Below are 55348 nucleotides of genomic sequence, written 5' to 3' on the forward strand. Positions count from 1 at the left end.
TGAGGCGTGGCGCATTGCAAAAAAGCACGCCGTGCTTGGGGAAAAATCAGATTTAACCCCTTCCTTGTAGGGCATTTCCCAAAGATACTCCCTGCCATTGTGGCGTTCGGGCATGCGCACTAGTCTGGGGTCGTCGCTGCCAATCAGCGACCGGCTTTGACAGGCCGCCCTGAACTAACCACATGGCTTTGCCTTTATGGCAGCTGTCATGGGGCACCTCGTGTGCGCCGGCTTTTGGTTCTGTTCACCGGTCTGTCAACCCATGTACAGCTGCCGCCTCATTGTTTGACAGCAGGAGGTGGTGGCCCCAACTTTGAACAGGCCTTCACCATGCTGAAAGTAGTTCCCGATCCACCCCATAACCCCCATTCCCTCGAAGACACCCTGATCCAGGCCACCGACTACGCGTTGTGCGCAGCCACCGTGGTGCATCAGGCGTTGCTGCTTCAGCCCAAGTCACCGGTTTCGATCCTGATGATGACCTCGATGCATGAGCTGGAGGCGCTGCGGGCTCTGCTTGAGTCGGCACTGGTTCAGGTGCAGATGCACGCTGAGCCCAGGACTTCGCACTAAGGCTGGTTAATGTGCCGGGAGGGCCGGCCTCTTCGCGGGCTCGCCCGTGAAACGGGCGGCCAGGCACTCGAGAAACTTCAGGGGATTGAACAATGACAACAGAAGACACCCAATTCACCGTCGGCAAGACCACTTTCTATCAAGGCGAAAACAGCACCCATCCACTGTTCCGCATCGAGCCCGGCATCCCCTGCAGGGACGCCCGCGAGCAGTCGTCGGAATTGATGGGCTATGTGCGTGAATTGACCATCACTGGCCTGATGGAGGAGAAGCCCATGATGATATGGGCCGCCCATTATCTGAGTGCCATGGCCAAGGCGCTGATGGATGATGCCGAGTTGGGCATGAAGCAATGAGGATTTCGCTTCAGGTTGGATGAAGGCCTCTATGTGTTTGCCGCAGCAGTTTCAGCGCCTGTGAGATCGAGCCCCGCCCGCGCGGCGCACCATTGTAGGAGCGGGTTTACCCGCGAATAGGCCGGACCTGCCGGCCAATATCTCCCGGTCATTCACCGTCGCAGCCGCCACCGCATTCGCGGGCAAGCCCGCTCCTACATCTGTTTGGCCAATTGTTCCTGGCAAAGGTGCGCGCGCAGCGCTCGGTCTGTGCCACGCTACAATTTCTGCTTGCGAACCAACCAGCATTGCCATTACTGTATATAGATACAGTAAACCGCAACACAACCAGCAAAAAGGCATAGAGGTGATGAATGGCCGTCGAAGTGGTGTACCGCAGCAGCCGCGACCCGGAGCGCTTGTTCATGGATAAGGCCGAAGCAGACCGTCACGACAAAATGCTCGAACTGGCCGAGCGCCTGGCCGAAGTGCTGCACAAGGCGGTGCCGTCGCTGACCGAGCAGCAGGTCGAGGAAGCCGGTATCTACATGGCGAAGAACCGCGATGTGTTCGCCCGGGCGTTCAAAAGCCAGCCGGATGCGTTGGCCGAATTGCTTGAGGGTACTGCTGCCGAGTGATATCGCCCGAGGTGTGCGGGTTTACCGGCGAAGTGGCCAACAACGCCATCAGCAACCTTCAGCCATACAACAACCGCTCCGCCAACATCTGCGCCACCCTTGCCGGCGAACGCTTCTCCGCCTGCGCATGGCCAAACACTTCGGTCAGCCGTGAAGGAATCCGCGCCAGGTGCGCAGTAATGGTGCCTTGGTCTTCGCCACGGTGGGTGAGTGCCACATAGATCAGCCCACCGGCATTGATCACGTAGTCAGGTGCATACAATATGCCGCGCGACTCCAGCTGGTCTGCCACCTGCAAGGTCGTCAGCTGGTTGTTGGCCGCCCCCGCCACTGCCGCACAACGCAGTTGCATCACGCTCTGCCCGTTCAGTACCGGGCCCACGCCGCAGGGTGCAAAGATATCGCAAGGGGTACTGATCAACGCATCGTTGGTCACCGGTTTGGCATCGAACTGCTCCATCGCCAGCCGCACCCGCCCCGGGTCCAGGTCGCTGACCAGCAGCTCCGCGCCCACCGCATGCAGTTGCTCCGCCAGTGCATAACCGACATTGCCCAACCCCTGCACCGCTACCCGCAAGCCTCTCAGGTCATCGCTGCCCAGCCGGAACGAGGTTGTGGCACGTATGCCCGCGAACACCCCCATCGCCGCATGTGGCGATGGGTCGCCCGATGCAGTGGTGCTGGTCACGTAGGGCGTGCTGTGGGCAATGCAGTCCATGTCCAAGGTCGAGGTGCCACTGTCCACGGCGATGATGAAGCGCCCATGCAAGGTATCGATGAAGCGGCCAAAGGCCTCGAACAGCGCGGCGCGGTTTTCCACATGCGGGTTGCGCATGATCACCGCTTTGCCACCCCCCATCGGTAAGCCGGCCAGTGCTGCCTTGTAGCTCATGCCCTGGGCCAGGCGAATCGCGTCGGTCATGGCGCTTTCGTCATCGGCGTAAGGCAGGTAGCGGCACCCCCCCATGGCCGGGCCCAAATGCTCACTGTGGATTGCCACAACGGCTTTCAGGCCTGTAGGCGGGTCATTGAACAGGTGCAGTGACTGGGTACGGGTGCTTTGCATCAGCGCGAACATCGACTGGCTCCCCTACGAGGTGCTCCTTCCAGTATAGGCACGGCCTCAACCTTGACGCCGCCGCCGGACCACTGGACGAAACCACGCGCCACGGCTAATACTCAAACGTGTGTGGAGATGCCCCATGAAGCCACGTCAAGCCTGCCTGGCCTGCCTGGAACGCGAGCCTGTCGACCTGCTGGAAGCCGCATTGTGGATTGCTGCCGAGCACGACCCGGGTGTCGAGCCCGCGGCCAGCCTTGCTGCGCTGCACGACCTGCAGCGCGAGATAAGCGCCAACCTGCCGATGCTTCCACTATGCGAACTGGCCCAGCCACTGCTGCGCCAGCTCAATGCGCTGGGCTTTCAGCAGGATGAATATCACCCCTTGCGCCCCCATGCGGCGATGATGGACAAGGTACTGCAGCGCCGCCGCGGCCAACCACTGACCCTGGCCATCCTCGCGCTGGAACTGGCCAGGCGCCTGTCCATACCGCTGGAGGGTGTGGGCTTCCCTGGCCATTTCCTGCTGCGCGTGCCGGGTGCCGACCACCTGCTCGATCCCTGCGGCGGCCGGCGCCTGTACCCCAGCGACTGCCGCGAATTGCTGGCGCGCCAGTTCGGCCCGCACCTGGCGCTGACCGCCGAGCACCTGCGCAGCGCCAGCCCGCTGCAGATGCTGCAACGCCTGTCACGCAACCTGCGCCAACTGCACATCAGTAACGACAACCACCTGGCGGCGTTGATCGACGCAGAGCGCATCATGCAGTTGGGCCCGGTGCAGGTGAGCGACTACATGACCCGCGCCTCGCTCTACCATCATCTGGATTGCCCACAGGCCGAGCGCTTCGACCTGGAGCATGCGTTGCTGCTGACGGAAGACCCGGTCCAGCGCCTGAAGCTGTCCGAGCGAATCGGCAAGCTTCCGGCGACGAACCGTTCACTTCACTGAGCCGGGCTGTCCGGCTGCTGGGCGGGGTGGGCCTTGGCGAACGCCGGGTGCGCGGCCGCCAGTGCGGCAACCCGCAGGATGCGCGGGAAGCTGTCGAGGTCGATGTTGAAGCGTTCGGCCGCGTACAACTGCGGGATCAGGTACACATCCGCCAGCCCTGGCGTGTCGCCAAAGCAGAAACCGTGATCGCCAATGAGTTGCTCCACTGCCGCGAGCCCTTGGCTGATCCAGTGGCCGATCCACTGGTTGACCTGCCCCTCATCCTGACCGGCCTGGCGCAGCCGGTTGAGCACACTGACGTTGTGCAGCGGATGAATGTCGCAACCAATGATGGCCGCCACCCCACGTACCTTGGCCCGTGCCTCGGCGGTGGCCGGCAGCAACGCAGGCTGTGGATAAACCTCTTCCAGGTACTCGATGATCGCCGGCGACTGCACCAGCACCTCACCACCGTCGGTGCGCAAGGCCGGTACGCGGCCCTGCGGGTTGACGGCTACATAGCCCTCGCCGCGCTGCTCACCCTGCAGCAGGTTGACCGGCAGGGACTGGTAAGCCAGCCCCTTCAGTGCCAGGGCAATGCGCACCCGGTAGGACGAGGTGGAACGGTAATAGGTGTACAGCTCCATACCCCTGCCTCCTCAGTTGGCTGCGATGACCGTGCCGCGGCATTCACCGAAACCGATGCCGGCTACGCCGTCACGTGTGCAGCGGGCACGCAGGATGATTTCGTCGCCGTCTTCGAGGAATTTGCGCACCTCGCCGCTGGCCAGCTCGACCGGCAGTTTGCCGCCTTCGGTGATCTCCAGCAGGCTACCGAACGATCCCGGCGTGGCGCCCGACAGCGTGCCCGAACCGAACAGGTCACCCGGCTGCAGCTGGCAGCCGTTGACGCTGTGATGCGCCACCAGCTGCGCCACGGTCCAGTACATGCTGCGGGTGTTGCTCAGGGTCAGGCGGTGCGGGGCAATGCCCTGCTCACGCATGCGCTCGGTCAGCAGCAGCACTTCGAGTTCGATATCAAATGCACCACTGGCCTGGTCGCGCTTGTCCAGCAGGTACGACAGCGGCTGCGGGTCACCTTCGGGGCGTGCCGGCTGAGCACAGCGGAACGGCTCCAACGCTTCGGCGGTGACCACCCAAGGCGAAATGGTGGTGATGAAGCTCTTGGACAGGAACGGCCCCAGTGGCTGGTATTCCCAAGCCTGGATATCGCGCGCCGACCAATCGTTGAGCAGGCACAGGCCGGCTACGTGCTCGGCGGCATCGCCTACTGGAATTGCCTGGCCCATGTCATTGCCCTGGCCAATCCAGATACCCAGTTCCAGTTCGTAGTCCAGACGAGCGCAAGGGCCGAAGCTCGGCTCGGTATGCCCGGCCGGCAGGGTTTGGCCCTTGGGCCGGCGCACGTCGGTGCCGGACGGCCGGATGGTGGAGGCGCGGCCGTGATAACCGATCGGCACGTACTTGTAGTTGGGCAGCAGTGGGTTGTCGGGGCGGAACAGTTTGCCCACATTCTTCGCATGCTCGATGCCTACGTAGAAATCGGTGTAGTCACCGATCTGCGCCGGCACGTGCAGCTGGCAGTCACTGGCCGGGAACAACGCCGGCTTCAAGGCCGCCTGGTGTTCGCTGTGCTCATCGAGCAGCACCTGCAAACGCTCGCGCAGGGCTACGCGGGCATTGCGGCCCAAAGCGAAGAAGGCGTTCAAAGCCCCGCCGCGGGTGGCTTCAACGGCGGCCTTGGCCGCCCCGTCGAACAGGCCGGCGGCCAGCACCGCCTCCAGGTCGAGGATCGCGTCGCCGATCGCCACGCCACAGCGCCTGGCTTCACCCGGCCGGCTGAAGATGCCCAAGGGCAGGTTCTGCAGCGGGAAGTCGCTGTGCCCGTTGGCGTGCTCGACCCAACTACGGGCATTGGCAGTGTGGTTCATGGGTTATCTCCGGTTCGGGTTGAAGGTGCTCGGCAAGGTCGCCCAGCAACTATCGTAGTCGGCCTGCAATTGCGGGCATTCAAGGGCTTGCAGGCTCGGGCGCAACACCTGGCTGGTCTCGAACATGAAGGCCATGGTGTTGTCGATCTTGTGCGGTGCCAGGTCAGCGGCAATGGCCTTTTCACAGGTTTCAGCGTCGGGGCCATGGGCACTCATCACCCCGTGCAACGAGGCACCACCCGGCAGGAAGCCCTCGGCCTTGGCGTCGTAGGCGCCATTGATCAGGCCCATGAACTCGTTCATCAGGTTGCGGTGGAACCATGGCGGACGGAAGGTGTTCTCGGCCACCATCCAGCGTGGCGGGAAAATCACGAAGTCCATGTTGGCCATGCCATGCACGCTGGTTGGCGAGGTGAGCACGGTGAAAATCGAGGGGTCCGGGTGGTCGAAGCTGACGGTGCCGATGGTGTTGAAGCGGCGCAGGTCATACTTGTACGGCACGTTGCTGCCATGCCAGGCCACAACGTCCAGTGGCGAGTGCTGCAGCTCGCAAGCCCAGTGTTCACCCAGGAACTTCTGTACCAGTTGCACCGGGCCTTCGGCTTCTTCGTAGTGGGCCACGGGCGTGAGGAAGTCACGGGGGTTGGCCAGGCCGTTGCTGCCGATCGGGCCCAGGTCCGGCAGGCGCAGCGGCGCACCGTGGTTTTCCGCGATATAGCCACGGGCCTGGCCGTCGAGCAGTTCGACGCGGAACTTCATGCCACGTGGGATCACCGCAATTTCCAGCGGTTCGACCTCCATCACGCCCAGTTCGGTGGCGATGCGCAGGCGGCCCTGTTCCGGCACCAGCAGTAGCTCACCGTCCGCGTTGAAGAACACCCGTTCCATGGACCGGTTGGCGCAGTAGATGTAGATGCTCACGCCAGCCGGTTTTTCCGCTGCGGCGTTGGCAGCCATGGGCAGCCAACCTTCGATGAAATCGGTCGGTTCAGCAGGAATCGGCTGCGGGCTCCAGCGCAGGCGGTTGGGGTTGATGCCACCCAGTGGCCCGCCGAGCGGCTGGCGCGCCAGGCGCTCGAAGCGTGGGTGCAAGGCAGAGGGACGAATGCGGTACAGCCAGGTACGGCGCAACTCGCTACGGGCCATGGTGAACGCCGTGCCCGACAGCAGCTCGGCATACAGGCCATACGGGGCCTTCTGCGGGGAGTTCTGCCCGACAGGCAGCGCCCCGGGCAATGCTTCGCTGGCGAATTCGTTGCCGAAGCCGCTCAGGTAGTGAAGGTCGGGCGACGTGTCGCGGTTCATCGATGCCTCCGGATTTTGTTTTTATCGTAATCAGATTACGAATAACGTAATTTGCTCCGCTCAAGGCGTCAAGCTATAAAGGCGACACGATAAACCCGGAACCTCCCCTCCCATGGCCAAAGCCAGCTCCCCCACCGACACCGGCAAGCAGAAGGTCCGCTCGGCGGAAGTCGGCACCGACATCCTCAAGGCCCTCGCCGAACTCTCACCCTCGACTTCACTATCACGCCTGGCCGAGCACGTGCAGATGCCTGCAAGCAAAGTGCATCGCTACCTGCAGGCACTGATTGCGAGTGGTTTTGCCGAACAGGATGCGGCCACCAACCATTACGGGCTGGGGCGCGAGGCATTGCGGGTGGGGCTGGCGGCGCTGGGCAGCATCGATGTGCTGAAGGTGGCGGCAATGCCGTTGTCGCAGTTGCGAGATGAGCTCAACGAAAGCTGCTTCATCGCTGTGTGGGGCAACCAGGGGGCCACGGTGGTAAGCATCGAACCTGCCGTGCGCGCAGTCACCGTGGTGACCCAGATCGGTTCGGTGCTGCCGTTGCTCAGCTCGTCCACCGGGCTGGTATTCGCCGCCTACCTGCCCGAGCGAGAAACCCAGGAGCTGCGCGACAGGGAACTGGCCGCTTTGCAACAAACCGCCAGTGACTACGACACACTGCTGGCCGGCATCCGCGAACAGGGCCTGCACCATGTGCATGGCCTGCTGATGCCGGGGGTGGATGCGCTGTCGGCGCCAGTATTCAACGCCCTGGGGCAGATTGCGGCGGTGATGACCGTGGTCGGGCCGACGTCGATCTTCCATGCCGATGAACATGGGCCGGCGGCGCAGCGCCTGCTCACGGCCGCACGAACCGTGAGCTGGCGCATGGGTTACGCGGGCAACCCACACTGCGCTTCGACGTCTTGTGTTTCCTCCTCGACGAGCCAGAGCAGTTCCTGAGAGAAGCCGTCATAAAGGGCGGGTGCCACCTCGCTCACCAAATCGCCGTAGTCATCGCATAGCCGCCCGATCACACGCGAGAAGGCCGTGGGCTGCGACACCTCTGCCCGGGAAAGTACGGTGATGTATTTCTGCGCGGCACCGAACAGCCGCGCCAAAACCCCCGTGGAGGCCACCGTTCCTGCAACCCCCGCCGCGAACGACAGCAAGGCGGCGGAACGGTCGCCATCGCTCCACGCGATGGCCCCGGTAACGAAGGACCTGGCCGCACAGAACAGCCCGACGGCCATAGCCGCCGGCGGAAACGGCACGGTGAGGATGCCGGCCAGTACGATCCCCCACTCCACCACCACGGCCGAAATACGCTCGGCAGCGTCGGCGCTGTCTTCAGCGGCTTCGTTGATCATCCGCCTGATACGTTTCTCCAGGTCCTGGACAGGATCCCCGATACGCCCGGTCTCCCCTATCGGCGGCCGCACGCCCCTGCCTCGGGCAACGGCGTCCAGCACCAGCTCAATGCCATCCCCGGCGCGCAGTTGCTCTTCGATCCATGCGTTCAAGCGCGACTGGTTCGATAACGGCACGCGGTCTTGGCAATAACCTGCCAAGTCGTGCTCACGCCAAGTCCTTGCCAGCTCGCTGAGGGTCCGCAGCGTGGGGCCTTGCTCGATTTCTGGCAGATAGACCAAGGGCTCAAGCTCGCGGTCACGAGCATGCTTCAGCAGGTAGGCACCTTGAACAGGGCAATCGTCTATCCACAACGGATAAAGGTTGCACGTCGCGTCGATCGAGGTCCCCGAAAAAGTGTCGATCACCGATTCCAGCCACTGCGCATGGCGGCCCGACAAGCTTCCCTGAAGTTTCTCGCTGAGCACGGCACGCCTGATCTTCAAAGCAAAGAGCGTGCGATAACACTGCCTGAGCCTTTCATATTCCGGCCTGGAGCGGTCGAGTAACTGCGCTTTCACTTCTTCGATGTACTTGGTGCCCAGGTCGGCAGCACGAATGTAGCTCCCCAGCAGCGCCGGGCTCAGGTGCGAGATATCCTGACCGGTAGCCGAGGTGATGCGGGCAAAGTCGGAGAAATTGTAATACGTGGGATAACCTTTGATGACAGTCTGTGTCAGTGTGCGAATGGCATCCTCTTCCAGCGTTATCAATACCTGATCCGGGTTGATTGGGCCGCCGCGATTGCCCGGGTATGAGTTGATCTTTTCCGTCACCTGTCGATGGGCGAAGGTGCGAAAGCTCGGCATCTTCATCAGCGACTGATACCTGGCCTGCGCCAGCTTGAGCAGTTGATCGATATCAACCAGTGCCTGCTGCTCGGCACGACTGGCGTTGATGAACCAGCTTGGCGTGGTGGCCTGTTGATCCTCGATCAGGGCAATGATCTTGCGCCTGGCCAGAGCTTTGAGCACAGCCGGCCACTGCTGCGACTTGATCGGCGCGAGCGTCACGCTGTGCATGGTCCAGTCGGTGGGTAGCATCTCGACCTTGCGCAAATGGCGCTTGAGCGAATCATGCTGGGCCCGCGAGCATTGCCCCAGCAGGTACTCACTGCCTACCGGCCACAAGGTCCAGCTACCGATTTCGAGCGCCATTTCCTGGAGTGAATCGAAAAGATGAAAATCGCCTCCGGGTGCTCCAGGGGCGTAGAGCAAGTACTGATCGCCCTGCACCAGACACAGCAGATCCTTCAAGGGCGTTTGCGCACCATTGAGGCAAACCAGGCCGGCGCTGATGGCATTGGCCTGCATGTTCCCCTGGCGTGCGTGGTGCAGCAGATCGAACCCAGCCGGGTGAAACCCTTGATGACGAGCGGCCTGATTGGCCAGCGCCAGCCGCGCATCAAGCACCTCGCACAGTGCGGCCATGGTCAAAGCGTCGTCATAGAGCGTACGGATCTGTTTGACGTAGTTCACGCGCAAATCCAGTTTTTCGATCACGCTCTGGATAGAGGTATTCCCCAACAATGAACGGTGCCGCTCCCCCAGGACTTCGACCTTGAGCTGGCCCCCGCTGTAGCCACCACTCAACGCCCAATCGAGCAGGGTGTGTTTCATCACCTGCTCAGGGTCATCGACGTGACTGACACACACGCGTACCTGCTCGGGGTCGATATCCAGGCCAAGGGCTTGCTTGACCTGTTTCTTGGCGAAGCTGCGCAGGTCGCGCCATTGCGCCAGACGCTCGGTGCAACGCTGCTCCTTCACCTGCAGGTCATCTTCCAGTTGTCGATAGGCTTGCAGTTCCTCGCCCTGCATGAATCGCCGCCATTCGGGCAGCAGGCTGGTGCGGTACGCTCGCACATGCCGCGTCGCACGTTTCTGCAGCGCAGCCACCAGAGGCTCAAGCCGAGCCGCACTGTCGAGCTGGGCCAGACGCCGCGCGTCATCGACCTTGATCCGCAGGCTGCGCTGGGTGGCCTTAAGCTGGATAGCCCGCAGATCACGGATGAAATACCTGTGAAGTGGTACTTGCAGCGGCACGAAATCGAGTGTCAAACCCTCCGTAGACAACGCCGCCCGCTCTTGCGAAGACAACAGCCAACGCAACGGGCTGCCTTCAGCAAAGGCAGGGGCGAGTGCGCTGGCTGCGCGCGCGCGTTCAGTGTCGAACCAGCAACCGCTGGCCAAGCTGTAAATCAGAAAATCCGCAGGTGCGTCCGGGTTCTGTTCGAGGTCATGACGGCTGGCAACGACACCCGGCAAGCGAAAGCGCAAATCTCCGGCAACCAGATACACCTCATGCTTGTTTATGTCCCCGTCCTGCTCAAGGGCCTCGATACCGGCTTCCCAGGCCTTGAACGTAAGAGCCTTGAGGCGCGTTTCAGCAAACATCAGCTGGATCAAATGGGACGCCAGGGTAAGTGGTTTCAAACTTAATCTGGACTGTTGCTCCCACCACTGGTCAAGAACCGCCTGCCTTTGCGGCACAAGCGACTCGACAACCGCCAACGGCAAACGCTTCTGCTCGGTGAACTGTTGTCGATGCGCCTCCGGTATCAGGCTGCCCAATTGCGCAACCGCAGCCATCAGCTGTTGCAGCTCCTGGGCGTGGGCCATCATGGCCTTCACCTGTTCTTTCACAGAGCGTGCACCTGGGCACCCTTCACCGAAATCGGGGCTGCCGAGATTGAAATCGAAAGACATGAACTGCGCTCCAAAATACAAGGAGGCAGCAGAGTGAACGGATGATAAAGGCAGTAGCGCAGGGAAGCTTACCCCGCACTTGGCACTGTTGCCTGAAACGTAAAGGTGAATGTCGACAGACGCTATTTTTCCTAACGGATCAAGCGCTTATTCTTGACTCACTGGCCGGCTTGAAGGGCTCTCCCCCCCGCCTTTCAAGCCTGCGAGGTTCACCGACGTAGATTTTGAAGCTCCTTGATCTGACGTCTCGATTGGCCGCTGCGGCTTGCAGCGGCCTTTTTTTTGAAATCTGAAAATGCATCCTGGCGGTCAGGTGACCGTCAAGACTTTCAGCGCCGTTGAGATCGGGCGCCGCCCGGATGGCGCCCGACCTCATCGGCGCTGAAACCTCGTCATGACCATGCCACTTTCGGCGGGTAGAAGCTCAGCGGCTGCTCACGAAAGGCCAGGTAGTGGCGCAGCACCTGCACTGGCGCTTCGGTATGCGGGTAATGGCCAATGCCCAGTAACTGCACAGTGTCCGGCTCCGGCACCAGTTGCCGGTAGCGCTCAAGCATGTGCGCGCCGGAAAGCGGGTCGACCACGCCATTGATCAAGCGCAGCGGCACGCCTTTACGTTGCATCGCCCCGACCCAGCGTTCGCGGTGCAACCTGCGCTCCGGCATGTAGCCCACCAGCTTGTGCAGGATGCGCGTGCCCCGGTTGGCAGCGATCAGGCTCCAGAAATCATCCAGCGCGCTTTCACTGGGATGGGTGCAGGGGCCGTAGACCTGAATCACGTTACGCACCAGATCGTCACGCCCGAACGAGCGCCCGACCAGCCAGCCAAACCGGCTGAGCAGCAGCTTCTGGATCAGTAGCATGCGGCAGCTTTCGGGGAACAGCCCGCTGTTGAGGAACACGCAACTGGCAATGTCGGCACGCTGCTCATGGTGTCGCGCCAGCAGTTCCTGAGCCACGCTGCCGCCGTAGTCGTGGGCCAACAGGTGCACGGGCTGCGCGACCTGCAGATGGGCAAGCAATGCCTGCTGCAGGTCTGCTTGCTCCATCAGGCTGTAAGTGTGATCGACGGGCTTGTCCGAATCACCAAAGCCAAGCATGTCGCAAGCGATCACCCGGAAACGTTGGCTCAGAGGGCCCCACAGGTAGTGCCAGTCCCAACTGGCGGTGGGGAAACCGTGTAACAGAAGCAGAGGCTCTCCTTGCCCTGCGGTCCAGTAGCGGATGCTCTGGCCCCGGAACATGAAACGCTGTGACCGGGTACGCCAGACGCACAATGGAATCTCGGCCATAGGCATCAGATGGGTCCCGGTGTAGTGGTGTTGGCGGAATAGGGCAAGGCTGCGTTCATTGCATGTCACCTCGGCACTTACATGTGCTCTCTATGTCGAGGCAAAGTCTAGCCAGCAGCCCATTGGCTGGAACTTGCGTTGCCAGCCAGCTTGATGACTGAGCGAGTCAGTGGCACGAACGGTCAGAGCAGCAAGGCCAACAACGGCGCCGCGAACAGGTTGAGCAGCCCGGTCAGGACCATCACCAGGCCGGCCACCGAGCCTTCCTCACGGCCCACTTCCTGCGCCCGGCTGACCCCGGCACCATGCGCGCCAACACCGAACAGGGCCCCCCGTGCCAACGGCGTGCGCAGCGGCAACCAACGCAACAGCACACCGCCGAACATGGCACCGAGCACGCCGGTGAACATCACGAACACCGCTGTCAGTTCTGGCACCCCACCCAAGTCATGGGCCAGCGGCATGGCAAAGGGCGTGGTGATCGAGCGCGGCACCAGCGACAGGCTGGTTGCGCTGTCCAGCGCCAACAGGTGCGCCAGCCCCCAGGAGCTGGCGATCGAGGCACTGCTGCCGGCTACCATGCCCACCATCAGGGCCGGCCAATGGCGCGCCAGCATGGCCCGCTGCTGCCAGATCGGCACTGCGAAGGCTACGGTCACCGGGCCGAGCACGCCCATCAACCAGTGGGTGTTGCGCGCATACTCGGCATAGGCCGTATGCAGCGGCACGGCCACAGCCAGCAGCAACACCGGTACCAGGATCAACGGCGACAGCAGGTAGCGCTTGCTACGCCGGTACAACCAACGGCTACCCAGGTAAGCCAGCAAGGTCAAGGCCAACCAGAACAGCGGCATGGGTTCAAGGCTCACGGCGCAGCCTCCAGCGGCACACCAGCTCCACGGTCATGGCGGTCACTACCATCACCATCAGCGTGCTCACGGCAATCACCAGCAAGATGCGCCAGCCCTCTTCACGGATCAATGCGCCATAGTCGAGCAGGCTCATCAGCGCCGGGATGAAGAACAACAGCATCTCAGCCATCAACCAGCCGGCCCCCAATTGCAGCGTGGCCGGTTTGAGCACACCCGAAGCGAACAGTATCAACAGCAGTGCCAGGCCCATCACACCGCCGGGGATCGGCCAGCCCAGCCAACTGGCAATCTGGCCACCGAGCAGGAACAGGGTACAGAGAACCGCCAGCTCGACGAGCAGGCGCAGGGCTTTTTTCAATGATGCAGGTTTCATGGCGGGGTTCCTCGACAGGCCCTCATTTTAAGATTTGGCTGCCTAGGCCAGAAGCGAATTGTTAGACTGCCTGCCATTCCAGAATGGAATCGAAGCAATGGAATTCAAACAACTGCGCAGCTTTATCGAAGTGGTCCACCGCGGCGGTTTTACCCAGGCGGCACAGACCCTGCACATCAGCCAGTCGGCCGTGAGCAAGCAGGTGGCCCAGCTTGAGCAAGATGTGGGCCAGCCGCTGCTGGAGCGCCAGGCGTCGCACCTGCACCTGACCGCTGCCGGGCGCATCGTGCTGGAGCGTGGCGAAGCCCTGCTGCGCCAGCGCCAGGCGCTGCTCAACGAGCTGGACGATCTCAGCCAGATGGAGCGTGGCGAACTACGCCTGGGCTTGCCGATGCTTGGCAGCGACACGTTGTTCGCCGGCTTGTTCGCCGAGTACCGGCGGCGCCATCCGAACATCGCCATCCAGCTGCTTGAAGGCGGCAGCCGCAGCGTCGAACAGGCCGTCAGAAGTGGCGAACTGGAACTGGGCGGCTGTTTGACGCCCACCGACGAGGCATTCGACTACCAGCCCTTCTGCAACGAACCGCTGGATGCCTTGCTGCCGGCGGGCCATGCCCTGGCGGGCCTGGACGCCGTGGGCCTGGGGCAACTGGCCGATACACCGTTCCTGCTGTACCAGCGCAGTTTCGTGCTCAACGACCGGCTGCTGAAGGCGTGCCAGCAGCAGGGCTTCACCCCCAAGGAAGGCGGGCGCAGCGGCCAGGCGGATTTTTTGGCGGCGCTGGTGGCGGCGGGCCAGGGCGTGGTGATGCTGCCCCGGGTGGTGGCAAAAGCGCTGGAGCGCCCCGGTGTGGTGCGTGTGCCGTTGCATGCGCAGGAGGATTTGCGTTGGGATATCGCGTTTATCTGGCGACGCGGTGCCTACCTGTCACGGGCGGCGCAGGCGTGGTTGGCCTTGTTGCGCGCCCCCCATGGCTAACACGCCTGCGCAGGTGCCGGGTCAGGCGTTCAGTGCGCTCGCCAACTCAGCCAGCCAAGGCTCGGCATCCGCCTCCGGGGTCACCGTCTCGCTCGCATCCAGGCGCAGCATTGGCTGCACTTCGCGCACGCCCAGTTCGGCGAACAGCTCACGCATCTGCTCGCCACCCCCGCAATAGGTATCGCCATAACTGGAGTCGCCCAGCGCGATCACCGCACCAGGCAGGCCGCGCCAGGCCGCGGGCAGTGTGTCACGAAGTGTGCTGTACAGCGGCATGAGGTTGTCCGGCAACTCACCCATACCGGTGGTCGAGGTCACGGCCAACAAGGCGTCGGGGGCAAAACCCTGAAGATCCTGAAGGGTGGCACGCGCAGCATGCCAGGCCTCGAAACCCGCCGCCTTGAGTAGCGATTCAGCGTGACGGGCGACTTCTTCGGCGGTGCCATAGACCGAGCCGGAAATAATGGCGACTTTCATCGGGTAGAGGATTCCGAAACTGAGTGAAAACGTAGGATACTAGCATTCAACGCTGGCAAAAGGCCGCCGTTACCAAAGTCGCCATCTTCCGTTTTCCTTCACCTATGGCCCGGACATGATCAACGCGCAATTGCTGCAATCGATGGTCGATGCGTCCAATGACGGCATCGTGGTTGCCGAAAAGGAAGGCGACGACACTATCCTGATCTACGTGAACGCCGCTTTCGAATGCCTCACTGGCTACAGCCGTGACGAGATTCTCTATCAGGATTGCCGGTTCCTGCAGGCTGACGACCGTGACCAGCTCGGCCGCGCACGCATCCGCAAGGCCATGGCCGAAGGCCGCCCCTGCCGCGAAGTGCTGCGCAACTATCGCAAGGATGGCAGCGCCTTCTGGAACGAGCTGTCGATCACGCCGGTGAAGAGCGACTTCGACCAGCGCACCTACTTCATCGGCATCCAGAAGGACGTCAGCCGCCAGGTCGAACTGGAACGGGAGCTGGCGGAACTGCGCGCTCGTCCGAAACCCGACGAACGCGCCTGAACCAAGTCCGCCACGCACGGTCAATTCCGTTGAAGAAATCGCCACCACCGAGTTCGATCATGCAAGCAGACGCGCTCCTGACCCAGGACGAGCTGGATTTCATACAGAACATGCAGCATTCGCCACAACTGAACCTGGCTGACACCATGTCGAGCCTGCTGGTCAATGGCGACCGCCGCATTCAAAGCTTGCTTACGCGGTTGGTGGCTAACGAGCAGGTGACCTTGCAGGCCCAGTTCAACAACCAGCAGATCAGTTTCCCGCTGCAGCTGGTAGAAGACGAGTTCCACGCCCTGCACCTGCAGCTGGGTTCACCGGAAATCTACGAAGACGGCCCCATGCTGCGCCCATGGCGCTTGTCGCTGGACCAGCCGAGCGTTCTGCTCGACGCCCATGACAAGGCAAGCGGCCTGTGGGTACGCGAGATTTCCTTCAAAGGCGTGCTGCTGGAAGTCCGTGATTTGCCAACAGCACCCGCCCGCTTCGAGCTGCGCTTCGCCCCGGGCGGCATCACCCCGATCGAACTGCATGGTGTGTTGGGCCGGCGCATCGGCACGGACCTGGCTGCCTACGACCTCGGCCAAAGCCCAGCCGAAGAAATCGAACGCCTGCGCGACTACATCCTCCAGGCCCACCGCCACGCCCACCCCGAGCTGCACACTCAAGTATCGAGCTGACGGGCCAGAAACTGCCGCAAGCGCTGGCGCATCACACTGCCCTGCGCGCCCAGGCAGGCTACAGGGCTGCCAGCCAGGCTGTCCTGTACCGCTTCCGCCGCCTCACCGGCCAGTAACAACGGGCATTCCAGCATCGACGCCAGGCGCTTGAGGTGCCGGGTGAGTTCTACTGTGGGCGACGGATGGGAAAACAGCACCAAGGCGTCCGGCTTCAGCCGTTCGCAGACCAGCGCAAGCTCTTGCAGCGGCTGCCCGTTCGCCAGCGGGATCACGCGTATTTCATCGCTACCCAGGATCAGACTGGTTACCAGTAACTCAAGCTCATGGCACTGCCCCGGCAATGGCGCCACCAGCACGGTGCGGCTACTCGGCACACGGGCCAGCTGCAAGCGGGCGAAAACCCGACCGCGCAGGAACTGATCATAGAACAGCCATTCGCTGGCCTGCCCATAACCGCCTTGCCGGACTACCATGTCATGCCACACCGGCATGAACACATTGGCGAAAACCTGGTCCAGGGTGCTGGCCGCGAACACCTCGTCATAAAGGCGATCCAGGCCCGCCACGTCGAAGTGCTGTACCGCCAGGCGAATCTGGTTTTGCCAGCGCAAGCAGGGGTCCACCGCGCCGCCGGCCTGCCCGGAGAGAGCATGGCCGCGAGCAAGAATGCTGCCCACCTTGCTGACCGCCACGCCACGCTCCAGCCAGCCGAGGATACGGCGGATTTCATCGATATCAGCCTGGGAATACAGGCGGTGACCACTGTCGGTACGGATGGGCTGGATCAGCCCATAACGGCGTTCCCAGGCACGAAGGGTCACGGCGTTGACACCGGTCAAGCGTGACACTTCACGAATCGGAAACAGCTCCTGCTGCTCGAAACTCGCATCGATCACCGGTTTACGTCCCTGTTCGTTCATGTGCACGAAGTACCCTGAGTGCGAAGAAACTGAGCACATAGCTTACTACGACTGTGTCGGTCTGTTGGTGCCACCGTTTGCCAGCTGAGCGTTGCCGAAGATCGCAACTGCGCGATAATGCGTGCCCGATTCTTGCATGCACGACTGCGTCGCCCACCACCCCGGGCCACACAGCCAAAGGGGCCAGCTACCCGCCAGCCCCGTTGCCAGGAGATACACAATGTCTACCCCACCCGTCACCCTCATGGTGTCGCGCCGCGCCGCCCATGGCCGCTACCAGGACCTGCTGGCCTGGCTGCACGAAGGCGAACAACTGGCCACCGACTTCCCTGGCTACCTCGGCTCGGGCATCCTCGCCCCGCCCCGGGATGGCGACGAATTTCAGATCATCTTCCGCTTCAGCGACGAGCCGACCCTGCATGCCTGGGAGCACTCCGCCTCGCGTCGCGCATGGTTACAACGCGGCAACGGTCTGTTCGAGCGCCCCAAAGAGGCGCGCGTTAGCGGTATCGACGACTGGTTCGGCACCAACAGGGTGCAAAAACCGCCACGCTGGAAGCAGGCCGTGGCCATCTGGCTGGCGTTTTTCCCTGTCTCGCTGGCCTTCAACCTGGTGTTCGGCCACTGGTTGACGGCACTCGACCTTGTGCCCCGGGTACTGCTCAGCACCCTGGCCCTGACGCCGGTGATGGTGTACCTGTTCATCCCGCTGTCCACCCGCCTGCTGGCCAGTTGGCTACAGGCCTCCCCGCCCGCTGCTGGCGCCTTGCGCAGCCGCTGAGGCCAGGCCATACAACAGGTAAACAGTTCGGGTATGCTGGGTGGCAATCAAAGGACAGACAAGTTGACCACCCCGAACATGAACAGCCCCATTCTCGTTACCGGAGCCAGCCAGCGTGTCGGGCTGGCCCTGGCCCTCGAACTGGCACAGGCCGGCCATACGGTGGTCAGTGCCAGCCGCAGCATTCAGCCGCAGGCAGCCCACCCCAACATCGTGCAGTTTCAGGCCGACCTGTGCCAGGCGGGCGACCGCCAGGCGCTGATCGATCACCTGCACGATCGTTACGACGGACTGCGCGCCATCATCCACAATGCTTCGCTATGGCTCGACGACGGCCTCGACAACCTCGAGACCATGTTCCGCCTGCACGTCGAAGCGCCCTACCACCTCAACCTGGCCCTGGGCGACCTGCTGGCCAAGGTGGAAAAGGCCGACATCATTCACATCTGCGACGAAACCTCCTCGCGCGGCAGTAAAAGCCACATCGGCTACGCCGCCACCAAGGCCGCACTGCAGAACATGGTGCTGTCATTCGCCGAAAAATATGCGCCCAAGGTGCGTGTGAACGGTATCCTGCCCGGGCTGCTGATCCTCAAGGAAGGGGGTGACGAAGCCTACCGCCAGCAAACCCTGAAAAAGGCCCTGCTGGAATTCGAACCCGGCGCCGGCCCGCTGATCGAGACCGTCAAGTACCTGCTCGCCAGCCAGTACAGCACCGGCAGCCAGGTGGTCATCAACGGTGGCCGCCACCTGAAGAACCGCATGACTTGAGAGAAGACCATGACCCCACAACAACAGCTCGAGCTCGAGGCCGCCGCGTTCCGGCGCCTGGTCGAACACCTGCAAAAGCGCACCGACGTACAGAACATCGACCTGATGAACCTGTCCGGTTTCTGCCGCAACTGCCTGTCCAAGTGGTACAAGGCCGCCGCTGACGAGCGTCAGCTGGACCTGAGCCTGGATGATGCCCGCGAAGCGGTGTACGGCATGCCCTACGCCGAGTGGAAAGCCCAATACCAGAAAGAAGCCAGCGCCGAACAACAAGCGGCGTTCGAAAAAGGAAAAACCTCGTGACTGACCTGAATACCCTGCGCGCAAGCCTGGCCAGCGGCCAACATGTATTTGCCGATACCTTGGCGTTCATTGCCGACAACTACAGCTACCAGCCGCAGGCCTTCAACAACGGCGGCGTGGAGAATGCGGCAGGGCAGAACGAAGGTTCGTGCAAAACCCTGGGCCTGGCCTTGCTTGAAGGGCTGAGCGACCAGGAAGCGCTGCTGGCCTTCGGCGAGCACTACCGTGATGTGGTGGCCACGCCTGAGGGTAGCGACCATGGCAACATCCGTGCGCTGATCAAACACGGTCTGGCGGGTGTGAAGTTTGCTGCGCAGCCGCTTGCGCGCAAGGCTTGATATTGCCGGGGCCGCTTTGCGGCCCCACGATCCTGCGCCCACCATCAATCGATAATGGTGCCAGGCCCCCCACCTTCCAGCCTCCCCTGCCGCAACCACTGCAAGGCCACCGGCCACAGGTTTTCGCGAAACCGGTCATGGAAGAACGCGAAATGGCCAATTTCCTCGACCGAGATATCCACAGGTGCAATGCGCAGGTGCTGGCGCTCGGCACTTTGCAGATAACCCAACAAACGCTCGGTTGCCGCTACGGTCCCGAAGGGGTCGTCCGTCAGACTGATGGCCAGCGTCTTCGCACGCACCTGGGCGAACGGTAGCGCCGCCAACGCCCGCCCACTGGGGCGGTGCTCATAACGTGGGGTGCGCGTGGTCCAGTCGTGCACCACGCCGGATGGCGTGTCTTCCAGCCAACCCAGGCGCTTGCCGGGAAAGTAGCCGAATACCCGGGTCAACAGCGGCATGACCACATGCCACTTGCCGAACAGCTGCCAGCGCTGGTTGGCCGCGTAGTCGCGCCAGTAGGCGAACTGCGCGCCAACCATCACGACCCGACGGATCTGGCCAGCCGACGGTGCCAGGCCTACAGCACAACCGCCGAAACTGTGCCCCACCACGTCCACCGGCTGATCTGGGAAATGCGCTGCCGCATGCGCCAGCATGGCTTCGAAATCCAGCCGGCCCCAGTCGCTCCAGGAGGCCTGGAAACCACGCAGCGACGCCGGCCGGGATTCGCCGATGCCACGGTAGTCGTAGGTCAGCACATCGCAGCCGTGGGCGAACAGGTAGTCGGCAAAGCGGGCGTAATAGCGGCAGCGTACCGACGTGGCAGCGTTGATGATCACCAGCGGGCGCTGGGGGTCAGGTTGGGCGTGGCGCCAGCAGAAGCCGCCGAGGCTGTATCCGTCGGCCGCGGGGTGGCGAAATGGGGTCGCGGGTTGGATGAGGCTACTCATGGCGCATTTCCTGTTGTTGTGCGCCAAAACTAGCAAAGATTTTGTAGCCTGTACTGGCCTCTTCGCGGGTGAACCCGCTCCTACAGGGTGAGAACCTGTGGGAGCGGGCTTGCCCGCGAAGAGGCCGGTACAGGCTTACCCGTTACAGCTCGACGCAGTCGAACTTCACATCGGTGGCCACGTCTTCGTCGTAGTTGACGTCAGCGCGCTCGAAGCCGAACAGGTTGAGGAACTGCTTCTTGTAACCGGCGTAGTCAGTCAGCTCGAACAGGTTCTCGGTGGTCACCTGTGGCCACAGGGCCTTGCAGGCGTTTTGCACGTCGTCACGCAGTTCCCAGTCGTCCAGGCGCAGGCGCCCCTTCTCGTCGACCTCTGCCGGCGCACCGTCGGTACGGTACATACGGTCGCGGTACATGCGGTCGAGCTGGTCCTGGGTGCCTTCGTGAACACCTTTCTCCTGCATGATCTTGAAGACCATCGACAGGTACAGTGGCATCACCGGGATGGCCGAGCTGGCCTGGGTAACCACCGACTTGAGCACCGCCACATTGGCGCCGCCTTTCACTTCACCGGCCAGCTTCTGGTTCAGACGCAGGGCAGTTTCGTCCAGGTCCTGCTTGGCCTGGCCCAGTGCACCGTGCCAGTAGATCGGCCAGGTGATATCGCTGCCGATATAGCTGAAGGCCACGGTGCGAGCGCCTTCGGCAAGTACATTGGCGCCAGCCAGCGCATCGATCCACAGCTGCCAGTCCTGGCCACCCATGACGGTGACGGTATCGGCAATTTCCTGCTCGGTGGCCGGCTCGATGCTGGCCTCGATGATGGTGTCCTTGTTGGTGTCGATGGCGGTCGACTTGTATGGCTGGCCGATCGGCTTGAGTGCCGAGCGAATGACTTCACCGGTCTGCGGCAGCTTGCGCACGGGCGAAGCCAGCGAGTAGATGACCAGGTCGACCTTGCCACCCATTTCGTTCTTGATCAGCTCGATGACCTTGGCGCGGGCTTCGTCAGAGAAGGCGTCACCGTTGATCGACTTGCTGTACAGGCCCTCGGCCTTGGCGAACTTGTCGAAGGCGGCAGCGTTGTACCAGCCAGCAGTGCCGGCCTTGGTCTCGGTGCCTGGTTTTTCGAAGAACACGCCCAGGGTGTCGGCCTTGAAGCCGAAGGCCGCCGTGATGCGGGCAGCCAGGCCGTAGCCGCTGGAAGCACCGATGACCAGGACCTTCTTCGGGCCATCCTCGCGTACGCCCAGCTTGCGGGTGGCTTCGATCTGGTCACGGACGTTGAGCTCGCAGCCCTTCGGGTGAGTCGTGGTGCAGATGAAACCGCGAACCTTAGGATGAATGATGGCCAATGTCTGTACCTCGTCAGGTTTATGCCAGGAAAGCGCCGCTTGGGGCGATTCCGATTGATCAGAGGGTGAGACTACCCCCGCAGGTTATCCGACACATATTACGGGGTGATCAGAGGGATGCAAAACCAGAGTTCTTCTGTGCAGGAGGGTCATGGCTGCTTGAAATCCAGATTGGCGGGTTAGAACGCCTGGCACCCATTGATTTGCTTTTCACATCAATCCGAAAGAAAAACAAACTTAACAAATAAGCCAAACCCACCGATGCTGGCGGCACTACGCCCATTGCACGGAGAACAACAACATGAACGACGTGGTGATCGTCGCCGCAACCCGCACCGCCATCGGCAGCTTCCAGGGCGCCTTGGCCACTGTGCCTGCGGTCGACCTCGGCGCCGCCGTGATCAAGCAACTGCTGAAACAAACCGAGCTGGACCCGGCGCAGGTCGACGAAGTCATCCTCGGCCAAGTGCTCACTGCCGGTGCCGGTCAGAACCCGGCACGCCAGGCAGCGATCAAGGCTGGCCTGCCCTTCAGCGTACCGGCCCTGACCCTGAACAAGGTCTGCGGCTCGGGCCTCAAGGCCCTGCACCTGGCCGCCCAGGCGATCCGCTGTGGCGATGCCGAGGTGGTGATTGCCGGTGGCCAGGAGAACATGAGCCTTGCCCCCTACGTGATGCCCTCGGCCCGCACCGGCCAACGCATGGGCCATGGCCAACTGATCGACAGCATGATCACGGACGGCCTGTGGGATGCCTTCAATGACTACCACATGGGCATCACTGCCGAAAACCTGGTGGACAAGTACGGCCTCAGCCGTGAGCAGCAGGATGCCTTTGCTGCCGAATCGCAGCGCAAGGCAGTGGCAGCGATCGAGGCCGGCCGTTTCGACGCTGAAATCACCCCCATCGTGCTGCCGCAGAAAAAGGGCGAGCCCAAGGTTTTTGCCCGTGACGAGCAACCACGCCCGGACACCACCGCCGAGTCCCTGGCCAAACTGCGCCCGGCCTTCAAGAAGGACGGCAGCGTCACCGCAGGCAATGCCTCCAGCCTGAACGACGGCGCCGCCGCCGTGCTTTTGATGAGCGCAGCGAAGGCCAAGGCGTTGGGCCTGCCGGTGCTGGCGAAGATCGCCGCCTACGCCAGTGCCGGGGTAGACCCCGCGATCATGGGTATTGGTCCGGTTTCGGCGACCCAGCGTTGCCTGGACAAGGCCGGTTGGCAACTGGCCGAACTGGACCTGATCGAAGCCAACGAAGCCTTTGCCGCCCAGGCGCTGGCCGTGGGCAATGCGCTGGCATGGGATGCCGCGCGGGTTAACGTCAATGGAGGGGCGATTGCCCTGGGCCACCCGATTGGTGCTTCCGGGTGCAGGGTGCTGGTGACCCTGCTGCACGAGATGATCAAACGGGATGCCAAAAAAGGCCTGGCGACCTTGTGCATTGGTGGTGGGCAAGGGGTGGCGCTGGCCATCGAACGCTGATTGATTCAAGCAGGCCCGGCCTCTTCGCGGGTAAACCCGCGCCTACACTGATCGGTGACGGACACACATCGGTGATCGGGCGCAGGCCGTTGTAGGAGCGGGTTTACCCGCGAAAGGGCCGGGCCTGCTGGCCAATTTCCACCAGCCGTTCACCGTTGCAGCTGCCACCGTGTTCGCGGGTAAACCCGCTCCTACCACTGATCGGTGGTGGACACTCATCGGTGATCGGGCGCAGGCCGTCGTAGGAGCGGGTTTACCCGCGAAGAGGCCGGCACAGGCAGCAACTGTTCAAGCCGCGACTCGGTCCTGCTCCAGCGAAGCGGCCAGCACCGCCACTTCCTGGCACTTCTGCACGGCCAGGTCCACTGGACTCTCCAGCAACGAACAGGCAGGCGCCAACCACAGCCGCTCACCCAGGCGTTCATGGGCCTCGTGCAGCAACCCCAGGGTCTTGCCCAGATCGCAAGGCGAGGCGTTGCGACCGTCGACCAGGCCCAGCGACAGTACCTTGTAGGCCGGCAGGCGGTCGAGAATGGTCTGGTACTGCTCGGGCGCCTGAACCAGATCGACGTGCAGGCCATCAACCGGCAGGTTGGCGGCCAGGCCGAGGTTGCCTTCCAGGCCGCCGAAATACGTGGCGATCAGCTTCTTCAACGGTGCGCGTTGAAGGATGTTGTAGACACGTTCATAGGCATTTTTCCAATCCTGGGGCAGGTCCTGGGCGAGGATGGGTTCATCGATCTGCACCCATTCAACGCCGTGGTCGGCCAGGCGGTTGAGGAGTTGGTCATACACGGGCAGCAGGCGGTCAAGCAGCTCCAGCTTGTCGAAGTCACCGCCCAGGGTCTGGCCCTGCCACAGATAGGTCAAGGGGCCGATCACCACCGGCTTGACTGCAAGGCCCAGGGCCTTGGCGTGCTCCACTTCTTCGAACAGTGGTTCCCAGTTCAGAACCAACGGCTGATCGCCTGCGCTAAGCACGTGGCTGTCCCAGGCGAAGTCGCCGACCGGCACCAGCTCGATGCCGGCGTCTTTCTGCACCTGCCAGTGGCGGGCACGCAGCTCGCGGTCACGGCCGATGTGTGGAAAGCCCAGGTTATGTGCCAGTGCCATGTCTTGTCCCTTCAGCATGCTTGAATGAATAAGGGGGATTCTCCGGCTGACGGGGTATTGAGACAAACTCATTAAATTTGAGATGAACCCAAGAAATCTTCATGATCATGCTGTCATGATCTTCGCGCCCCCATGTCTCATTCAGATCACCATCCTGCGCATCCGGACATGACCCGGCTTGCCTTCTGCCTCACAATGCCACCCTGACCACACCAGGTGCCCGGCCAACATGAGCCTGCTGAAAACCGCCCTGCGCGAACAGAACTTCGTCTGTGTCATGGAGTTCGTCCCCAAGCCTTCCGCAGAACGCTTTGCCGCCATGGAAGCGATCATGGCCCGTGCGCACCTGTGCGGTTGGCCGATGACCGTGGCCATCGGTGATCGTGTCGGCAGCCCGCTGGACATGTCACCGCTGGACGCCCTCGCCTCGTTCAGCAACCCGGTGCCTGCCCTGCCGCATTTTTCAGGCAAGGATCGCGAACGCCACCACCTGCTCGCCCAACTGCAGCGCATGGACGCCGCCGGCCTCGACCAGCTGTTACTGCTGACTGGCGACCGCCTGCCCGGCCATGAACCTGGCCAGCGCCCGGTGCGTTATCTGGAATCGGTCGCCGCCCTGCAGGTTGCTCGCCAGGTCTGCCCGCACTGGCTGCTGGGCGCGGCGCTGAACCCGTTCAAGTACCACGAGGAAGAAGGCGGCGCCCAGTATTTCAAGGCCGAGAAAAAGCTGGCAGCGGGGGCTGACTTTCTCACCTTGCAACTGGGCTTCGATGCCGCCAAGCATCAGGAAGCCATACACTGGATGCGCCGCCAGGCCTCACCCAAGCCCATGCTGGCCTGCCTCATGAGCCTCACCCACGGGCGCGCGGCGATGCTCGACCACGTGGCCGGCGTGACTGTCACGCCCTCCATGCGCGACATGCTGGAAGCGGAAACGGCGCAGTCCAAGGCCTTTGCCCAGGCGCGCAGTGTTGACCGCCTGGCCTTGCAGATCATCGGTACAAAGCTGATCGGGTACGCCGGTGTGCACCTGTCAGGGGTTCACACACTCGAACAGTTGCTGGCCCTTGAGACCCGTATCGAGCACTGGCAATCCCAGGTTCAGTCCCTGGAGCAATGGGCACCGGCCTGGCACGCCAGCTGGCAGATGCCTGGCCTGCCGGCGGTGACCTTCCATCCGCCACAGGCTGGCTGGCGCCTGGGCGAGTCACGGGTCGATGCCTCATTCAAGGAAAAAGCCCGCTATCACCTGATGCATGGCATGCACTCACTGCTGTTCAGCCGGCGCAACAGCCTGAGCAAGGCCTTCGGCTGGGCAGTGCGCCAGCCTATGTGGGCAACACGCGCTGGCGCACACGTGCTGCACACGCTGGAGCGCAATGTGAAGCGCCCCCTGGTGGGTTGCGACACCTGCGGCCGTTGCCGCCTGGAAGACACCTTGTATATCTGCCCGGAAACTTGCCCTAAAGGCCTGGCCAATGGCCCTTGCGGCGGAACCGCCCTGAACCGCTGCGAGTTCGGCGACCGCGAGTGCATCCACAGCGTCAAGTACCGCACCGCCAAAGCCGTGCGGCAAACTGCTGTGCTGACCGAACGCCTGATCCCGTGCATCGAGGTCGAAACCCGCCACCGCAGCTCATGGCCGCAGTGGTTCGCGGGGCAGGCGCCGCAGCGGCTCAGCCCTCAGCCATTGCCTCGAAGCCAGACCGAATCGTAGCCTCGGGCAGTTCGTCGGCAATGAACACCATCACACTCTCGCGCGCTTCGCCTGCAGCCCACTCGGCGTCCCAGTCGAAGCCATACAGCTTGAGCACGCCCTGAAACACCAGCTTGCGTTCCTCGCCGGCAATGTTCAGCACGCCCTTGTAGCGCAGCAGCTGTTTGCCGTGGGTTTCCAGCAGCTCGTTCATGAAGCTGCTGAGGCGGTCGATATCCAGCGGGGTTTCGGTACGCAGCACCATCGTGGAGATACGGTCCGGGGTGGCAGGCTTGAGCACGGGTTGCAACATCGGTTTCAGGTTCACCCCAAGGTCGGGGTTGAGGTTGAAACCGCGCACATCCAGTAGTTCAGCCAGGTCGATGCAGCCGTGTTCGACCACACGGATCGCAGCCCTGCTATTGATGCGGGCCAGGCGTTCGCGCAGGGCTTCAACCGCAGTTGGCTCGACCAGGTCGGTCTTGCTCAGCAGCAGACGATCGGCAAAGCCGACCTGGGCCTGAGCGATGGTCTGGGTCAGGTGCAGTTCGGCATGCGCGGCATCGACAAGGGTGATGATGCCGTCGAGGATGTAGCGCTCACGCAGCTCCTCGTCGATGAAGAACGTTTGCGCTACCGGCGCCGGGTCGGCCAGGCCGGTGCATTCGATCACCAGGCGATCGAAGGCGATTTCCCCTGCATCCAGGCGTTCAAGCAGCAGGTAAAGCGCGCGAGTCAGGTCGCCATGGATGCTGCAGCATACACAACCGTTGGCCAAGGTCATGACTTGCACCGGCTGGTCACCCAGCAGTTGGCTGTCGATGCCAGCCTCGCTGAATTCATTTTCGATCACGGCGAGCTTCAGGCCATGCTCGGCCTTGAGCATGTGCCTGAGCAAGGTGGTCTTGCCGGCACCGAGGAAGCCCGTGAGGACGGTTACGGGAATGGGCGTCTGCACGCAAAATACTCCTGAATCTGAAAATGACTGTGGGAGCCGGTTACCCAGGCTCCCACAGGTTTACACGTACCGCAGGCTCAACAGCACTTGGGCCCGGACTTGCCACCGTAGCGTGCTTCCTGGCGTTCGCGGAAGAACGCCTCGTAGCTCATCACCGGCTTGTCCGGATGCGTTTTCTGCATGTGTTCGACATAGTTGTCGTAGTCGGGCATGCCGACCATCAGGCGGGCTGCCTGCCCCAGGTATTTGCCCAGTCGACCCAAGTCGTTGAACATGATTGCAGTCCTCTCGATTACGCGTCAGGCAACGCCTGGAACGGGGTTTCCTTGTCGCTGCGTTCTTTGCGGCCCAAGGCGGCGTAGCCGACCTTGATGGCGAAGAACAGAATGCTGAAGACCACCAGCAGGAACAAGATCGTCAGGCCCGCGTTGGTGTAGGCGTTGAAGATCACGTGCTGCATCTGCCCAATGTCCTTGGCCGGGGCCAGTACCTGGCCGGCGTCCAGCGCAGTGCTGTACTTCTTGGCCAGGGCCAGGAAGCCGACAGCCGGGTTGGGGTCGAACAGCTTGATCAGGCCTGCAGCCGTGGTGCAGATCAGCAGCCATACGGCCGGCAGCAGGGTGACCCAGATGTAGCGCTGACGCTTCATCTTGATCAGCACCACAGTACCGAGCATCAAGGCGATACCGGCCAGCATCTGGTTGGAGATACCAAACAGCGGCCACAGGGTGTTGATGCCACCCAGTGGGTCGATTACGCCCTGGTACAGCAGATAGCCCCAGAGCGCCACGCAGCCAGCGGTGGCGAGCAGGTTGGCCCCCCACGATTCGGTGCGTTTGAGTGCAGGCACGAAGCTGCCCAGCAGGTCCTGCAGCATGAAGCGCCCGGCACGGGTACCAGCGTCTACCGCCGTGAGGATGAACAGCGCCTCGAACAGGATCGCGAAGTGGTACCAGAAGGCCATGGTGTTTTCACCTGGCAACACCTGGTGCAGGATCTGCGCGATACCGACCGCCAGGGTTGGCGCACCGCCGGCACGGGCCAGAATAGTGTGCTCGCCGATGTCACGGGCAACGGCTTCGAGCTGCTCGGGTGTAATCAGGAAGCCCCAACTGCTGACGGTCTGCGCCACCGACGCGACATCGGTACCGACTACTGCCGCCGGGCTGTTCATGGCGAAGTACACGCCCGGTTCGATCACCGAGGCCGCAACCATGGCCATGATGGCGACGAACGATTCCATCAGCATGCCGCCGTAGCCGATATAGCGGGCGTTGGTTTCGTTATCCAGCAGCTTGGGGGTGGTCCCCGAGGAAATCAGCGCGTGGAAGCCGGACACCGCACCACAGGCAATGGTGATGAACAGGAACGGGAACAGGGTACCCTTCCACACCGGGCCTGTACCGTCGGTGAACTGGGTCAGCGCCGGCATTTTCAGCTCAGGTGCGATGATCAGGATACCGATGGCCAGGCCAAGGATCGTGCCGATCTTGAGGAAGGTCGATAGGTAGTCACGCGGCGCCAGCACCAGCCACACTGGCAGCACGGCGGCGACAAAACCGTAGCCCACCAGCATCCAGGTGATCTGCACGCCGGTGAACGTGAACGCCGGGCCCCACACCGGGTCCGCAGCGATCACGCCCCCCAGCCAGATCGAGGCCAGCAGCAGTACCACGCCAACCACCGAGATTTCGCCAATACGGCCCGGACGGATGTAGCGCATGTAGATGCCCATGAACATCGCGATCGGGATGGTCGCCATCACCGTGAACATGCCCCAAGGGCTTTCGGCCAGGGCCTTGACCACGATCAGTGCCAGCACCGCGAGGATGATGATCATGATCAGGAAGCAGCCAAACAGGGCGATGGTGCCCGGGATTCTGCCCATTTCCTCGCGCACCATGTCGCCCAGCGAGCGCCCATTGCGGCGGGTAGACAGGAACAGGACCATGAAGTCCTGCACCGCACCGGCCAGCACCACGCCGGCAATCAGCCACAGCGTGCCGGGCAGGTAGCCCATTTGCGCGGCGAGCACCGGACCCACCAGTGGGCCAGCGCCGGCGATGGCGGCGAAGTGGTGACCGAAAAGAATGTGTTTGTTGGTCGGGACGTAGTCCAGGCCATCATTGTTGAGCACCGCCGGGGTGGCACGGCGCGGGTCGAGTTGCATCACCTTGGTGGCGATGAACAGGCTGTAGTAACGATAGGCGACCAGGTAGATGGCCACTGCCGCGACCACGATCCACAAGGCGTTGATCGCCTCGCCGCGACGCAGGGCAACCACACCCAGTGCGCAGGCACCTATGACTGCCAGCGCCAGCCACGGAATATGGCGTAGCAGGCTATTATTGTTGTTCATGGTTAGCTTCCAGCTGGTGGATTGGAAAGACCGCCCACCGAGTCTAGGGCCAGTCAAGCGGCATTGCCACACTTGCTTTGTTCTAGAGCCTCTGCGGCCTGATTGCAGTACCTGATGCACATGCAACTCTAACTATAGTCAGGATGACACCTGATGACCTATTCGAGGATCCAAGCCATGAGCGATCATGACGAACGCCGCCGCTTTCAACGCATCGACTTCGATGCCCCCATCGAGCTGCGCCAGGGGCTGAAACGCTGGCCTGCAAAACTGCTGGACCTTTCACTCAAAGGCTTGCTGATCGAACGCCCCGCAGGCTGGGATGCCGACCTGACCCAGGACTTCGACGCCATCATCGAGCTGAACGAGGATGCCCGTGTGCAGATGCAGGTCGAACTGCGCCACGAAGAACCGGACCGCCTGGGCTTCATCTGCCTGTACATCGACCTCGACTCGATGAGCCATTTGCACCGTCTTGTGGAATTGAACGTGGCTGACAGCACCGAAATGATGCGTGAGCTGCGTGAACTCATCGAATAATAAAATCTCTTAGCTAGCTAATAGCCTTCCCGCCTGGTGTTTCTTGTCTACCCAGACAGCTTTAAGCCTGGGTAGCGTTGCTTTGTACACACCCTTCTAATACAGCTTCTGCCAAGTTGGTACGCCTTCTGCATTGGGTTTTAACACACCCTGCGGCCGGATCTGTTCGCGCTCCGATCAAAATATTGTATACAATTCTTGTGGCAATCATTTGTAGGAAGTGTCTACAGTAGCGGCACAACAATAAACAGAGAGCCTGCTCCATGACTACGTCCCCTAGCACGTCTCCCGCCAAGCGACCCGAGGATGAAAACCTCGGCCTTGGTGCCAACCTGGCCTATGGTCTGCAGCATGTGCTGACCATGTATGGTGGGATCGTCGCAGTACCCCTGATCCTGGGGCAGGCCGCGGGCCTGAATGGTGCCGAAATCGGCATGCTGATCGCCGCCTCGCTGTTCGCCGGTGGCCTTGCCACCCTGCTGCAGACCCTTGGCCTGCCGTTCTTCGGTTGCCAGTTGCCACTCGTGCAAGGCGTGTCGTTCGCCGGTGTGGCGACCATGGGTGCGATCCTGAGCAGCGAGGGGGGCGGTGGCCTGCCTGGGGTGCTCGGCGCGGTCATGGCTGCGTCGCTGATCGGCTTTCTGATCACACCGGTGTTCTCGCGCATCACCAAGTTCTTCCCGCCGCTGGTGACCGGTATCGTCATCACCACCATCGGCCTGACCCTGATGCCGGTTGCTGCACGCTGGGTAATGGGTGGCAACAGCGCCTCGCCGGAGTTCGGCAGCGTGGCCAACATCGGCCTGGCCGGGCTGACCTTCGCCATCGTGCTGCTGCTGAGCAAGCTTGGCAGCGCCACCATCTCACGCCTGTCGATCCTGCTGGCCATGGTGGTCGGCACGCTGATCGCCTGGGCATTGGGCATGACCGATTTCAGCAAGGTCAGCGAAGGCCCGATGTTCGCCTTCCCCACGCCTTTCCACTTTGGCATGCCGGAGTTCCACATCGCCGCGATCCTGTCGATGTGTATCGTGATCATGGTCACCCTGGTGGAAACGTCGGCCGATATCCTCGCCGTGGGTGAGATCATCGACACCAAGGTGGACTCCAAGCGCCTGGGCAACGGCCTGCGCGCCGACATGGCATCAAGCATCCTGGCGCCGATTTTCGGTTCATTCACCCAGAGCGCGTTCGCCCAGAACGTCGGCCTGGTGGCCGTGACCGGCGTCAAGAGCCGCTACGTGGTGGCTACCGGCGGCGTGATTCTGGTGGTACTCGGCCTGCTGCCAGTCATGGGCCGGGTGATTGCCGCCGTGCCTACCCCGGTACTGGGCGGCGCCGGTATCGTGCTGTTCGGCACCGTGGCGGCCAGCGGTATCCGCACCCTGTCCAAGGTCAGCTACAAGAACAACGTCAACCTGATCATCGTCGCGGCCTCGCTGGGCTTCGGCATGATCCCGATTGCCGCGCCGACCTTCTACCACCACTTCCCGAACTGGTTCGAGACCATCTTCCACTCCGGCATCAGCTCGGCGGCGATCATGGCCATCCTGCTGAACCTGATCTTCAACCACTTCACCACCGGCAACTCGGAAAACCAGTCAGTGTTCGCTGCAGCCTACGAGCGGACCATCCAGTATTCGGACATTTCCGCGCTGCGTGATGGGGACTACTTCAAAGATGGCAAGCTGTTCGATGCCGAAGGTAACGAAGTGCCGATGCTGGAACTGGACGAGCATGGCAATGAAACGGTCAGGCGCACGGCCGTTGCCGAGCACTGACTGATTGCAGGAGCGAGCTTGCTCGCTCCTGCACACTATTCGAACAATGCATCCAGCGCCTGTTCCAGGCGGGTAACGGCAATCACCTGCAAACCCGCAGGCGCTTCTTTCGGCGCATTGCCCTTGGGTACGATGGCACGCTTGAAGCCGTGCTTGGCCGCTTCCTTCAAGCGCTCCTGACCACTGGGCACCGGCCGTACCTCGCCCGACAAGCCAATCTCGCCAAACACCAGCAAACCGTGGGCCAGTGGCCGGTTACGCAAGCTGGACATCACCGCCGCCAGCAGCGCCAGGTCCGAAGCCGTTTCCAGCACCTTCACCCCGCCGACCACGTTGAGAAACACATCCTGGTCATGGGTCGGGATACCGCCATGGCGGTGGAGCACCGCCAACAACATGGCCAGGCGGTTCTGGTCCAGGCCCAAGGTTACCCGCCGCGGGTTGGCCAGATGGCTATCGTCGACCAGCGCCTGCACCTCGACCAGCATTGGCCGGGTACCCTCCCAGGTTGCCATCACCACGCTACCCGGCACCTCTTCCTGAGTACGGTTGAGGAAGATCGCCGACGGGTTGGATACCTCCTTGAGGCCACGATCGGTCATGCCGAACACGCCCAGCTCGTTGACCGCGCCAAAGCGGTTCTTGACCGCCCGCAGCAAGCGCAGCCGGCCATCGGACTCACCTTCGAAATACAGCACCGTGTCGACCATGTGCTCCAGCACCCTTGGGCCAGCCAGCGAGCCTTCCTTGGTCACGTGGCCGACCAGAAAAATTGCCGTACCGCTTTGCTTGGCATAGCGCACCAGCAACGCTGTGCTTTCGCGCACCTGGGCCACGCCGCCCGGGGCCGATTGCAACTGCTCAGTGAAAATGGTCTGGATCGAGTCGATCACCATTACCCGCGGCTTCTCGACCCGCGCTGTGGCAATGATCGTCTCGATGCAGGTTTCGGTCATCACCTTGAGCTGGTCCTGGGGTAGGCCCAGCCGCCGCGAGCGCATGGCCACCTGCTGCTGCGACTCCTCCCCCGTGACATACAGTGCCGGCATGCCCACGGCGATGTTGCACAAGGTCTGTAGCAAAATGGTCGACTTGCCGATGCCGGGGTCACCGCCAATCAGCACCACCGAGCCATCCACCAAGCCGCCACCCAGCACGCGGTCCAGTTCGGTGCTGCTGGTCGTGAAACGCGGGATTTCCTCGACACTGACTTCGGCCAGGGTCTTGATTTGCGCCTGCTGTCCTGTCCAGCCTGCGCGGCCGCTACTGGGTGCAGCAGCGCCGCCGCTTTCGATCATGGTTTCGACCAGGGTGTTCCAGGCCCCGCATTCGCCGCACTGGCCGGCCCATTTGGGGAAGGTCGCGCCGCATTCGGTGCAGCCATACAAGCGCTTGGCCTTGGCCATGGGTGGGGTCTCCTGGAAAAATTCGCCATGATAACTGAGCAGGACGTGTCTCGAACGCCTCGAGATGCGACAAAACTATTCGTTCTAACTGCAGTCAGTAGCCCTGAACACAACGCATGAAGCGTTTAAGTGGCTTACACTGCGTTAACCTCACCTTTTGTTACAAGGAACCAAACATGGGCGTGCTCAACGAGTTCAAGGCTTTCGCAGTCAAAGGCAACGTCGTCGACATGGCGGTCGGTATCATCATCGGCGCGGCCTTCGGCAAGATCGTCTCGTCCTTCGTCGGCGACGTGATCATGCCGCCACTGGGCCTGCTGATCGGCGGCGTCGACTTCAGCGACCTGGCCATTACCCTGAAGGCTGCCGAAGGTGACGTGCCAGCGGTGGTGCTGGCGTATGGCAAGTTCATCCAGACCGTGATCGACTTCGTGATCGTGGCCTTTGCCATTTTCATGGGCGTGAAGGCGATCAACAAGCTCAAACGTGAAGAAGCCGTGGCGCCGACTACGCCGCCTGTGCCTTCGGCTGAAGAGACGCTGCTGACCGAAATCCGCGATTTGCTCAAGACGCAGAACCAGAACCGCTTGCCCTGAAATTGCCGGGGGCGCTGTAGGAGCGGGCATGCTGGCGAAGAATCCAGTGCGGTGGATGGCACCGGCTTCGCCGGTGTTCGCGGGTAAACCCGCGCCTACACGGCGGCCTGTGTTAAACCTCCGATGTGTGTCCACCACCAATCTGCGTAGGAGCGGGTTTACCCGCGAATACGGTGGCGGCGGCAACGGTGAACGGCGGGTGGAGATTGGCCAGCAGGGCCGGCCTCTTCGCGGGTAAACCCGCTCCTACACGGCGGCCTGTGTCCAACCTCCGATGTGTGTCCACCACCAATCTGCGTAGGAGCGGGTTTACCCGCGAATACGGTGGCGGCGGCAACGGTGAACGGCGGGTGGAAATTGGCCAGCAGGGCCGGCCTCTTCGCGGGTAAACCCGCGCCTACAGGCCCGCAACGGCCGCAATGGACTTACCAGTAGTTCTCGACTGCCACCTGCCCCGGCCGCTTGCTCAGGCTCAATTGCAGGTCGCGCGCCTTGAGGACCTTGCGGGTTTCGTCGATCATTTCCGGGTTGCCGCACAGCATCACACGAGAATGCTCCGGCGACAGTTCAAGCCCTGCCGCCCTCTCCAGCTCGCCATTCTCGATCAACGTCGTAATCCGCTGATTCAACGCCCCAGGGTGTTGTTCACGGGTCACCACGGGAATGAACTGCAACTTGCCCGCGTACTCGGCCAGATAATCGCGCTGTTCCAGCCCGGCAATTTCATCCACATAGGCCAGCTCCTTCGCTTCGCGCACTGAATACACCAGCTTGATGCTGTCGAAGCGCTCCCAGGCCTCGAAGTCCTGGAGGATCGACATGAATGGCGCAATGCCGGTACCGGTAGCCAGCAGCCACAGGTCACGACCACCGACGAAGCGGTCGAGGGTGAGGAAACCGAACGCCTGTCGGTCGATCAGCAACGTATCGCCTGCACCCAAACGGCTCAGCTCACTGGTGAACTCACCACCTGGCACCACGATGGAAAAGAAATCCAGGTGCTCGTCATGGGGGGCGCTGACCATGGAATAGGCGCGCCACACCACACTACCATCGGCCTTGGTCACACCTAGCCGGGCGAATTGGCCGGAACGGAAGCGGAACCCCGCATCGCGCGTAACCCGCAGGCTGAAGAGGTTCGGCGTCAGTGGCTGAACATCAAGCAGTGTCTGGCGAGTGAACTTTTCGGCGCTAGCGGTCATATCGGGCTCCAAGGTTGGCGTGTGCACAGTGTCGCCTAAAGTGGCCAGGATAAAAACCACCGCTTTGTAGGGCCTCATCAAGGGTGATCGTGCCGAACTCGCAGAAAATCCTGTTCGCTATAACAAAAAAATCCCAACAAGATGGTAGGTCTTTTCCTACAATCATCCGGGTACTCAAACGGATTGGATCCTGCGCGCCCCAAGGAGTGTTTCAAATGCTTCACTGGAAACCCGAGTATCTTCATGCGTTCGTCAGCGAACGCAGCCCGCAGAAGCTATTCGACATCGCAGTCCATCTGGCTCAGGACCTGGACATGGATTACCTTGGGCTGAACATCCGCATTCAGATCGCTACGCAAACGCCAAGGCTGTACCTCTACAGCAACTACCCAATTGAGTGGATCGAGCGTTACCAGCGCGACGACTTCTACAAGCTGGACCCGGCAGCGAACCTGAGCCACAGCTCGACGACGCCGGTACTGTGGACCGATGACCTGTACAAGGAAGCACCGCAATTTCGCGAAACGGCCTGCCAGCATGGCTTGCGCCACGGCTGGACACAGTCGCTTCACGATCAGCAGCACAACGAGAGCCAGATCAGTGTCGCTCGGCCAAACGGCCACATCGATATGCTCGAACTGTACGACAAAGCCGGCAGTGTGCAGTGGCTGTGCCACACCCTTCACGCGGTACTGGGCGAGCACCACCTGAACGCGCTATGCCCACCCCAGCCGAAAATGAGCGAGCGTGAACTGGAAGTGCTGAAATGGTCTGCCGCCGGCAAGACCGCTGCCGATGTTGCCTCCATCCTCTCGCTGTCGCAAAGCACGGTCAATTTCCATATCCGCAGCGTGATCACCAAGACCAACGCAGCCAACAAGGCCGGAGCCATTGCCATTGCCGCCTTGCGTGGCTGGATCTGATCTTCGAACCTGCGACCTCGGGCAAAGCCCTGTAGAATCGCCCGGCAAAGCCCGGAGCGAACCGCAACGGGCAGTTTCGTACCCGAGCCAGACGCCATGCCCCTGTTGACCACCCCCTACGCCGAACTCGACCTGATCCGCCAGCCGGAGCAGGCCAACGACCCGTTGCAGGCCTTCGATGCCGCCGACGAGTACCTGCTTGCGCAGCTACACGATCAGGCACCCGACGCCAATTGCCGGGTCCTGGTGCTCAATGACAGCTTCGGTGCCTTGGCCGCAAGCCTTGCGGGCCAGCTGCAGGTGGTCAGCAGCGGTGACTCGCACCTGGGGCACCTGGCCCTGGAAAAGAACCTGGCGCGCAATGGCCTGCCGTTCGACAGTGTGCCGTTCGTACCGGCCAGCGAACACTGGCAAGGCCCGTTCGACCGGGTGCTGGTGCGTGTACCCAAGACCTTGGCCCTGCTCGAAGAACAACTGATCCGCCTGCAAGGCCAGCTGGCACCCGGTGCGCAGGTGATTGCTGGGGCAATGATCAAGCACCTGCCACGGGCGGCCGGCGACCTGATGGAGAAGTACATCGGCCCCGTACAGGCTTCGCTGGCACTGAAAAAGGCCCGTTTGCTGACAGCAACGGTTGCCGAGCGGCCGCTCGCCAAGTCCCCCTATCCCAGCTGCTACCGCCTCGACGCGCCGGCACTTGACTTGGTCAACCACGCCAACGTGTTCTGCCGTGAAGGCCTGGATATCGGGACGCGGGCGTTCCTCCCGCATCTACCACGCGACCTTGGCCGTGCGCGGGTGGCAGACCTGGGCTGCGGCAACGGCGTACTCGCGATCGCCAGCGCCCTGGCCAACCCGGATGCCGAGTACACCCTGGTCGACGAGTCGTACATGGCAGTGCAATCGGCGCAGGAGAACTGGCTGGCAGCGTTGGGCGAGCGCCCGGCGACCTTCTTCGCGGCCGATGGCCTGGCCGGGCTGGAGAAGCAGTCGCTGGACGTGGTGCTGTGCAACCCGCCGTTCCATCAACAGCAGGTAGTGGGCGATTTCCTCGCCTGGCGCATGTTCCAGCAGGCGCGTGAAGCGCTGGTGGTAGGTGGGGCGCTGTACATCGTGGGTAACCGGCACCTGGGCTATCACAGCAAGCTGGCGCGGTTGTTCCGGGGGGTGGAGCAGGTGGCGGCAACGCCCAAGTTCGTCATTCTGAAAGCCCGCAAGTAAGCGCGCCACCGCCCCCGTAGGAGCGGGCTTGCCCGCGAACACTGGCAACGCCGGTGCCATCTAGCGCGTTGCCTGCTTCGCGGGCAAGCCCGCTGCCGCTCTTTATCAATGTGTGGTCAGGCCCGCCGCCCCCATGAACAGCCGCATCACCCAGGCCGCCACACCCAGCGCTGCGACGCTCATTGCCCAGATCAGCAACAGCCAGCCCAGTCGCTGCCACAGCGGTTTCTTGTCTTCCAAACCATGTTTGCCAGCCATCATGCGGCCCTCCTAGTGGTAGCCGTCTTCGTGGGTGACCTTGCCGCGGAACACATAGTAGCTCCAGAAGGTATACATCAGGATAAACGGCAGGATGAAAAGGGTACCCACCAGCATGAAGCCCTGGCTTTGCGGTGGCGCTGCGGCATCCCAGATCGAAATCGACGGCGGGATGATGTTAGGCCACAGGCTGATTCCCAAGCCGCTGTAGCCAAGGAAGATCAGTACCAGCGTGAGCAGGAACGGCGTGTAGTGCGCGTTGCGTGCCACCGCTTTGAGCAACCCGTAGAAGGTCACCAGCACCAGCAGCGGTACCGGCATGAACCAGATCAGGTTGGGCATGCTGAACCAGCGGTCGGCAATCTGCGGGTAGGCGATGGGCGTCCACAGGCTGACGATACCGATCACCACCAGCAGCACCAGCGCCAGCGGCCGGGCCATATCGTGCATCTTCTGCTGCAGCGGCCCTTCGGTCTTCATGATCAGCCAGGTGCAACCCAGCAAGGTGTAGGCCACGATCAACCCCAGCCCGCAGAACAGGCTGAATGGGGTCAGCCAGTCCAGGGTGCCACCGGCAAAATGCCGGTCGACCACCTTGAACCCCTCCAGGAACGCGCCCAGCGCCACACCCTGGAAGAAGGTGGCGATCAGCGAACCCCAGATAAAAGCCTTGTCCCAGATGTGCCGTTTGTCGGCCTTGGCCTTGAAGCGGAACTCGAAGGCCACGCCTCGGAAAATCAGGCCGATCAGCATCAGGATCAGGGGCAGGTACAGGGCCTCGAGAACCACGGCATACGCCATCGGGAAGGCACCGAACAGTCCGGCACCGCCCAGGATCAACCAGGTTTCGTTGCCGTCCCATACCGGCGCGACAGTGTTCATCATGACATCACGGTCCTGCTCGCCCTTGACGAAGGGGAAGAGCATGCCGATCCCCAGGTCGAATCCGTCCATCACCACGTACATCATGACGCCGAAGATGATGATCACGGCCCAGATCAGTGGAAGGTCGATACCCATGGTTCAGTTCCCCTCGTTCAGGCTGGCAGAGGTGGCCTCGCGGCCATCATCGGCGGCGGACAAAGGCCGTGCCGGCGTGCGTTTCTGGCCTGGGCCTCCCGGTGTGTGCTCGTCACCCTCGCCGGTCTGCGGCCCTTTGCGTACCAGGCGCATCATGTAGCCAAGGCCGGTGCCAAACAGGGCGAAGTACACCACCACGAACGCCACAAGGGTGAAGCCGAGCTGGGCGTAGCTGTGGTTGGAAACACCGTCCGCCGTGCGCATCAGGCCGTACACCACCCAGGGCTGGCGGCCAATTTCGGTGGTGAACCAGCCGGCCAGCAGCGCGACCAGCCCCGATGGGCCCATCCACAGGGCCACATGCAGGAACGGGCGTGAACTGTACAGCGTGCCGCGTTTGCGCAACCACAGGCTCCACAGGCCAACGAAGATCATCAGGAAACCAAGCCCGACCATGATCCGGAACGACCAGAACACAATGGTCGAATTAGGCCGGTCCTCAGGCGGGAACTCCTTCATCGCCGGCACCTGCTGGTCCAGGCTGTGAGTCAGGATCAGGCTGCCGAGCGCCGGGATCTCGATCTTGAACCGGGTAGTCTCGGCCTCCATGTCGGGAATGCCGAACAGGATCAGCGGCGTCGGCTCACCGGGCACGTTCTCCCAGTGGCCTTCGATCGCGGCAATTTTCACCGGCTGGTGCTTGAGGGTATTGAGGCCGTGGAAATCGCCGATCACTGCCTGAATCGGGGCGACGATCAGTGCCATCCACATGGCCATCGACAGCATCTTGCGCACGGCCGGGTTGTCACGCCCGCGCAGCAGGTGCCAGGCCGCCGAGGCACCGACGAAGAACGCGGTGGACACGAACGCGGCAGTGGCCATGTGCATCAGGCGGTAGGGGAAGGAGGGGTTGAACACCACCGCAAACCAGTCCACCGGCACCACCCGACCATCGATGATCTCGTGACCTTGCGGGGTTTGCATCCAGCTGTTCGAGGCGAGAATCCAGAAGGTCGAGACCAGCGTACCGAGCGCTACCATCACCGTGGAGAAGAAGTGCAGACCACGGCCGACGCGGTTCCAGCCAAACAGCATGACGCCCAGGAAGCCGGCTTCGAGGAAGAACGCAGTCAGTACTTCGTAGGTGAGCAGCGGGCCGGTGACGGCGCCGGCAAAGTCGGAGAAGCGGCTCCAGTTGGTGCCGAACTGGTAGGCCATGACCAGGCCGGAGACGACGCCCATGCCGAAGTTGACGGCGAAGATCTTTGACCAGAAGTGATAGAGGTCACGGTAGACCTGGTTGTGGGTCCGCAGCCATAGGCCTTCGAGGACTGCCAGGTAGCTGGCCAGGCCAATGGTGATGGCCGGGAACAGGATGTGGAACGACACGGTAAAGGCAAACTGCATTCGGGCGAGCTCTAAGGCTTCTATTCCGAACATGGTGCTTCCTCTTCAGATAATCCGGCGGCCGGGCTTGTGGCCCCGTCGCCCACTGCCCCCACTGGGTCGAGTACGGCGTGTTTGAATTGTTCTGTTCGATCGCAGGGATTCCGGCCAGACGGCCATTTCATTGATCTGGAACGATTGACCCAGATCAATTAATGCTAGGAAGCATAGTCCCGAATGGCCCGGTGGGCCGTGTGGTGGATTGCCGCGTGACCTGTTGCCTCACCCTCTTTAATTAACAGTGGAAAAGTGCCGACCCGAGCAAACAGTAACCGTTTGTTACAAACAGGTGATACGCTGCGCACCCCCTCTACTGCGCCGAGGCCCCTGGTTTCCGATGTCCGATTCCGCACCGCAGTTGTTGCGTCACCATCGTCCTTTTTTGGCCTTCTGGCTGGCCCGCGTGTTCACCGCCAGCGGCTTCCAGATGCTCACCGTGGCCATCGGCTGGCACCTCTACCAATTGACCGGCAACGTCCTGGACCTGGGCCTGGTCGGCCTGGTCGAGTTCGCCCCACGGGTGCTGTTCATGCTGCACACCGGCCATGTCGCCGACCGCTATGACAGGCGCAAGGTCGCCGCCCTGTGCCAAAGCCTTCAGGGGCTGATTGCCCTGGCGCTGGCAGTGGGCAGTGCCACCGACAACGTCACCCGCGAACTGATCTTTGCCCTGGCCTTCCTGCTCGGCGCCACCCGCTCATTCGAAATGCCGGCAACCCAGGCGCTGCTGCCCAACGTGGTACCGGCCGGGCTGTTCCCGCGGGCAGTGGCGGCGTCGGCCTCGGCCACCCAGTCGGCGACCATCGTGGCGCCGGCGGTGGGCGGCTTTCTGTATGCCTTTGGCAGCATGTGGGTGTATGGCCCGACGGTGGCCCTGTACGCCATTGCCTGCGTGCTGACCCTGAGCCTGCAGGCGCACGGCCAGGTCGCCCAGCGCGGACGCGCCAGCATCGAATCGCTGCTGGCTGGCATCCGTTTCATTCGCAGCCGGCCCGATATCCTCGGCGCCATCTCGCTGGACCTGTTCGCCGTATTGTTGGGCGGGGCCACCGCGTTGCTGCCGGTATTTGCCAAAGACATCCTGCTGACCGGTCCGATGGGGCTTGGCCTGTTGCGCTCGGCGCCAGCGGTGGGGGCGTTGCTGATGTCGCTCTGGCTGGCGCGCTTCCCGTTCCAGCGCAACGTCGGGCGGACGATGTTCACTGCGGTCGGCGTGTTCGGCGTGGCAACCATCGCCTTCGGCCTGTCGACCTCGTTCTGGTTCTCGCTGGCGGTACTGGTGGTACTGGGTGCGGCAGACATGATCAGCATGGTCATTCGCAGTTCGTTCGTGCAGCTGGAGACACCGGATGAAATGCGTGGGCGGGTGAGCGCAGTGAACGGCTTGTTCATCGGTGCCTCGAACCAGCTCGGTGAGTTCGAATCGGGGGTGACCGCGCACTGGTTTGGTACAGTGCCGGCGGTAGTGCTGGGCGGGGTGGGCACCTTGGTGGTGACCGGGGTGTGGATAAAACTGTTCCCTACCCTGGCCAAGCGGGATCGGTTGCATAACGGGTAATGCGTCACCCGTGCCGGCCTGTTCGCGGGCAAGCCCGCGCCTGCAGGGGACGTTACCCGCGCAGGGCCAGAAAAACCCATTCCCCAACGGCCATAGGCCCCCGCCATGCATGCTGGTATCATGCGCGGCTTTTTTCCTCCCCACACAAAACCACAGCATCCGGTACGGTCTGTGCTTTGCTGATGGGGTCGATACATTCATGGCGCCGGGGGCGCCTTGGGGAGCGGGCATGCTGGAAAGGCTGTTTCAACTAAGAGCACACAACACCAACGTGCGCACCGAGATTCTCGCGGGCGTCACCACCTTCCTGGCCATGGCCTACATCCTGTTCGTCAACCCGAGCATCCTCGGCGAGACCGGCATGGACAAAGGCGCGATCTTCGTTGCCACCTGCCTGGCAGCGGCCATCGGCTCCGCCACCATGGGCCTGATTGCCAACTACCCGATCGCCCTGGCACCGGGCATGGGCCTGAACGCGTTCTTCACCTACACCGTGGTGCTGCACATGGGCCACACCTGGCAGGTGGCACTGGGTGCCGTGTTCCTGTCGGCGGTGATGTTCTTCCTGCTGTCGATCTTCCGCATCCGCGAGTGGATCGTGAACAGCATCCCGCTGCCGCTGCGTTCGGCGATTGCCGCCGGTATCGGCCTGTTCCTGGCACTGATCGCCCTGCATAACGCCGGTATCGTCGTCGATAACCCAGCCACTTTGGTGGGCATGGGCGACCTCAAGCAGCCGTCGGTGATTCTCGCCACACTGGGCTTCTTCCTGATCGTCGGCCTTGAGTCGCTGAAAGTGCGCGGCGCGGTGCTGATCGGCATCCTGGCCGTCACCGTCGCGTCGATCGCCATGGGCGTCACGCCGTTCGGCGGGATCGTGTCGATGCCACCTTCGCTGGCACCCACCTTCCTGCAGCTGGACATCGCCGGTGCCCTCGATGTGGGCCTGATCAGCGTGATCTTCGCGTTCCTGTTCGTCGACCTGTTCGACAACTCCGGCACCCTGATCGCCGTGGCCAAGCGCGCAGGCCTGATGGGCAAGGACGGCCACATGCCGAAGATGGGCCGCGCCCTGATCGCCGACAGCACCGCCGCCATGGCCGGCTCCCTGCTGGGCACCTCGACCACCACCAGCTATATCGAGTCCGCTGCGGGTGTGAGCGCCGGTGGCCGCACCGGCCTGACGGCCATCGTGGTTGCCGTGCTGTTCCTGCTGGCGCTGTTCTTCGCCCCCCTGGCCGGCAGCGTGCCGGCGTTCGCCACCGCTCCGGCGCTGCTGTTCGTCGCGGTGCTGATGGCCTCGGGCCTGGCGGAAATAAACTGGGACGACGTCACCGAAGCCGCACCGGTGGTGGTAACTGCCTTGGCCATGCCGCTGACGTACTCGATCGCCAATGGTATCGCCTTCGGCTTCATCGCCTGGACCGCCGTCAAACTGATTTCCGGCCGCCGTCGCGACCTGAACCCGGCCCTGGTGATCCTTTCCATCCTGTTCGTCATCAAGCTAGGCTGGTTCAACGCATGAGTGCTGCTTTCGACCCCTCCTCCTACGCCACCCAACTGGACGCCAAGGTGGCCCGGCTGCGCGAGCTGCTGGCGCCGTTCGGTGCGCCGGAACCGGCTGTTTTCGACTCGCCACGCGAGCATTACCGCCTGCGCGCCGAGTTCCGCCTGTGGCGCGAGGATGGCCAGCGCCACTACGCCATGTTCGCCCCGGGCGAGAAGCACAAGGCAATCCTGATCGACGATTTCCCCATTGCCAGCGAACGCATCAACGCGTTGATGCCACGCCTGAAAGCAGCCTGGCAGGCCAGCGAAGAACTGGGCAACCGCCTGTTCCAGGTGGAGTTCCTCACCACCCTGGCTGGCGATGCGATGATCACGATGTGCTATCACCGCCCGCTGGACGAGGCCTGGGAAGTGGAAGCACGGCAACTGGCTGAAGCGCTGGGGGTGAGCGTCATCGGCCGTTCCAAGGGCAAGCGCCTGGTTATCGGCCGCGACTACGCGGTGGAAAAACTCGATGTGGCTGGCCGCGTGTTCAGTTACCGCCAGCCGGAGGGTGCGTTCACTCAGCCCAACGGCGCAGTGAACCAGAAGATGCTCAGCTGGGCCTTCGAGGCCATTGGCGAGCGTGAGGATGACTTGCTGGAGCTGTATTGCGGCAACGGCAACTTCACCCTGCCGCTGGCCACGCGTGTACGCCAGGTGCTGGCCACCGAAATCAGCAAGACGTCGGTCAATGCCGCACTGAGCAACCTTGACGAAAACGCTGTGGATAACGTGCGGCTGGTACGCTTGTCGGCAGAGGAGCTGACCCAGGCACTGAATGAGGTGCGGCCGTTCCGTCGCCTGGAAGGCATCGACCTGAAGCGCTATGAGTTCGGCACAGTGTTCGTCGACCCACCGCGGGCAGGGATGGACCCGGATACCTGCGAGCTGACCCGGCGTTTCGAACGCATCCTGTACATCTCGTGCAACCCGGAAACGCTGGCAGCGAACATCGCCCAGTTGCAGGACACCCACCGCATCGAGCGCTGTGCATTGTTTGACCAGTTCCCGTATACCCACCATATGGAGAGTGGGGTTCTGCTGGTTCGGCGCTGATCGTTGTATTGCCGGGGCTGCTTTGCAGCCCATTCGCGGGCAAGCCCGCTCCTACATTGATCGGCGTACAGCCCATTGCTCAGCGTACAGCCGATTGCTCGGTGCACAGCCATTGCTCGGCGTACGCAGATCGTTGTAGGAGCGGGCTTGCCCGCGAATGGGCCGCAGAGCGGCCCCAAGCGTCACCTCAGAAGTCGAAGAAAACGGTCTCCCCTTCCCCCTGAATACGGATATCAAAGCGGTACGCCGTCTTCCCATCCACTTCGCAACGCTTGGCAATCAAGGTTTCACGCCGCTGCGGCTGCTCGATCAGGTTGAGCACCGGGCACTTGGCATTGGCCTGGGCCTCATCATCGAAATACAGGCGCGTGTGCAGGTGGATGTTGATGCCACGGGCAAACAGGCTGATGTTGATGTGCGGCGCCATCGGCACGCCCGCAGCGTTGTTCACCACACCCGGCTTGACCGTGTGCAGCGTCCACTCACCGGCATCGAAGGTCGTGGCGGTGCGGCCGAAGCTGTTGAAGGCGTTTTCCAGGTTGTAGGCATCCTGGTACTCGCCGTTAGCGTCGGCCTGCCACACTTCCAGGAACGAGTCGCGCACCAGGTGGCCATTACCGTCATACACCTGGCCGAGCAGCAGAATGTGCTCGCCTGGCGCGTCTGGCTTGGCCAGGCGGTTCCAGATTTCCTGATCGCGGGTCGGGTTGCCGGCCGCTTCCAGGGCCAGGCCGATGTGCACGTAGGGGCCGGCAGTCTGCGAAGGGGTTTCCGGCAGCAGTTCGATTGGCATGGCGGGGTCCTCAGCAGTTTTCGAAGTGGGTCTTGCGCTGGCCGCGCAGCACGATGTCGAAGCGGTAGGCCAGGCAGTCCATCGGGTTGGCGTTGCTCATGTCGAGCTTGGCGATCAACTGCTGCACGGCTTGCGGGTTGGCGATCGACTTGACGATCGGGCACATCGGGATCAGCGGGTCACCTTCGAAGTACAGCTGGGTGATCAGCTTGGTGGCGATCGATGGGCCGCTGATGGCGAAGTGGATATGCGCCGGGCGCCAGTCGTTCGGGCCGTTGCGCCATGGGTACGGGCCCGGCTTGATGGTGCGGAAGCTGTAGTAGCCGTCACGGTCGGTCAGGCACCGGCCAACACCACCGAAGTTCGGGTCCAGCGGCGCCAGGTAGCGATCGTTCTTGTGGCGATAGCGGCCGCCGGCGTTGGCTTGCCACATCTCCACCAGAGTGTTCGGCACAGGCTTGCCGTACTGGTCGACGACACGGCCGGCGACGATGATGCGCTCGCCAATGGGCAGCCCACCATTATTGAAGTTCAGCAGCAGGTCATGGTCGTGGGCGCCGAAGCCCAGGTGGGAAAAGTCCGGACCAGTGGTTTCGCTGATCGACTGCGGAATGCTGACCAGTGCCTGGCGCGGCGAGCGGGCAATGGACGTCTTGTAGTCAGGCGTAAGGGCTTTGGGGTGCCAATTGCGATCACGGATCACGAAGCGGCTGTTGTCCTGGGCGGGCATGCCGGTTTCCTCTCTTGGAATTATGAGAACGCCTGAGTGTGGCAGGCGGACTTACAGTTTCCGGCAGGTCGCGGGCGATGAACATTGAAATCGACCCCTTGATACATAACCAAATGGTTATGGATAAACACCTCGGCCTGACAGGTTCCACCTTCGTGAACTAATCTTTGTCTTCTTGTTTCACGCTCGGAGAGCATTCATGGAATGGCGAAAAGGCCGACGCAGCGACAACGTGGTCGATGCCCGAGGCGAAGGTGGCGGCGGCGGCATGCGTTTCGGCGGCGGCAAGGGGCTGGGGCTTGGGGCAATCCTGCTGATCGTCGGCATCGGCTGGCTCACCGGGCAGGACCCGTTGCAGATTCTTGGCCAGCTTGCCGGGCAGATGGAGCAGCAACAACAGCAGACGGCGCCCGGTGGTGCGGGCGGCAAGGCGCCACCGGCCAACGACCAGCAAGCCGAGTTCGTCGCCTCGGTTCTGGGTGACACCGAAGACACCTGGAAAGCCCTGTTCGCCGAGGCCGGCAAACAATACCGTGACCCCAAACTGGTCCTGTTCAGCGGCCAGGTCAATTCGGCCTGCGGATTTGCCTCGGCAGCGGTTGGGCCGTTCTATTGCCCGGCGGACCAGCGGGTGTACCTGGACATGTCGTTCTTCCGTGAAATGGAAACCCGCTTCGCTGCAGCTGGCGACTTCGCCCAGGCCTACGTGATCGCCCATGAAATCGGTCACCATGTGCAGACACTGCTGGGCGTTTCGGCCAAGGTCGACGCCGCACGACGCGCCGGCCAGCGCATGGAGGGCGACAACGGCCTGTTGGTGCGCCAGGAGTTGCAGGCCGACTGTCTGGCCGGGGTATGGGCATACCAGGCGCAGAAACGCCTGAACTGGCTGGAGCCAGGCGATGTCGAGGAAGCGCTGAATGCGGCCAATGCCATTGGCGACGACCGCCTGCAGCAGCAAAGCCGCGGGCGCGTAGTGCCAGACTCGTTCACCCACGGTACCTCGGCGCAGCGGGTGCGCTGGTTCAAGGCCGGGTTTGCCGAAGGTGAAGTGAACCGCTGCGACACCTTCAGTGCACGCACCCTCTGATACCCGGTGCAACAGGGACCGAGTGAGACCGCTTGCTGACATTTTGCTGAAAAAGCGTTTCAGCTTCCCCAATCATGGCCGATAACCCCTGCACGAATCAGCGGGCATCCAGAACAAAAACGCCTGGCGATCGAAGATCAAGAGAGCGAAATCAACTTCTGGAGAGCGTGCATGAACAGCTGGTTCGCCAACATCAGCGTCAACCTTAAACTCGGCCTGGGCTTCGGCCTGGTGCTGGTCCTCACTGGCCTGCTGGCCCTCACCGGCTGGACCAGCCTGGGCAGCCTGATCGACCGTAGCAACTGGATGGGCGATATTGGCCAGTTGAACAAGGACCTCACCGATCTGCGCATTGCGCGCCTGCAGTACATGATCGCCAACGGCGACGATACCGCCGCCGCCAACACCCTGGCCAAGCTGGACGCATTCAGCAAGCAGCAGGCCTACCTGGCCACCACCTTCAAAAGCCCGGAGAACGTCAAGCTGCTGGGTGAGCTTGGCGATACCATCAGCGCCTACAAGCTGTCGCTGAACAAGATGCGCCAGGGCTACGACGCCACCCGCGCAGCGCGCGTTTCCATGAACAGCTCGGCCATCCGCGCCGACCAGGCCATGGATGCGCTCAGCCAGGAGGTGATGGCTCGCCCCGAGGCTGACAGTGCGCGCCTGGCTCAGTACCAGCTGATCAGCAAGGCCCGCCAGCAATTGCTGCAGGTACGCATCGATGTGCGTGGCTACATCGCCGAGAACAGCAGCGCCAACGAGCAGGCCGCCCTGCGCCAGCTGGATGCAGCACTGGCCGATATCGACAACCTCAAGCGCCAGCTGCCCAGCGAAGACGCGCGCCTGCAACAGTTCGAAAACGCAGTACTGGCCTATCGTGACGCCGTACGCCAGTTCCGCGACGCGGTTGCCAACATCACCACCTCGCGCGCCGAAATGACCGTGCAGGGTGCCGACATCGTCAAGCGCAGCGACGCGTTGTACCAGATCCAGCTAGAGCGCCGTGACATCGAGAGTACCCAGGCCCGCAGCCTGCAGGCCATCGCCACACTGCTGGCGCTGCTGGTCGGCGTGCTGGCGGCGGTGCTGATCACCCGCCAGATCACCCGCCCGTTGCAAGACACCCTGGTGGCCGTGGAAAAAATCGCCAGTGGCGACCTTACCCAGCACATGCGCGTCACCCGCCGTGACGAACTGGGCGTGCTGCAGCAAGGCATCGCGCGCATGGGCACCACCCTGCGCGAGCTGATCAGCGGCATCCGCGATGGCGTCACCCAGATTGCCAGCGCCGCCGAAGAGCTGTCGGCAGTCACCGAACAGACCAGCGCGGGCGCCAACAGCCAGAAAGTCGAGACCGACCAGGTGGCCACCGCCATGCACGAAATGGCCGCTACCGTTCAGGAAGTGGCGCGCAATGCCGAGCAGGCCTCACATGCAGCTACAGGTGCCGATGACGAAGCCCGTGCCGGCGACCGCGTGGTGGGCGAAGCGATTGGCCAGATCGAACGCCTGGCCGAAGACATGCACCGTTCCACCGAGGCCATGAACCTGCTGCAGCAGGAAAGCCAGAAAATTGGTAGCGTGATGGACGTGATCAAGTCGGTGGCCGAACAGACCAACCTGCTGGCGCTCAACGCAGCGATCGAGGCAGCGCGTGCCGGCGAGGCAGGCCGTGGCTTTGCCGTGGTTGCCGACGAAGTGCGCGGCCTGGCCCAGCGCACGCAGAAGTCTACCGAAGAGATCGAAGAACTGATTGCCAGCCTGCAGCACGGTACCCAGCAAGTGGCGAATGCCATGCAGGGCAGCCGTACCCTGACCGACAGCAGCGTCGAACTGGCGCGAAAGGCCGGGTCATCGCTGGAGAGCATTACCAGTACGGTATCGAGCATCCAGTCGATGAACCAGCAGATTGCTGCGGCGGCAGAGCAGCAGAGTGCGGTGGCTGAAGAGATCAGCCGAAGCATCCTGAATGTGCGTGATGTGTCAGAGCAAACCGCAGCAGCCAGTGACGAGACGGCAGCGTCGAGTGTGGAGCTGGCGCGGTTGGGTGGGCAGTTGCAGACACTGGTCAGCCAGTTCCGCGTCTGACCTTTGGAACCTGGGGCCGCTTTGCGGCCCTTTCACGACACAAGGCCCCAACGCAGGTCCTCGTGGGAGCGGCCTTGTGTCGCGATAGGAGGGCAAAGCCCTCCCGGCGTGCTCACAGGCACTACTTGACGATCATCCCCACCCCACGCCCACGTGGGTCGGAAGCGGTCTCAAGCTTCGCCCCATCGACGCGGATCGCCTGGATGTCGCCCATCTCCCAGCCCTGGTCCTCCAGCACATAGCCCATCTTCTTCAGCTCATCAGCTACCGGCCCGGTCAGTGGCGCATAGCTGTCGAAGTAAATGGTGTCCTTGGGCAGCAACTGATGGTGCACGCGCTGCGCCGCCACCGCCTTGTCCAGCGGCATGCCGTAGTCGTACAGGTTGTTCATCACCTGGAAGATCGAGGTAAAGATCCGTGAACCACCCGGGGTACCGATTACCAGCTCGACCTTGCCATCGCGGGTCATCAGGCTGGGGCTCATCGACGACAGCATGCGCTTGCCTGGTTCGATCGCGTTGGCATCACCGCCGACCACGCCAAAGGCGTTCGCCGCCCCCGGTTTGGCGCTGAAATCATCCATCTCGTCGTTGAGCAGGAAACCAGCGCCCTTCACCACCACACCACTGCCATAGTCGAGGTTGAGGGTGTAGGTATTGCTGACCGCGTTGCCCTGCTTGTCGACGATCGAGAAATGCGTGGTCTGGTGCGGTTCAAGGCCCGGCTTGACCTTGTCGGTGTCGGAGATGGCCTTCGGGTTGACCTGGGCTGCGCGCTTGGCCAGGTAATCCTTGGCCACCAACTGGTCCACCGGCACCTTGGTGAAGGCCGGGTCGCCCAGGTAATCGGCGCGGTCGGCGAACACCCGCTTCTCGATCTCGGCCAACAGGTGGATGTACTGCGCCGAGTTATGCGCCACCCCTTTAAAGTCGGCCGCGCGGTCTTCCTTGATGCCCAGCAACTGGGCAAGCGCCACACCGCCTGAGCTCGGCGGTGGCGCGGTATACACCACATTGCCACGCCAGCTCACGGCCATCGGTTCACGCCATACCGCTTTGTAATCCTTGAGGTCATCTTTGGTAATCAGGCCTTTGTCAGCCTGCATCTGCGCCACCAGCAAATCGGCCGTCTTGCCTTGATAGAACTCGCTCACGCCCTTGGCGGCTATACGCTCCAGGGTCTGGGCCATTTCCGGCTGCTTGAACAGCTCGCCGACCTTCATGTTGCCGAAGTAATCGTTGAAGTTGGTCGCCGTCTTGAACATGCCTTGGGCATCGTTGCGGTACTGGTACTGCTTTTCCGCCACCTTGAAGCCATTTTTCGCATAGCCGATGGCCGGGGTCAGCAACTCGCTCCAGGGCAGCTTGCCGAACTTCTGGTGCGCCTCCCACAGGCCCATTACCGTACCGGGTACGCCTGCGGCGCGTGCCCCGACCAGGCTGAGGTTCTCGATGACCTCGCCCTTGTCGTCCAGATACATGTTGCGCGTGGCGGCCTTGGGCGCGACTTCGCGGTAGTCGAGGAAGTAAGGCTTGCCATCGACAAACAGGGTCATGAAGCCGCCACCGCCGATATTACCGGCCTCTGGGTAAGTCACCGCCAGGGTGAAGGCGGTCGCTACTGCCGCGTCCACCGCGTTGCCGCCCTTTTTCAGAATATCGGCGGCCACCTGTGCACCATATTGATCGGGGGCGGCCACCGCGCCGCCCTCCAGGGTGGCGGCGTAAACTGAGGAACAGCTCAGGATCGCGGCTGCGAGAGCCAGATACTGGAAAGGGACAATACGCATGACACTTCCTTGGTGTTGTTTTTGTTGAGCAGTCAGTAAGGCCGAAGCGCTTCGACTGTGCAATCAACCGTCGGAAGTTTCGCCGCCTGTGGACAGGATTTGTCGCGATCAGGCAACTCAGCAGGCGTACATCGCCAGCTTGCGCTGGATGAAATCCAGGAAGCACTGGATGCGCAGTGCCAACTGGGTGTTGCGGTAATACACCGCGTGGATCGGCTGACGGTAGCCATTGTTGGCCTCGCTCAGCAGCACCTGCAGGCGCCCTGTGCGGATATCTTCGTGGGTCATGAAGTGCGACAGGCTGACGATGCCCTCCCCGGCCAACGCCAGCTGGCGCAGGGTTTCGCCGCTGGAAGCAACCAACGCCGGGCGGATGCTCCAGCGATCGCCCTGAGCGTGACGTAGCGGCCAATGATTGAGCGACTCCGGTTGGCTGAAGCCGAGCAGACAGTGGTTGGCCAGCTCCTCGACCTGCCGTGGCGTGCCGTGCTGCTCCAGGTAGGCCGGACTGGCCAGCACCTGCACCGGACTACAACCCAGGCTGCGCGCGTGCAGGCTGGAGTCGGCCAGCTCTCCGATGCGGATCGCCACATCAGTGCTCTGCTCCAGCAGGTCGATGATCAGGTCGTCGGTGTTGAGCTCCAGTTCGATGCCCGGGTACTGGCGGCGGAACTCGCCAATCCACGGCAGGATGGCATGCAGCATGAACGGCGCAGCGGCATTGATGCGCAATCGCCCGGTCGGGGTCTGGCGGTTCATCGACAGACGCTCTTCCATCTCGTCCATCTGCTGCAGGATCAGCCGCGAGCGCTCAAGAAAGTAGCGCCCCTCTTCGGTAAGGTCCATGCGCCGGGTGGTGCGGTTGACCAGCGTGGTGCCCAGCTTGCCCTCCAGGCGCGACAGGGTGCGGCTGACGGCAGACGGGGTCTGGCCCATCTGCTCGGCAGCAGCGGAAATCGAGCCGCAGTCGATGACGGCGACGAATACCTGGAGTTCTTCGGATCGGGTTTTCACATTCAGGCCTGCGGCTGATATCAATCCGGATTAGATCGCCTTGCCGAACACCTTGTCCAGATGCGCCTCGTAGGCCGCCAGTGCCGCCGGCACATCCGGGCGCTTCATCACATCCACAGCCAGGAAGGTCGGCAGGCCGGTCATACCCAGGAACTGGTTGGCCTTGTGGAACGGGAAGTACACGGCATCCACCCCTTTGCCTTCAAAGAAATCGCTGGGGTCATCGAACGCCTGCTGCGGCGCGTTCCAGGTCAGCGACAACATGTATTGCTTGCCGTGCACCAAACCACCGCTGCCGTATTTCTGCGAGTGGTCCGAACGGGTACGGCCATCATTGGCATACAGGCTGCCGTGGCCGGCAGTGAACACGTCGTCGATGTACTTCTTGACGGTCCACGGCGCGCCCATCCACCAGCCGGGCATCTGATAGATCACCACATCGGCCCAGAGGAATTTCTCCACCTCTTCCTGGGCATCGTAGCCGCCATCGATGAACGTCTGGCGCACATCGAAGCCGGCGCGGTCCAGGTGAGCGATGGCCGCTTCGTGCAAGGTCGCGTTGAGACGGCCTTCGGAGTGAGCGAACTGTTTACCACCATTGAGCAGAAGGATCTTTTTCATGCTGGCCTCCACGGCCGAGTCAAAAATTGATGCCGGCAGGTTAGAGGCTCGCGGGGGCGGGATACAGCGGTGACGGGGCAAAATACAATTGACCAGAAGTCACGAATGAGCAATACATTATTGCCGTAGAATAGCGTCACCCCCCATCACCGAGTAGCGCCCCATGAGTGAGCCGTTCGCCTTTATCCTCAAAGCCAAGACCCGCCCGGAAATGGCTGATGCGTTCGAAAACCTGTTCCGTCCCTACGTCGAGCCAAGCCGCCAGGAACCCGGCTGCATCGAATACCACATGCTGCGCGACCAGCAGGACCCGAGCCTGTTTGTGTTCTTCGAAGTGTGGGCCGACAAAGCTGCGCTGGACGTGCACTCGGCCCTCCCGCACATGGCTGCCTTCTTCGAAAAACGCATGGATTACCTGGAGTGCGATTTCGATATCCAGAGGGTCGACATGCTCAGCGCTTCGTCCGCTAGCCGTTGATCAGCAGATGGACGCCGAGTGCGGCCAGCCCGATGAAAAAGCAACGCTTGAACAGCAGCGCGCTGATCCGCTGACGCAGCCACTGGCCCGCCAGCATGCCGAGCAAAGCCGGCGCCAGCATCAGCAGCGACGCCCCCAACGCCTGGCCCCCCAAGGCGTCCTGCCCGGCCAGGCCTAGGGCCAAGGCCAGGGTCGACACCGTAAACGACAGGCCCAGGGCCTGGATCAACTGCTCGCGGCTCAAGCCCAGGCTCTGCAGGTAAGGTACCGCTGGCATCACGAACACTCCGGTCGACGCCGTGACCACACCCGTGACCAGCCCGCAAAGCGGTCCCAGCCAGCGCTCGTGTCCCGGGCCCACCTGCAGGCCCGGGCCGACCACCCCATACAACGCGTAGACCAGCAAGGCGGCCCCCAACGCGTGCCCCGCCCAGGGGCCACTGCTGATTCCCAGCCAGGCGCTACCCAGCAAGGTGCCGACAACGATCAATGCCAGCATTGGCCCCAGGCGGACCAACAACCCTCGCAGATGCCCGCCGCTGGCCAGCTGCCACAGGTTGGTGAGTGTCGAGGGCACGATCAACAACGCGGCAGCCTGCGCAGGTGGCATAGCCAGGCCCAACAGGCCCATGGCAATGGTGGGCAGGCCCAGGCCGATGCCCCCCTTCACTGCGCCCGCCAGCAGAAAGGTCAGTACAACCAGCAACGACAGTGCCGGGCCAATGTTCTGGTAAAACGCGAGCAAGGTAGTCATGGGCCGATGATGCCGTGCCCCGGGCGACGTGAGAATCTGCCATATACTCAGCCAGCCTCTTGCCAGGACAGAGCCACATGCATTTCGACCTGATCGACCTCAAGCTGTTCCAGCACACCCTGGAGTGCGGCAACATCACCGCCGGCGCCAGCCGCAGCCATCTGTCACTGCCAGCAGCCAGTGCGCGCATCCGCGCCATGGAAGCATCGCTGGGCATTCCCTTGCTGGAACGTAACCGCCGTGGCGTCCAACCAACGCCGGCTGGCCAGGCACTCTTGCAGCATGCACGGCTGATAACACAGCAAGTCGAACGCCTGCAGTTCGACCTGGGCCTGTACGCGCAAGGGCAGCAAGGCCAAGTGCGCCTGCTGTGCAACACCGCAGCGCTGACCGAATACTTGCCCGAACTGCTGGCCAGCTATCTGGCTGAAAACCCTGGAGTCAGCGTGGATGTGCAAGAGCTGCCAAGTTTGCGCATCGTGCAGGCAATTACCCAAGGCATGGCCGACCTGGGCATCGTGTCCACAGCCGCCCCCAACGAGCACCTGCAGACCCGGCCGTTTCGAGACGACCCGCTGGTGCTAGTGGCGCCACAGGGCCACCCCCTGGCCAGTGCGCTGGCGCCAAGTTTCGTCGACAGCCTGGCCCATGGCTATGTCGGCCTGGGGGCCGGCAGTGCACTGGGGTTGTACCTGGAAGAGCAAGCGCTGCACGAGGGGCAGCGCATGCAGGTTCGGGTACGAGCAGAGGGGTTTGATGGGGTGATCCGCATGGTCGCGGGCGGGGCCGGAATCGGGGTGGTGCCGCTGGCAGCAGTGCAGCGCTGGCAAGGGATGCTGCCGTTGCACTGGGTGGCGCTGCAGGAGCCATGGGCCAACCGCCGGCTGCTGGTGTGCGCGCGGGATTTCGCGGCATTACCAGGCTATGCCGCCGGACTGGTATCCACCCTTACCCACTGACAGCCTTCGCTGGCACGCCTGCTTCCACAAACTCGTTCGCGTACCGCTCGGACCGTGAAGGTATTGATACCCCCCTGGGGTATTCGTGAAAGGGTACGGCGACCTCCTACTTCAGATAAGAACGTAGCAACGCCGCCACCTTGTCTGCCTCGTCCTGCCGTTCCTCGGCACTCAGGCCGTCCGCCACGAGGTGATCGCGGATGTGCCCTTCCATCACCTCGGCCATCAGCCCGTTCACCGCGCCGCGCACGGCAGCGATCTGCTGCAGGATCGCCAGGCAGTCCTTGTCCTGCTCCAGCGCCGTCTCCAGGGCGGCGGCTTGGCCTTTGATCTTGCGCACCCGGGTCAACAGCTGCTTCTTGCTCTTCAGGGTATGTGCCATTGGGTTTCACGCCATGCTAGGTATACTGGGGTATAGTATTTTTCTCGATCTTCCGGGAGCATGATAAACCATGGCGACACAAACCTCAGACCGCTGGCAGCACAGCCACCAGTTCCACACCAGCAACCTGGGCGCTGAGCGCAAAACCCGCCTGGCGGTTTGGCTGACCGCAGTGATGATGGTGGCGGAGGTTGCCGGAGGCTGGTACTTCAACTCCATGGCGCTGCTGGCCGACGGCTGGCACATGAGCTCCCACGCCCTGGCACTTGGCCTGTCCTTGCTGGCCTACGCTGCCGCTCGGCGCTATGCAGGTGACCGGCGCTTTGCCTTCGGCACCTGGAAGATCGAAATTCTCGGCGGCTACTCCAGCGCATTGCTATTGCTGGGCGTGGCCGGACTGATGGCGTTCCAGTCGGTGGAACGGCTGTTGGTGCCGGGACAGATCCACTATGACGAGGCCATCTTGATTGCCGTGGTGGGCCTCGCCGTCAACCTCATCTGCGCCTGGCTGCTACGCGATGACCATCATCACGACCATCACCCTCACAGCCACGACCATCACCACCACCACCACCACCACCACCACCACCACCACCACGACCTGAACCTGCGCTCGGCCTACCTGCATGTGATGGCTGATGCCGCCACTTCGGTGCTGGCCATTGCTGCCTTGCTGGCCGGCAAGTTCTGGGGCGCCAGTTGGCTCGACCCAGCGATGGGCCTCGTCGGTGCGCTGCTGGTCGCGCTGTGGGCCCGTGGCCTGCTGCGCGATACCGGGCGAGTGTTACTGGACGCCGAGATGGACGCCCCGGTTGTGGCGGAAATTCGCGAAGTGGTCGCGCAATTGCCGGTGCCGGCCAGTATCACCGACCTGCATGTCTGGCGGGTGGGCAGGGACCAGTACGCCTGCATTCTTGGCCTGGCCACCCAGGCCACACTGAATGCCGACGGCGTGCG

The 55348-nt window shown here is 62.4% G+C and carries 55 protein-coding genes (1 of these 55 only partly in view); 27 read left to right on the top strand and 28 right to left on the bottom strand.

Annotated elements, in window-relative coordinates; genetic code table 11:
• The first annotated feature begins 330 nt into the window (after window positions 1-330).
• The 3 genes from KW568_RS24470 (at window position 331) to KW568_RS24480 (ending at window position 1546) form a co-directional block, all read left to right on the top strand.
• Complete coding sequence (locus KW568_RS24470) at window positions 331-573, top strand: hypothetical protein (protein ID WP_003251683.1); 243 nt, start codon at window positions 331-333, stop codon at window positions 571-573.
• Between the two features lie 92 nt (window positions 574-665).
• Window positions 666-929, top strand: a complete 264-nt coding sequence (locus KW568_RS24475) for a DUF3077 domain-containing protein (RefSeq protein WP_003251681.1) — start codon at window positions 666-668, stop codon at window positions 927-929.
• Between the two features lie 353 nt (window positions 930-1282).
• Complete coding sequence (locus tag KW568_RS24480; protein WP_003251679.1) at window positions 1283-1546, top strand: YebG family protein; 264 nt, start codon at window positions 1283-1285, stop codon at window positions 1544-1546.
• Between the two features lie 58 nt (window positions 1547-1604).
• Here the strand turns inward: KW568_RS24480 and KW568_RS24485 are convergent, their stop codons facing one another.
• Window positions 1605-2624: a Glu/Leu/Phe/Val dehydrogenase dimerization domain-containing protein gene (locus KW568_RS24485; protein WP_003251677.1), complete on the bottom strand. Its 1020-nt coding sequence runs from the start codon at window positions 2622-2624 to the stop codon at window positions 1605-1607.
• A 124-nt stretch (window positions 2625-2748) separates the two neighbouring features.
• Here KW568_RS24485 and KW568_RS24490 point away from each other — a divergent pair, with 124 nt between their 5' ends.
• Window positions 2749-3555, top strand: coding sequence for a SirB1 family protein (locus tag KW568_RS24490; RefSeq protein ID WP_004575364.1), 807 nt, complete (start codon window positions 2749-2751; stop codon window positions 3553-3555).
• Here KW568_RS24490 and maiA read toward each other — a convergent pair.
• From maiA to hmgA, 3 genes are read right to left on the bottom strand one after another with little or no spacing between them, the layout of a single operon-like run.
• The gene (gene maiA / locus KW568_RS24495; RefSeq protein WP_003251674.1) at window positions 3549-4181 is read right to left on the bottom strand and encodes a maleylacetoacetate isomerase; all 633 of its coding nucleotides are present in this window, start codon (window positions 4179-4181) and stop codon (window positions 3549-3551) included. The two genes, KW568_RS24490 and maiA, sit on opposite strands and share 7 nt — an antisense overlap.
• 12 nt (window positions 4182-4193) lie before the next feature.
• The gene (gene fahA, locus KW568_RS24500; RefSeq protein ID WP_259537044.1) at window positions 4194-5486 is read right to left on the bottom strand and encodes a fumarylacetoacetase; all 1293 of its coding nucleotides are present in this window, start codon (window positions 5484-5486) and stop codon (window positions 4194-4196) included.
• 3 nt (window positions 5487-5489) lie between these two features.
• Window positions 5490-6791: a homogentisate 1,2-dioxygenase gene (gene hmgA, locus KW568_RS24505; protein WP_003251670.1), complete on the bottom strand. Its 1302-nt coding sequence runs from the start codon at window positions 6789-6791 to the stop codon at window positions 5490-5492.
• Window positions 6792-6903: 112 nt separating this feature from the next.
• On the opposite strand from hmgA, the gene KW568_RS24510 reads away from it, so the two are divergent.
• Entirely contained in the window at window positions 6904-7737 is an 834-nt protein-coding gene (locus KW568_RS24510; protein WP_003251668.1) for an IclR family transcriptional regulator, read from the top strand.
• Here the strand turns inward: KW568_RS24510 and KW568_RS24515 are convergent.
• The 4 genes from KW568_RS24515 to KW568_RS24530 all read right to left on the bottom strand — a co-directional run bounded on the left by KW568_RS24515 (window position 7668) and on the right by KW568_RS24530 (window position 13429).
• Entirely contained in the window at window positions 7668-10892 is a 3225-nt protein-coding gene (locus KW568_RS24515) for a DUF6543 domain-containing protein (RefSeq protein WP_259537048.1), read from the bottom strand. The genes KW568_RS24510 and KW568_RS24515 overlap by 70 nt on opposite strands.
• A 392-nt stretch (window positions 10893-11284) precedes the next feature.
• The gene (locus KW568_RS24520; RefSeq protein ID WP_003251664.1) at window positions 11285-12190 is read right to left on the bottom strand and encodes an alpha/beta fold hydrolase; all 906 of its coding nucleotides are present in this window, start codon (window positions 12188-12190) and stop codon (window positions 11285-11287) included.
• 176 nt (window positions 12191-12366) lie between these two features.
• Entirely contained in the window at window positions 12367-13053 is a 687-nt protein-coding gene (locus tag KW568_RS24525) for an LrgB family protein (RefSeq protein WP_003251661.1), read from the bottom strand.
• On the bottom strand, window positions 13043-13429 hold the full coding sequence (locus KW568_RS24530; RefSeq protein WP_003251660.1) for a CidA/LrgA family protein: 387 nt from the start codon (window positions 13427-13429) through the stop codon (window positions 13043-13045). Before KW568_RS24530 ends, KW568_RS24525 begins: the two co-directional genes overlap by 11 nt.
• A 97-nt stretch (window positions 13430-13526) precedes the next feature.
• Between KW568_RS24530 and KW568_RS24535 the strand changes: the two genes are divergently transcribed.
• A complete protein-coding gene (locus KW568_RS24535; RefSeq protein ID WP_047604360.1) occupies window positions 13527-14408 on the top strand; it encodes a LysR family transcriptional regulator in 882 nt (293 codons plus the stop codon).
• Between the two features lie 21 nt (window positions 14409-14429).
• Here the strand turns inward: KW568_RS24535 and KW568_RS24540 are convergent, their stop codons facing one another.
• Complete coding sequence (locus tag KW568_RS24540) at window positions 14430-14885, bottom strand: flavodoxin (protein ID WP_003251656.1); 456 nt, start codon at window positions 14883-14885, stop codon at window positions 14430-14432.
• A 115-nt stretch (window positions 14886-15000) separates the two neighbouring features.
• Here KW568_RS24540 and KW568_RS24545 point away from each other — a divergent pair, with 115 nt between their 5' ends.
• Together KW568_RS24545 and KW568_RS24550 are read left to right on the top strand one after the other, a co-directional pair.
• Window positions 15001-15429 (top strand): PAS sensor domain-containing protein, encoded by a 429-nt coding sequence (locus KW568_RS24545; protein ID WP_003251655.1) that lies wholly within the window; start codon window positions 15001-15003, stop codon window positions 15427-15429.
• Between the two features lie 59 nt (window positions 15430-15488).
• Complete coding sequence (locus KW568_RS24550; RefSeq protein ID WP_019752533.1) at window positions 15489-16106, top strand: hypothetical protein; 618 nt, start codon at window positions 15489-15491, stop codon at window positions 16104-16106.
• Here KW568_RS24550 and KW568_RS24555 read toward each other — a convergent pair.
• Window positions 16091-17026 carry a MerR family transcriptional regulator gene (locus tag KW568_RS24555; RefSeq protein ID WP_003251652.1) on the bottom strand — a complete coding sequence of 312 codons (936 nt, stop codon included), beginning with the start codon at window positions 17024-17026 and terminating at the stop codon, window positions 16091-16093. The genes KW568_RS24550 and KW568_RS24555 overlap by 16 nt on opposite strands.
• 220 nt (window positions 17027-17246) lie before the next feature.
• Between KW568_RS24555 and KW568_RS24560 the strand changes: the two genes are divergently transcribed.
• From KW568_RS24560 to KW568_RS24575, 4 genes are read left to right on the top strand one after another with little or no spacing between them, the layout of a single operon-like run.
• Window positions 17247-17807, top strand: coding sequence for a hypothetical protein (locus KW568_RS24560; RefSeq protein WP_003251651.1), 561 nt, complete (start codon window positions 17247-17249; stop codon window positions 17805-17807).
• Window positions 17808-17840: 33 nt separating this feature from the next.
• On the top strand, window positions 17841-18578 hold the full coding sequence (folM, locus tag KW568_RS24565) for a dihydromonapterin reductase (RefSeq protein ID WP_003251650.1): 738 nt from the start codon (window positions 17841-17843) through the stop codon (window positions 18576-18578).
• A 9-nt stretch (window positions 18579-18587) separates the two neighbouring features.
• Window positions 18588-18881 (top strand): DUF1244 domain-containing protein, encoded by a 294-nt coding sequence (locus KW568_RS24570; RefSeq protein WP_003251648.1) that lies wholly within the window; start codon window positions 18588-18590, stop codon window positions 18879-18881.
• Window positions 18878-19219, top strand: a complete 342-nt coding sequence (locus tag KW568_RS24575) for a HopJ type III effector protein (RefSeq protein WP_003251646.1) — start codon at window positions 18878-18880, stop codon at window positions 19217-19219. The genes KW568_RS24570 and KW568_RS24575 overlap by 4 nt, the downstream gene beginning before the upstream one ends.
• Window positions 19220-19263: 44 nt before the next feature.
• Here KW568_RS24575 and KW568_RS24580 read toward each other — a convergent pair whose 3' ends face one another.
• Both KW568_RS24580 and fabV read right to left on the bottom strand, forming a co-directional pair.
• A complete protein-coding gene (locus tag KW568_RS24580; protein ID WP_003251644.1) occupies window positions 19264-20172 on the bottom strand; it encodes an alpha/beta fold hydrolase in 909 nt (302 codons plus the stop codon).
• 142 nt (window positions 20173-20314) lie between these two features.
• Window positions 20315-21526 carry an enoyl-ACP reductase FabV gene (fabV, locus tag KW568_RS24585; protein WP_003251642.1) on the bottom strand — a complete coding sequence of 404 codons (1212 nt, stop codon included), beginning with the start codon at window positions 21524-21526 and terminating at the stop codon, window positions 20315-20317.
• A 301-nt stretch (window positions 21527-21827) separates the two neighbouring features.
• Here fabV and KW568_RS24590 point away from each other — a divergent pair, with 301 nt between their 5' ends.
• On the top strand, window positions 21828-23006 hold the full coding sequence (locus tag KW568_RS24590; protein WP_003251640.1) for an acetyl-CoA C-acetyltransferase: 1179 nt from the start codon (window positions 21828-21830) through the stop codon (window positions 23004-23006).
• A gap of 288 nt (window positions 23007-23294) precedes the next feature.
• On the opposite strand, the gene KW568_RS24595 is transcribed toward KW568_RS24590, so the two are convergent.
• On the bottom strand, window positions 23295-24119 hold the full coding sequence (locus tag KW568_RS24595) for a 5-methyltetrahydropteroyltriglutamate--homocysteine methyltransferase (protein ID WP_064615167.1): 825 nt from the start codon (window positions 24117-24119) through the stop codon (window positions 23295-23297).
• Window positions 24120-24348: 229 nt separating this feature from the next.
• Between KW568_RS24595 and KW568_RS24600 the strand changes: the two genes are divergently transcribed.
• Window positions 24349-25836 carry a methylenetetrahydrofolate reductase C-terminal domain-containing protein gene (locus KW568_RS24600; protein WP_238738812.1) on the top strand — a complete coding sequence of 496 codons (1488 nt, stop codon included), beginning with the start codon at window positions 24349-24351 and terminating at the stop codon, window positions 25834-25836.
• Here the strand turns inward: KW568_RS24600 and yjiA are convergent.
• From yjiA to KW568_RS24615, 3 genes are all read right to left on the bottom strand, one after another.
• Window positions 25796-26773 carry a GTPase gene (yjiA, locus tag KW568_RS24605; protein WP_098089358.1) on the bottom strand — a complete coding sequence of 326 codons (978 nt, stop codon included), beginning with the start codon at window positions 26771-26773 and terminating at the stop codon, window positions 25796-25798. The genes KW568_RS24600 and yjiA overlap by 41 nt on opposite strands.
• Window positions 26774-26850: 77 nt before the next feature.
• Complete coding sequence (locus tag KW568_RS24610; RefSeq protein ID WP_003251633.1) at window positions 26851-27048, bottom strand: YbdD/YjiX family protein; 198 nt, start codon at window positions 27046-27048, stop codon at window positions 26851-26853.
• 17 nt (window positions 27049-27065) lie between these two features.
• The gene (locus KW568_RS24615; RefSeq protein ID WP_004577217.1) at window positions 27066-29132 is read right to left on the bottom strand and encodes a carbon starvation CstA family protein; all 2067 of its coding nucleotides are present in this window, start codon (window positions 29130-29132) and stop codon (window positions 27066-27068) included.
• Window positions 29133-29309: 177 nt separating this feature from the next.
• Here KW568_RS24615 and KW568_RS24620 point away from each other — a divergent pair, with 177 nt between their 5' ends.
• Both KW568_RS24620 and KW568_RS24625 read left to right on the top strand, forming a co-directional pair.
• Window positions 29310-29672 (top strand): PilZ domain-containing protein, encoded by a 363-nt coding sequence (locus tag KW568_RS24620; RefSeq protein WP_003251630.1) that lies wholly within the window; start codon window positions 29310-29312, stop codon window positions 29670-29672.
• Between the two features lie 263 nt (window positions 29673-29935).
• A complete protein-coding gene (locus KW568_RS24625; RefSeq protein WP_012053706.1) occupies window positions 29936-31453 on the top strand; it encodes a nucleobase:cation symporter-2 family protein in 1518 nt (505 codons plus the stop codon).
• A 35-nt stretch (window positions 31454-31488) separates the two neighbouring features.
• Here the strand turns inward: KW568_RS24625 and radA are convergent, their stop codons facing one another.
• Window positions 31489-32859 carry a DNA repair protein RadA gene (radA, locus tag KW568_RS24630; RefSeq protein WP_003251626.1) on the bottom strand — a complete coding sequence of 457 codons (1371 nt, stop codon included), beginning with the start codon at window positions 32857-32859 and terminating at the stop codon, window positions 31489-31491.
• Window positions 32860-33035: 176 nt separating this feature from the next.
• Between radA and mscL the strand changes: the two genes are divergently transcribed.
• Window positions 33036-33455: a large-conductance mechanosensitive channel protein MscL gene (mscL, locus tag KW568_RS24635; RefSeq protein ID WP_003251622.1), complete on the top strand. Its 420-nt coding sequence runs from the start codon at window positions 33036-33038 to the stop codon at window positions 33453-33455.
• 425 nt (window positions 33456-33880) lie between these two features.
• On the opposite strand, the gene KW568_RS24640 is transcribed toward mscL, so the two are convergent.
• Window positions 33881-34657 (bottom strand): ferredoxin--NADP reductase, encoded by a 777-nt coding sequence (locus KW568_RS24640; protein ID WP_003251619.1) that lies wholly within the window; start codon window positions 34655-34657, stop codon window positions 33881-33883.
• A gap of 215 nt (window positions 34658-34872) precedes the next feature.
• Between KW568_RS24640 and KW568_RS24645 the strand changes: the two genes are divergently transcribed.
• Together KW568_RS24645 and KW568_RS24650 are read left to right on the top strand one after the other, a co-directional pair.
• Entirely contained in the window at window positions 34873-35580 is a 708-nt protein-coding gene (locus KW568_RS24645; protein WP_003251617.1) for an autoinducer binding domain-containing protein, read from the top strand.
• A gap of 96 nt (window positions 35581-35676) precedes the next feature.
• The gene (locus tag KW568_RS24650; protein ID WP_003251615.1) at window positions 35677-36801 is read left to right on the top strand and encodes a methyltransferase; all 1125 of its coding nucleotides are present in this window, start codon (window positions 35677-35679) and stop codon (window positions 36799-36801) included.
• A gap of 105 nt (window positions 36802-36906) precedes the next feature.
• Here the strand turns inward: KW568_RS24650 and KW568_RS24655 are convergent, their stop codons facing one another.
• The 3 genes from KW568_RS24655 to KW568_RS24665 are packed head-to-tail and all read right to left on the bottom strand — an operon-like array spanning window position 36907 to window position 39519.
• Window positions 36907-37062, bottom strand: coding sequence for a DUF2474 domain-containing protein (locus KW568_RS24655; protein ID WP_003251614.1), 156 nt, complete (start codon window positions 37060-37062; stop codon window positions 36907-36909).
• Between the two features lie 9 nt (window positions 37063-37071).
• On the bottom strand, window positions 37072-38079 hold the full coding sequence (gene cydB, locus KW568_RS24660) for a cytochrome d ubiquinol oxidase subunit II (protein ID WP_003251612.1): 1008 nt from the start codon (window positions 38077-38079) through the stop codon (window positions 37072-37074).
• Window positions 38080-38082: 3 nt separating this feature from the next.
• Complete coding sequence (locus KW568_RS24665; RefSeq protein WP_003251610.1) at window positions 38083-39519, bottom strand: cytochrome ubiquinol oxidase subunit I; 1437 nt, start codon at window positions 39517-39519, stop codon at window positions 38083-38085.
• Window positions 39520-39862: 343 nt separating this feature from the next.
• Between KW568_RS24665 and KW568_RS24670 the strand changes: the two genes are divergently transcribed.
• The 3 genes from KW568_RS24670 (at window position 39863) to trmA (ending at window position 43690) form a co-directional block, all read left to right on the top strand.
• Window positions 39863-41083 carry an MFS transporter gene (locus KW568_RS24670; protein WP_003251608.1) on the top strand — a complete coding sequence of 407 codons (1221 nt, stop codon included), beginning with the start codon at window positions 39863-39865 and terminating at the stop codon, window positions 41081-41083.
• 229 nt (window positions 41084-41312) lie between these two features.
• Window positions 41313-42608 (top strand): NCS2 family permease, encoded by a 1296-nt coding sequence (locus KW568_RS24675; RefSeq protein WP_003251606.1) that lies wholly within the window; start codon window positions 41313-41315, stop codon window positions 42606-42608.
• Complete coding sequence (gene trmA / locus KW568_RS24680) at window positions 42605-43690, top strand: tRNA (uridine(54)-C5)-methyltransferase TrmA (RefSeq protein ID WP_060538253.1); 1086 nt, start codon at window positions 42605-42607, stop codon at window positions 43688-43690. The genes KW568_RS24675 and trmA overlap by 4 nt, the downstream gene beginning before the upstream one ends.
• A 187-nt stretch (window positions 43691-43877) precedes the next feature.
• Here trmA and pcaG read toward each other — a convergent pair whose 3' ends face one another.
• Together pcaG and pcaH are read right to left on the bottom strand one after the other, a co-directional pair.
• Window positions 43878-44483, bottom strand: a complete 606-nt coding sequence (pcaG, locus tag KW568_RS24685) for a protocatechuate 3,4-dioxygenase subunit alpha (RefSeq protein ID WP_003251601.1) — start codon at window positions 44481-44483, stop codon at window positions 43878-43880.
• 10 nt (window positions 44484-44493) lie between these two features.
• Window positions 44494-45213 carry a protocatechuate 3,4-dioxygenase subunit beta gene (gene pcaH / locus KW568_RS24690; protein WP_003251597.1) on the bottom strand — a complete coding sequence of 240 codons (720 nt, stop codon included), beginning with the start codon at window positions 45211-45213 and terminating at the stop codon, window positions 44494-44496.
• A gap of 199 nt (window positions 45214-45412) precedes the next feature.
• On the opposite strand from pcaH, the gene KW568_RS24695 reads away from it, so the two are divergent.
• Window positions 45413-46303: a neutral zinc metallopeptidase gene (locus tag KW568_RS24695; RefSeq protein WP_060538254.1), complete on the top strand. Its 891-nt coding sequence runs from the start codon at window positions 45413-45415 to the stop codon at window positions 46301-46303.
• Between the two features lie 123 nt (window positions 46304-46426).
• Window positions 46427-48394 (top strand): methyl-accepting chemotaxis protein, encoded by a 1968-nt coding sequence (locus KW568_RS24700; protein WP_370626823.1) that lies wholly within the window; start codon window positions 46427-46429, stop codon window positions 48392-48394.
• Between the two features lie 121 nt (window positions 48395-48515).
• On the opposite strand, the gene ggt is transcribed toward KW568_RS24700, so the two are convergent.
• The 3 genes from ggt to KW568_RS24715 all read right to left on the bottom strand — a co-directional run bounded on the left by ggt (window position 48516) and on the right by KW568_RS24715 (window position 51818).
• Window positions 48516-50183 (bottom strand): gamma-glutamyltransferase, encoded by a 1668-nt coding sequence (ggt, locus tag KW568_RS24705; protein WP_019752545.1) that lies wholly within the window; start codon window positions 50181-50183, stop codon window positions 48516-48518.
• A 117-nt stretch (window positions 50184-50300) separates the two neighbouring features.
• Window positions 50301-51197 (bottom strand): LysR family transcriptional regulator, encoded by an 897-nt coding sequence (locus tag KW568_RS24710; protein WP_003251593.1) that lies wholly within the window; start codon window positions 51195-51197, stop codon window positions 50301-50303.
• 30 nt (window positions 51198-51227) lie between these two features.
• Window positions 51228-51818, bottom strand: a complete 591-nt coding sequence (locus KW568_RS24715; protein WP_003251592.1) for an NAD(P)H-dependent oxidoreductase — start codon at window positions 51816-51818, stop codon at window positions 51228-51230.
• A gap of 163 nt (window positions 51819-51981) precedes the next feature.
• Here KW568_RS24715 and KW568_RS24720 point away from each other — a divergent pair, with 163 nt between their 5' ends.
• The gene (locus KW568_RS24720) at window positions 51982-52296 is read left to right on the top strand and encodes a putative quinol monooxygenase (RefSeq protein ID WP_259537062.1); all 315 of its coding nucleotides are present in this window, start codon (window positions 51982-51984) and stop codon (window positions 52294-52296) included.
• Here the strand turns inward: KW568_RS24720 and KW568_RS24725 are convergent.
• Window positions 52286-53050 (bottom strand): sulfite exporter TauE/SafE family protein, encoded by a 765-nt coding sequence (locus tag KW568_RS24725; protein WP_259537064.1) that lies wholly within the window; start codon window positions 53048-53050, stop codon window positions 52286-52288. The genes KW568_RS24720 and KW568_RS24725 overlap by 11 nt on opposite strands.
• Before the next feature lie 77 nt (window positions 53051-53127).
• On the opposite strand from KW568_RS24725, the gene KW568_RS24730 reads away from it, so the two are divergent.
• Complete coding sequence (locus KW568_RS24730) at window positions 53128-54009, top strand: LysR substrate-binding domain-containing protein (protein ID WP_003251586.1); 882 nt, start codon at window positions 53128-53130, stop codon at window positions 54007-54009.
• Window positions 54010-54115: 106 nt separating this feature from the next.
• Here the strand turns inward: KW568_RS24730 and KW568_RS24735 are convergent, their stop codons facing one another.
• Entirely contained in the window at window positions 54116-54391 is a 276-nt protein-coding gene (locus KW568_RS24735) for a metal/formaldehyde-sensitive transcriptional repressor (RefSeq protein WP_003251584.1), read from the bottom strand.
• A 70-nt stretch (window positions 54392-54461) separates the two neighbouring features.
• On the opposite strand from KW568_RS24735, the gene dmeF reads away from it, so the two are divergent.
• Window positions 54462-55348: the 5' portion of a CDF family Co(II)/Ni(II) efflux transporter DmeF gene (dmeF, locus tag KW568_RS24740; RefSeq protein WP_259537069.1), read on the top strand. The gene runs 64 nt beyond the window's last position; only the first 887 of its 951 coding nucleotides appear in the window; the start codon lies at window positions 54462-54464; its stop codon lies off the right edge, out of view.

Origin of the sequence: Pseudomonas sp. HD6515 (assembly GCF_024971855.1) — a bacterium.
Lineage (GTDB): Bacteria > Pseudomonadota > Gammaproteobacteria > Pseudomonadales > Pseudomonadaceae > Aquipseudomonas > Aquipseudomonas alloputida.

Coding starts and splice junctions, on each gene's coding strand:
- KW568_RS24470 (WP_003251683.1), top strand. CDS start 331: ATGCTGAAAGTAGTTCCCGATCCACCCCATAACCCCCATTCCCTCGAA.
- KW568_RS24475 (WP_003251681.1), top strand. CDS start 666: ATGACAACAGAAGACACCCAATTCACCGTCGGCAAGACCACTTTCTAT.
- KW568_RS24480 (WP_003251679.1), top strand. CDS start 1,283: ATGGCCGTCGAAGTGGTGTACCGCAGCAGCCGCGACCCGGAGCGCTTG.
- KW568_RS24485 (WP_003251677.1), bottom strand. CDS start 2,624: ATGTTCGCGCTGATGCAAAGCACCCGTACCCAGTCACTGCACCTGTTC.
- KW568_RS24490 (WP_004575364.1), top strand. CDS start 2,749: ATGAAGCCACGTCAAGCCTGCCTGGCCTGCCTGGAACGCGAGCCTGTC.
- maiA (WP_003251674.1), bottom strand. CDS start 4,181: ATGGAGCTGTACACCTATTACCGTTCCACCTCGTCCTACCGGGTGCGC.
- fahA (WP_259537044.1), bottom strand. CDS start 5,486: ATGAACCACACTGCCAATGCCCGTAGTTGGGTCGAGCACGCCAACGGG.
- hmgA (WP_003251670.1), bottom strand. CDS start 6,791: ATGAACCGCGACACGTCGCCCGACCTTCACTACCTGAGCGGCTTCGGC.
- KW568_RS24510 (WP_003251668.1), top strand. CDS start 6,904: ATGGCCAAAGCCAGCTCCCCCACCGACACCGGCAAGCAGAAGGTCCGC.
- KW568_RS24515 (WP_259537048.1), bottom strand. CDS start 10,892: ATGTCTTTCGATTTCAATCTCGGCAGCCCCGATTTCGGTGAAGGGTGC.
- KW568_RS24520 (WP_003251664.1), bottom strand. CDS start 12,190: ATGCCTATGGCCGAGATTCCATTGTGCGTCTGGCGTACCCGGTCACAG.
- KW568_RS24530 (WP_003251660.1), bottom strand. CDS start 13,429: ATGAAACCTGCATCATTGAAAAAAGCCCTGCGCCTGCTCGTCGAGCTG.
- KW568_RS24535 (WP_047604360.1), top strand. CDS start 13,527: ATGGAATTCAAACAACTGCGCAGCTTTATCGAAGTGGTCCACCGCGGC.
- KW568_RS24540 (WP_003251656.1), bottom strand. CDS start 14,885: ATGAAAGTCGCCATTATTTCCGGCTCGGTCTATGGCACCGCCGAAGAA.
- KW568_RS24545 (WP_003251655.1), top strand. CDS start 15,001: ATGATCAACGCGCAATTGCTGCAATCGATGGTCGATGCGTCCAATGAC.
- KW568_RS24550 (WP_019752533.1), top strand. CDS start 15,489: ATGCAAGCAGACGCGCTCCTGACCCAGGACGAGCTGGATTTCATACAG.
- KW568_RS24555 (WP_003251652.1), bottom strand. CDS start 17,026: ATGAACGAACAGGGACGTAAACCGGTGATCGATGCGAGTTTCGAGCAG.
- KW568_RS24560 (WP_003251651.1), top strand. CDS start 17,247: ATGTCTACCCCACCCGTCACCCTCATGGTGTCGCGCCGCGCCGCCCAT.
- folM (WP_003251650.1), top strand. CDS start 17,841: ATGCTGGGTGGCAATCAAAGGACAGACAAGTTGACCACCCCGAACATG.
- KW568_RS24570 (WP_003251648.1), top strand. CDS start 18,588: ATGACCCCACAACAACAGCTCGAGCTCGAGGCCGCCGCGTTCCGGCGC.
- KW568_RS24580 (WP_003251644.1), bottom strand. CDS start 20,172: ATGAGTAGCCTCATCCAACCCGCGACCCCATTTCGCCACCCCGCGGCC.
- KW568_RS24590 (WP_003251640.1), top strand. CDS start 21,828: ATGAACGACGTGGTGATCGTCGCCGCAACCCGCACCGCCATCGGCAGC.
- KW568_RS24595 (WP_064615167.1), bottom strand. CDS start 24,119: ATGGCACTGGCACATAACCTGGGCTTTCCACACATCGGCCGTGACCGC.
- KW568_RS24600 (WP_238738812.1), top strand. CDS start 24,349: ATGAGCCTGCTGAAAACCGCCCTGCGCGAACAGAACTTCGTCTGTGTC.
- KW568_RS24610 (WP_003251633.1), bottom strand. CDS start 27,048: ATGTTCAACGACTTGGGTCGACTGGGCAAATACCTGGGGCAGGCAGCC.
- KW568_RS24615 (WP_004577217.1), bottom strand. CDS start 29,132: ATGAACAACAATAATAGCCTGCTACGCCATATTCCGTGGCTGGCGCTG.
- KW568_RS24620 (WP_003251630.1), top strand. CDS start 29,310: ATGAGCGATCATGACGAACGCCGCCGCTTTCAACGCATCGACTTCGAT.
- KW568_RS24625 (WP_012053706.1), top strand. CDS start 29,936: ATGACTACGTCCCCTAGCACGTCTCCCGCCAAGCGACCCGAGGATGAA.
- radA (WP_003251626.1), bottom strand. CDS start 32,859: ATGGCCAAGGCCAAGCGCTTGTATGGCTGCACCGAATGCGGCGCGACC.
- mscL (WP_003251622.1), top strand. CDS start 33,036: ATGGGCGTGCTCAACGAGTTCAAGGCTTTCGCAGTCAAAGGCAACGTC.
- KW568_RS24640 (WP_003251619.1), bottom strand. CDS start 34,657: ATGACCGCTAGCGCCGAAAAGTTCACTCGCCAGACACTGCTTGATGTT.
- KW568_RS24645 (WP_003251617.1), top strand. CDS start 34,873: ATGCTTCACTGGAAACCCGAGTATCTTCATGCGTTCGTCAGCGAACGC.
- KW568_RS24650 (WP_003251615.1), top strand. CDS start 35,677: ATGCCCCTGTTGACCACCCCCTACGCCGAACTCGACCTGATCCGCCAG.
- KW568_RS24655 (WP_003251614.1), bottom strand. CDS start 37,062: ATGATGGCTGGCAAACATGGTTTGGAAGACAAGAAACCGCTGTGGCAG.
- cydB (WP_003251612.1), bottom strand. CDS start 38,079: ATGGGTATCGACCTTCCACTGATCTGGGCCGTGATCATCATCTTCGGC.
- KW568_RS24665 (WP_003251610.1), bottom strand. CDS start 39,519: ATGTTCGGAATAGAAGCCTTAGAGCTCGCCCGAATGCAGTTTGCCTTT.
- KW568_RS24670 (WP_003251608.1), top strand. CDS start 39,863: ATGTCCGATTCCGCACCGCAGTTGTTGCGTCACCATCGTCCTTTTTTG.
- KW568_RS24675 (WP_003251606.1), top strand. CDS start 41,313: ATGCTGGAAAGGCTGTTTCAACTAAGAGCACACAACACCAACGTGCGC.
- trmA (WP_060538253.1), top strand. CDS start 42,605: ATGAGTGCTGCTTTCGACCCCTCCTCCTACGCCACCCAACTGGACGCC.
- pcaG (WP_003251601.1), bottom strand. CDS start 44,483: ATGCCAATCGAACTGCTGCCGGAAACCCCTTCGCAGACTGCCGGCCCC.
- pcaH (WP_003251597.1), bottom strand. CDS start 45,213: ATGCCCGCCCAGGACAACAGCCGCTTCGTGATCCGTGATCGCAATTGG.
- KW568_RS24695 (WP_060538254.1), top strand. CDS start 45,413: ATGGAATGGCGAAAAGGCCGACGCAGCGACAACGTGGTCGATGCCCGA.
- ggt (WP_019752545.1), bottom strand. CDS start 50,183: ATGCGTATTGTCCCTTTCCAGTATCTGGCTCTCGCAGCCGCGATCCTG.
- KW568_RS24715 (WP_003251592.1), bottom strand. CDS start 51,818: ATGAAAAAGATCCTTCTGCTCAATGGTGGTAAACAGTTCGCTCACTCC.
- KW568_RS24720 (WP_259537062.1), top strand. CDS start 51,982: ATGAGTGAGCCGTTCGCCTTTATCCTCAAAGCCAAGACCCGCCCGGAA.
- KW568_RS24725 (WP_259537064.1), bottom strand. CDS start 53,050: ATGACTACCTTGCTCGCGTTTTACCAGAACATTGGCCCGGCACTGTCG.
- KW568_RS24730 (WP_003251586.1), top strand. CDS start 53,128: ATGCATTTCGACCTGATCGACCTCAAGCTGTTCCAGCACACCCTGGAG.
- KW568_RS24735 (WP_003251584.1), bottom strand. CDS start 54,391: ATGGCACATACCCTGAAGAGCAAGAAGCAGCTGTTGACCCGGGTGCGC.